Genomic DNA, 55603 nt, shown 5'->3' with positions numbered 1-55603 from the left:
CAGGCGCGGCTGATCGTGACGGCGGGGGTGCTGCCCGTCGCGCAACCCGAACAGGCACAGCGGGCGCTGGCCGAGCGGGTTGCCGCTTGCGACATCTGGGAACTGGCGGCTTTGCATGATCTGGTCGGCATCACCGGCTCGCTGGTGCTCGGCCTTGCCGTCGCCGAGGGCGAGATCGCCGCCGAGGAGGCCTGGCGGCTCTCGCGCATCGACGAGGACTGGCAGATCGCGCAATGGGGCGCGGACGAGGAAGCCGCCGAGATGGCCGCGCTGAAGCGCGAAGCGCTGATCCATGCCGGACGATTCTGGATACTGCGGCATACCGCCTGAAACCCCGAGCTGCACGCCTTTGCGATCTGCCGGATGCCTGCGAGACGGGCATTTGCCCGGCGAATGGGCGGTTTCGACCTTGAAGATTGCTCAGACCGCTTGACCAATTCCGGGGTATTTGCGCAAACTTCCTCTGCCGGTGAAGATCGGCACAGAACTTGCAGACCCGTCAAGGGCAGACTCACCGTCGCAACGGCGGCAACTCAGGAAGAGGTAAACATGAAAAAATCCGTATTCTTCGGCTCGGTCGCGCTGGCCGCCCTCGTGGCGGGCGCTGCTTCGGCCTCGACGCTGGATGACGTCAAGGCCCGCGGCCAGCTGATCTGCGGCTCGAACCCCGGCCTGACCGGGTTCGCCGCGCCGGATGCCAACGGGGTCTATCAGGGCTTTGACGTCGCGGTCTGCAAGGCCGTCGCGGCGGCGGTGCTGGGCGATCCGATGAAAGTGAAATACGTGCCGCTGACCGGCGAGACCCGCTTCACCGCGCTGGCCTCGGGCGAGGTCGACGTGCTGGTGCGCAACTCGACCTGGACCTTCTCGCGCGATACCGAGCTGGCGCTCGATTTCGTCGCCGTCAACTACTACGACGGTCAGGGCTTCATGGTGAACAAGTCGCTCGGCGTCAGCTCGGCCAAGGAACTTGATGGCGCGACGATCTGCGTGCAGACCGGCACCACCACCGAGATGAACCTCGCCGATTTCTTCAAGGCGAACAACATGACCTATACGCCGGTGAACATCGCCGATGACGCGGAAGGCCAGCAGAAATTCGCCGCCGGCGCCTGCGACAGCTACACCACCGACGCTTCGGGCCTGGCCTCGTCGCGCGCGACGCTGCCCAATGCCGCCGATATCGTGATCCTGCCCGAGATCATTTCGAAGGAACCGCTCGGCCCGGTCGTGCGCCATGGCGACAACAACTGGGGCGACATCGTCCGCTGGAGCTTCTACGCGCTCGTCGCCGCCGAGGAATACGGCGTGACCAAGGCGAACCTGGAAGAAGTGGCCGCCACGACGCAGAACCCGGAAATCCGCCGCCTGCTCGGCCTCGAAGGCGACATGGGCAAGAAGATCGGTCTCGACAACGATTTCGCCAAGCGCGCGATCCTGGCCTCGGGCAACTACGGCGAGGTCTTCGAGGCCAATATCGGCGCCTCGACCTCGATCGGTCTGGCGCGCGGCCTGAACGCGCAATGGACGCAGGGCGGGCTGATGTACGCCCCGCCGTTCCGCTGATCCAGTCTTTCGATGCGGCCGGGCCAAGCCCCGGCCGCATTTTGCATTTCAAGGACGGTCTGTCGGGGCACAAGTCCCGAACGCAGTCGGCGCAAAGCCGCGGGGCAGACCGGACAGGGGAAAACCATGGCACTTGCAAGTGACCCGCCGAAAGCTGGCTTTCGGCTCTCGATGCTCATTTACGACACGCGGTTCCGCTCGATCACCATCCAGATCGTGGTGCTTCTGCTGTTTCTGGCCGGTCTCGTCTGGCTGCTCAACAACGCCTATGTGAACCTCGAGGCGAAGGGCAAGGACTTCAACTTTTCCTTCCTTTGGACGCGGGCGGGCTATGACCTGGCGCAGACGCTGATCCCCTATTCGAACGACGACACCCATTTGCGGGCGCTGGTCATCGGGCTGTTGAACACGCTTCTGGTGTCCTTTCTGGGCTGCATCCTGGCGACGGTGCTTGGCACGATCATCGGCGTGCTGCGGCTGTCGCAGAACTGGCTCGTGGCGCGGATCATGACGGTCTATGTCGAGACCTTCCGCAACATTCCGCTGCTTTTGTGGATCTTGCTCATGGGCACGATCCTGGCAGAGACCCGGCCGGTGCCGAAGGATTTCCGCCTGACCGAGGCGATGAAGGCCGCGGGCGAGGAGCCCAAGGCCTCGATGTGGTTCTTTGACTCGGTGGCGGTGACGAACCGCGGCACCAACCTGCCCGCCCCCGCTTTCGATCATTCGCTGGGCGTGGTCGATATCGGTTGGAACCTGCCCGTCAGCCTGAACGCGCTGGCGATCCTCGCGGTGATGTCGGCCTCCTTCTGGGGCTGGCGGCGCTTCATCGCCCGCGCCAAGGCGGTGCAGGAGGCGACCGGCACCCGCCCCACGACCTGGTGGCCAAGCCTGCTGATCCTCTTCGCGCCGATTTCGGCGCTGCTCTACGGTCTCGGCTTCCATCTGGATTATCCGCAGATCACCAGATTCGACTTCACCGGCGGCTTCCAGATGCTGCATTCCTTCACTGCGTTGCTGATCGCGCTGACGCTTTACACCGCGGCCTTCATCGCGGAAATCGTGCGGGCGGGAATTCAGGCGATCTCGAAGGGCCAGACCGAGGCCGCTTATGCGCTGGGTCTGCGGCCGGGCCGCACGATGAGCCTTGTCATCCTGCCGCAGGCGCTTCGGGTGATCGTGCCGCCCCTGATCTCGCAATTCCTGAACCTGACGAAGAACTCGTCGCTGGCCATCGCGGTCAGCTACATGGACCTGCGCGGCACTTTGGGCGGCATCACGCTGAACCAGACCGGCCGCGAGCTGGAATGCATGATGCTGATGATGGGGATCTATCTGACCATCAGCCTGACGATTTCGAGCCTGATGAACCTCTACAACAAATCGATCAAGCTGAAGGAGCGGTGAGATGAGCGAGACCTCATTCGTGCGCACCGAGATGCTGGCGCCGAAACCCGCCCCCGTGTCGCAGGTGGGGGCGATCAAATGGATGCGCGAGAACCTGTTCTCGGGGCCGCTCAACACCGCGCTGACGATCCTTGGCGTGTTGGCGACGGTCTGGCTGGTGCAGGCGGCGGCGCCCTGGCTGTTGCACGGCGTCTGGAACGCCAATTCGCTGAGCGAATGCCGCGCGATCATCGCCGCCGCCCATGGCCCCGAAGCCACCGGCGCCTGCTGGGCGGTCATCCGGGTGCGCTGGAACCAGTTCCTGTTCGGCTTTTACCCGGTCGATCAATACTGGCGGCTGTTCGTGACCTTTGCCGGGCTGTTCCTTGCCCTGGCGCCGGTGCTGTTCGACGCGCTGCCGCGCAAGCTCCTTTGGGGCGCGCTGCTTTACCCGCTCGTGGCCTTCTGGCTGCTGTGGGGCGGGCCGATCTGGGGGCCGGTGGCGGTGCTGGCGGGCTTCGTGATCCTTGGCCTGCTGTTCACTGCGCTGGCGCCGAAACTGGGCGTGCCGGTCTCGGCCGGGGTGGGTCTTGTCGCGGCGGCGCTGTTCTGGCTTTACGCCGCCGCGCCGATCGAGGCGGCGCTGCAATCGGCTCTGCCCTTCGCCCTCTCCGAGGTCGACAGCGACCAGTTCGGCGGCTTCCTGCTGGCGCTGGTGATCGGGGTTTCCGCCATCGTTCTCTCGTTGCCCCTGGGCATCCTCTTGGCGCTGGGGCGGCAATCCGACATGCTGATCGTGAAATCGCTCTCGGTGGGCGTGATCGAATTCGTCCGCGGCGTGCCCTTGATCACGCTCCTTTTCACCGCTTCGCTGCTGCTTCAGTACTTCCTGCCGCCGGGGACCAGCTTCGATCTGATCTTGCGCGTCGTCATCCTCGTGACCCTTTTCGCCGCGGCCTATATCGCCGAGGTGATCCGGGGCGGTCTGGCGGCGCTGCCGCGCGGCCAATATGAAGCCGCCGACGCGCTTGGCCTTGATTACTGGCAGGCGCAACGGCTGATCATCATGCCGCAGGCGCTGAAGATCTCGATCCCGGGGATCGTCTCCTCGTTCATCGGGCTGTTCAAGGATACGACGCTGGTGGCCTTTGTCGGGCTCTTCGACCCGCTCAAGGGCATTTCGAACGTCGTGCGCTCGGACATGGCGTGGAAGGGCACCTATTGGGAACCCTATATCTTCGTCGCCGTCATCTTCTTCCTCTTCAACTTCAGCATGTCGCGCTACTCGATGTATCTCGAGCGCAAGCTGAAGCGTGACCACCGTTAAGGAGGCGCTCATGTCAGAGCCCAGCTATGACCACGCGGTCGACCGCAGCCACATGCAGGTGAGCGACGAGATCGCGATCCAGATCAGCCAGATGAACAAGTGGTACGGCCAGTTCCACGTGTTGCGCGACATCAACCTGACGGTGCATCGCGGCGAGCGCATCGTGATCGCCGGGCCCTCGGGCTCGGGGAAATCGACGATGATCCGCTGCATCAACCGGCTGGAGGAACACCAGTCCGGCAAGATCATCGTCGACGGCATCGAACTGACCTCGGATCTGAAGAACATCGACAAGGTCCGGTCGGAAGTCGGGATGGTGTTCCAGCACTTCAACCTGTTCCCGCATCTGACGATTTTAGAGAACCTGACGCTGGCGCCCATTTGGGTGCGCAAGGTGCCCAGGCGCGAGGCCGAGGAAACCGCGATGTATTACCTCGAAAAGGTGAAGATCCCGGAACAGGCGCAGAAATACCCCGGCCAGCTGTCGGGCGGGCAGCAGCAGCGGGTGGCGATCGCGCGCTCGCTCTGCATGAAGCCGAAGATCATGCTGTTTGACGAGCCGACCTCGGCGCTCGATCCCGAGATGATCAAGGAAGTGCTGGATACGATGATCCAGCTGGCCGAGGAAGGCATGACGATGCTGTGCGTCACCCATGAGATGGGCTTTGCCCAGGCGGTGGCGAACCGGGTGATCTTCATGGCCGACGGGCAGATCGTCGAGCAGAACAACCCGCATGACTTCTTCCACAACCCGCAATCGGAGCGGACGAAGCAATTCCTCAGCCAGATCCTGGGGCACTGAAGGGTGGGGGCGCTGCCCCCACACCCCCGAGGTATTTCGGGCAAGATGAAAGGGCGGCCGCAGGGCTGCCCTTCTTATTTGCCGCGGCTGGCCGGAAGGAAGAAGTCGAGCATCGAGCCCTGACCGGGGGCGACTTGCGACCAGTCGTCGATCTGAAAATCGACGATCAGCGTGGCGCAGGTCGGATATTTGCGGAAATCCGGGTCGTAATTCGGCCGCGACGGCAGCGATGCGGCGAAATCGGCGATGCCCGGGTTATGCGCGATCAGCATCACGCTGGGCGCCGTGGCGGTCTTCAGCACGGCGAGCAGCGTCTCGGGCGTGGCTTGATAAAGGCTGTCGATGAAGCGCACCTCGGGCCGGGTCTCGATCACCGCCGAGGCGACGCCGTCCCAGGTCTCGCGGGTGCGGGTGGCGGGGGAGCACAGCACCTCCTCTGGTTCAAGCCCGCGCGAGGCGAGGAAATCGCCCAGCTCATGCGCCGCGGCGCGTCCGCGCGCGTTCAGCGGGCGGTCGGCATCGGCCATCAGGGGATCGTCCCAGCTCGATTTCGCATGGCGGGTGAGGATCAGGCGACGGTGTCCGGTGGGGGTCATCTGTGGAAGTGCCTCATGTGCCAAGCGGATTGAGCCTCCAGCCTGCCATAGCTTTGACCCGGGGGGCAAGAGCGCCGGACAAGACATCCGCCGGAAAGGCAGTTTTCCCCTTCCCCGGTGTTAAGGAACGCATGGCAGGCGGGGACGTCATAGCCCTTTGCCGACAGGGCGCCGCAGGGGCAGGCGGTGGTGCAGGGCGCCGCGCAGCCCGAACAGGGGTGTTTTGACGCAGGGGGCAGGGGAAGCTGTTCCGGCAGCGCCAGAGCCCCCCGAAACGAGGTCCAAAGCCCCATCCGCTCATGCGCAAGCATCTGAACCGGCGAGGGAAAGGCCTGCTGCGACTCGGTCGCCCAGGCGAAGAACGGCGGGTAGGGCGGCCCGTCCGAGGGAAAGATCGCGCGTCCGCCGAAGGTCGTGGCCAAGGCCCCGATCACCCGTTTCGACCAGCGGTCGAGCGGATCGGGGCGGCCATCGGCAAATTCCGGCTCTGCCGTCACATGGTCCCAGAAGCCCGGTTCGTCGGGGGACAGAAGCAGGATCGTTTCGGCGCTCGCGGCGGCCATGCCCGCCACGAACAGATGCGCCGCGGCCAGCGCCTCGGTCAGGGCCTGCGGCAGGCTCACCGGCGGTGCGGCGTCACCCGCGTCGTCGTCGAGCGGATCATCGAGCCCGCCCCGTGTTCGGTGAACAGCTCCAGCAGGCAGGCGTTCGGCACTCGGCCATCGAGGATGACCACGGCGCGCACGCCTTCCTTGACCGCCTTCAGCGCGGTTTCCACCTTCGGGATCATGCCGCCCGAGATCGTGCCATCGTCGATCAGCGCATGGACCTCTTCGGGGCTCATCTGGGTGATGACCTCGCCCGCCTTGTTCTTCACGCCCGCCACGTCGGTCAGCAAAAGCAGCCGGTCGGCCTGCAGCGCGCCCGCGATGGCGCCCGCGGCGGTGTCGCCGTTGACGTTGAAGGTCTCGTTGTCGTTCACGCCCGTCGCCACCGGGGCGATGACCGGAATGAGCCCCGCGCCGTAAAGGTCGCGCACGATCTGCACGTTCATCTCCACCGGGCGGCCGACGAAACCGAGTTCGGGATCATCCGCCTCGCAGACCATCAGATCGTCGTCCTTGCCGGAAATCCCCACGGCGCGGCCGCCCTGATCGTTGATCGCCTGCACGATGCGCTTGTTCACCAGACCCGAGAGGATCATCTCGACCACCTCGACCGTGGCCTTGTCGGTGACGCGCTTGCCGCGGACCCAGTCGGATTTGATGCCAAGCTTGGCGAGCATCTCGTTGATCATCGGCCCGCCGCCATGCACCACCACGGGGTTCATGCCGACCTGCTTCATCAGAACGACGTCGCGGGCGAATTCCGCCATCGCCTCGTCGTCGCCCATGGCATTGCCGCCGAATTTCACCACGACGACCGCGCCGGTGTAGCGTTGCAGATAGGGAAGCGCTTCGGAAAGCGTTTTCGCGGTGGCGATCCAGTCACGGTCCATCGTCTGTTTTCTCATCAGGGGCCCTCGGGGAAGTCGGGAAAGTGTTAGAACCAATCGCGCCCCCTGCCAAGGGCATTGCCAATGCCGCCGGGGTGATTACATCGAAGGGGAAAAGCAGGAGAACGGGCATGGATGGACGCAAGGTAATGCTGTTGACAGGGGCAAGCCGCGGGATCGGCCATGCCACGGTGAAGCGCTTCGCACGCGAGGGCTGGCGGATCATCACCTGCTCGCGCCAGCCCTTCCCCGAGCAATGCCCCTGGGGCGGCGGGCGTGAAGATCACATCCAGCTCGATCTGGGCGATCCTAATGCGACGATCCGGGCCATCGACGAGATCAAGTCGCGGCTTGACGGCAAGCTGCATGCGCTGGTGAACAACGCCGGGATTTCGCCGAAGGGGGAGGGGGGCGCGCGACTCAACACCATCGACACCGACCTGCGGACCTGGGGGCAGGTGTTCCATGTGAATTTCTTCGCCTCGATCGTGCTCGCCCGCGGGCTGAAGGACGAATTGTCGGCGGCGAAGGGGGCGGTGGTCAACGTCACCTCGATCGCGGGCTCGCGCGTGCATCCCTTTGCGGGCGCGGCCTATTCGACCTCGAAAGCCGCGCTGAAGGCGCTGACGCGGGAAATGGCGCATGATTTCGGGCCGATGGGGGTGCGGGTCAATGCGATCGCCCCCGGCGAGATCGAGACCTCGATCCTCTCGCCCGGCACCGAAAAGATCGTCGAGACCCTGCCGCTGCGCCGCCTCGGCCAGCCGCGCGAAGTGGCCGACGTGATCTGGTTCCTGTGCTCGGATGCCTCGAGCTATGTCACCGGCACGGAAATCGAGGTGAACGCGGGCCAGCACGTCTGACCGGCGGGGGAGGGGGGCTCTGCCCCCCGGCTTTGCCTCCCCCCGGGATATTTCGGCCAAGGTGAAAGGGCATTCACCTTGGCGCAAATATCCCGGGGGTGTCCCGCAGGGACGGGGGCAGCGCCCCCTAGGCCAGCGTGGCGATGATCGCGCGGAGCGTCTCGATGCCCTCGCCCTTTTCCGAGGAGGTGACGACGATCTCGGGATAGGCGGCCGGGTGTTTGGCAAGCGCCCCCTTGACCTGTTCGATCACCCGCTCCAGCTCGGCCTTGGAAATCTTGTCGGCCTTGGTCAGCACCGCCTGAAAGGTCACGGCGGAGCGGTCGAGGAGTTGCAGGATTTCCTCGTCCACCGCCTTCACCCCGTGGCGCGCGTCGATCAGGACGAAGGCGCGGCGCAGGGTGGCGCGGCCCGAGAGGTAGGATTTCAAAAGCGCCTGCCACTTCTTCACGATCGCCACCGGCGCTTCGGCAAAGCCGTAGCCGGGCAGGTCGACCAGATAGGGGCCGCCCTCGGTGCTGAAGAAGTTGATCTCCTGCGTCCGGCCCGGCGTGTTCGAGGCGCGGGCGAGGTTCTTGCGCCCGGTCAAGGCATTGATCAGCGAGGATTTCCCCACGTTCGAGCGGCCCGCGAAACAGACCTCGATCCGGTCGGCGGGCGGCAGGCCCGTCATCGCGACGACGCCCTTGAGAAACTCGACCTGCGCCGCGAACAGCAGCCGGCCGCGTTCGCGCGCCTCTTGTTCCGGCTCCGGGGCCAGCGTGAATTGCATCTGCATCAAAGCACCTCCACAGGGTCGCCAAGGGTGATGGTGCCGCCTTCGATCACCGTTGCATAACAGCCGAAATGCCAGTCGCCGTTCAGGCGGTCGAGCAGGTCCAGCATTTCAAGATCTTCCGTGCCGGTGGCCGGATCGGTGCAGGTGGCCCGGCAGCGGGTGATCGGCATTGCCACCTCGAGCACGGCCGCGCCAAGGCGCAGCCGCTTGCCCGGCAGATCCCGCTCGGCCCAGGGCGCCCAGCCCTCGACCCAGAGATTGCCGCGAAAGCGATGCCGCGAGATCTCTTGCCCGGCGGCCTGACCAAGTGCTCCGAGCGAGGAGAGCGAGAGCAGCGAAACATAGGGGTCTGCCATGTCGGAAAGCGCGACACCTTCGACACGTTCGACCGCGCGCGGCGCCGGGCGGCTTTCGGGCCAGAGCGGGCGCAGCCAGTCGATCAGCCGCGCCTGATCCTCGGCCCGGTCGGGATCGACGGTCAGGGCGGGGTGCTCGGGATGGGTCAGCGTGATCTGCCCGTCTTCCAGCATCTGCGCCGTGACGGCCATCAGCTTCGGGCCCGCGACGCCGCGCAGGAAGTTCTGCTTGCGCGCCCAGTCCCGCAGCGGGCTGTCGAATTTCGCCGCCTGATGCGAGACCGCCCAGACCCGGTCAAAAGGCAGAACGCGCCCCTGCATCAGGGGCGCGCTTTCGATGTCCTCATGGCCGATCGATTTGATCGGATGCCGGACGATATGGGTCAGCCGTCCGGTCATTTCTTCGGCGGTTCTTCCGCGGTCTTCTTGCGGAACCCGGCGATGATGTTGCCGAACAGGTCAGGCCGTTTGCCGTGCAGCGACATGATCGAATATTGCTGCGCGAAGGTGATCACGTTGTTGGCGATCCAGTAGAGCACCAGGCCCGAGGCGAAGCCGCCCAGCATGAACATGAAGATCCAGGGCATCCAGGCGAAGATCGCCGCCTGGCTCGGATCGGTCGGGGCCGGGTTCAGCTTTTGCTGGAACCACATCGAGATGCCGAGCAGGATCGGCAGCACGCCGAGGCTGAAGATGAACAGCAGCGAACCAGGTTCCGGCGTCGCATAGGGCAACAGGCCGAACAGGTTCAGGATCGAGGACGGATCGGGGGCCGAGAGGTCCTTGATCCAGCCGATCCAGGGCGCGTGATAGAGCTCGATCGTGACGTAGATCACCTTGTAGAGCGCGAAGAAGATCGGGATCTGCAGCAGGATCGGCAGGCAGCCCGCGGCGGGGTTGATCTTCTCGCGCTTGTAAAGCTCCATCATGCCGCGCTGCAGCGCCTGCTTGTCATCCTTGGTGCGCTCTTTCAGCGCCTCCATCATCGGCTGGATTTCCTTCATCTTCGCCATCGAGATGTAGGAGGTCCGCGCCAGCGGGAAGACGATCAGCTTGATGATCACGGTCAGCGCGATGATCGCCCAGCCCATGTTGCCCAGCACCGCATGCAGCCAGTGCAGCAGCCGGAACATCGGTTTCGTCAGGAAGTAATACCAGCCCCAGTCGATCGAATCGACGAAACGGGTGATCTGCGGCTGCGTCGGGTCGATCTTGTCGCCGAACAGCCGGTCGAACATGCCGGGGTCGTTTTGATATTGCGCGATCGGTTCCCATTCCTTCGCGCCCGCGAAAAGCCGCATCGTGACCGAGGTGCTGGCCCCGGCGGCGATCTCGACGGCGGGCTGGCGGGTCTCGGTCTGGTAAAGATCGGCCGAGGGGACGTATTTCACCACCGAGGTGAAGCGCGCGGTTTCCGGAATGAGCGTGGTCATCCAGTATTTGTCGGTGAACCCGGCCCATCCGCCCGTATCGGCGCTGCGCACATCGGCCTGACCCTCGCCCGCGATGGCGTCAAGATCGGTGATCTTCTTGTATTTGATTTCCTGCAGCTCGCCGTTGGTCATCCGCACCGCGCCTTCGTGCAGCACATAGACGCGGTTCCCCGCCGGAATGCCGTGCCGGGCGATGATGCCCCAGGGCGCGATGCTGACCGGCGCGGCGCCGGTATTCGTCACCGCATCGGTCACGGTGAACAGATATTGCGGATCGACCGCGATGGTGCGGGTGAAGGTCAGCCCGGCGCCATTGTCCCAGGTCAGGACCAGCGGGGTCTCGGGCGTCAGCTTCGCGCCTTCGGGCGCGGTCCAGAGCGTCTTCGGCCCGGGCACCTGCGCGGCGGTCACACCGGCCAGCGCCGACCAGCCCTGCACCACGTAATAGGGCTTGGCGGCATTCAGGTCGCTGCTGCCGACCGGCGCCAGCAGGCGGACAAGCGGCGAGGCCGGGTCGAGTTTCTCGTGATAATGCTTGAGCGAGAGGTCATCGAACCGCGCGCCAAGCAGCGAGATCGAGCCGGTCAGCGCGGGCGTGTCGATGGTGACGCGCGGCGCCTCGGGCGCGGGCTCGACCGCAGGCGCGGCCGTGGCCAGAGGGGCCGCGGTCGGCGCCGGGAGCGCAGTCTGCTCCGCCACGGCCGGGTCCGAAGCGGTCGGTTTCGGCGGCGGGAAGAAGACGGTCCAGACGACGATCACCAGTGCCGAAAGCACCGTCGCAAGGATGAGGTTCCTGTTTTGATTGTCCATGGGCGTGCATTTCCCCTGCCGATCCGGAGTCGGCCCGGTTCAACAGAAGGGGCGACCAAAGGTCAAGCGGTTTCGCGCGGCAGCCTGTCGCAAGCGTCGATTCCCGCCTTATGCCGCAGCGGCACGGCGCCGGGGTCCGGCCTCGCTGCGTAGACTGGCGGCGCAGACGGGCGGGGGCGGGGTCAGGCGCCGCGGCGCAGATCCGGCCGCGGGATCGAGGCCAGCCGCGCCGCGTGGCGTCCCATCCATCCGGCGCATTCATCCAGCGGCAACGGCGCCGAGATCGCCTTGCCCTGCACATGATGGCAGCCGAGCTGCGCCAGCATCGCATGTTCGCCGATCGTCGCCACGCCTTCGGCCAGGGTCTCGAGCCCGAGCCCGGCGGCAAAGGAGATGATCGCCGAGACCAGACGTTGCTGTTCCGGGTCGCGTTCGAGATTGGTCACGAAAGAGCGGTGGATGCGGATCCGTTCCGCGCCGGTGCGGCGGATCGCCGAGACCGAGATCGGCCCGGTGCCGAATCCGGCCAGCTCGATCCGGCAGCCCATCTTCGCGCAATGCGAGATGTTGCGCATCACCACCTCGTCGTCGAGCCGCGCGGTGACGTCGCGGTGCAGGACCAGACAGACCCGCTGCGGCGCCATGTCGAAGCGGTCGAATTCCCATTTCAGCCGGTCGAACATCTTCGGATCGGTGACATGCTCAAGCCCGATCGGCAGGCTCACCATGCCCGGCCCCGCAGGCAGCTTGTCCCAGTCGCGCAGCGCGCCGAAACATTGAAACAGCATCACTTCGGCCAGACGCGCCTGCAGCCCGTTCGCGGTGACGGCGGGCAGGATCTCGGCCTCGCCGAGGATGCCGCGATCCCGGTCAAGCCAGCGCGGCACCGCCTGCATCCCCGAGATCGTCCCGGTATCGGTGCTGATCTGCGGCTGGAAATAAGCGACGATGCGGCCTTCCTCGAGCGCGGGGGTGATGTCCGGGCTTCGCGCGTCCCTTGCCCGGGCGAAGCCCGGCAAGTCGGGCGCATAGGCCCGGATGCTGCCCGGACCATGGCGCGCGGCCTCCTCGGCGGCGCTTTCGGCCGCGGTCAGGATCGCCCGCCCGGTCGGTTCGGGGGCACGGGTCATCAGGCAGAACCCGACATGGGTGGTGATGTTCACGCTGCGCCCGCTGATCGAATAGGGCGCGTCGCAGGCCAGCTGCAACCGCCCCGCCAGCTGGATCATGCTTTCCAGATCGGGCCTGTGCGTCGGGGCGAGCATCACCGCGTAGCGGCCGGTCTCGATCAGGGCGATTCGGTCGGTGTTGCGCAGCACGCCGCGCAGGCGCGTGGCGAAGGCCTGCAGGAAGTCCTCGAACTCTGCGCGCGACATCTGCCGCGACACCGCCGCCGGATCGTCGATGCCGATCACCAGACAGGCCGTGCCCTTGCCCGCCGCCTGCGCATCCTGCGCCGCGGCCTGCATCATCTCTTCGGCATCGGCACGTTGCGGCAGCGCCCGCAGGGCCTCGCCCTCGTCCTCGCTCTCCTCGGGGATCGCCAGCGGGCGGCTCATCCAGGCGACGATCAGGGCGGTGACGCCGATCAGCGTCATCCCTTCCAGCCCGAACCACAGCCCGGCCAGCGAGGCGGCGGGCAGAAAGGCCACCATGTCCCGGCGCAAGAGAATCGGCCCCTTGCGTTTCGCCCCGGTTTTCTTGCCCTTCCGTGCGGATTTGACCATTTTCGCCCTCGTCCCGGTCCAAAGGGGCATGCCCCTCGCATCGGGGATGACCCTAGGCAGGTTTCGTCAGGGATTGGTTAATAACCTTGGCGCAAATTCGGCATGTTTTCGTTAAAATCCGCAGCAATCGGCGCCTCGGCCCGCAGCAGCGCGGCGAAGTCGAACAGGCCCGGGTCGCACAGATGCGAGGGGCGGACATTCATCAGCGACCGGAACATCACCTGACGGCGGCCGGGGCTGCGGGCCTCCCAGGCATCGAGGATCTGCTTGACCTGCACCCGTTGCAGCCCCTCCTGCGAGCCGCAGAGATTGCAGGGGATGATCGGATAGCCCATGCCGCGGGCGAATTTTTCGCAATCCGCCTCGGCGACGAAGGCGAGCGGCCGACAGACGAAAAGATCGCCTTCCTCGTTCAGCAGCCGCGGCGGCATCGTCGCCAGCCGCCCGCCGTGAAAGAGGTTCATGAAGAAGGTTTCAAGGATGTCGTCGCGGTGATGGCCAAGCACGACCGAGGAACAGCCCTCTTCGCGGGCGATGCGGTAAAGATTGCCGCGCCGCAACCGCGAACACAGGCTGCAGGTGGTCTGGCCCTCGGGGATCTTGTCCTTGACCACCGAATAGGTGTCCTGAAACTCGATCCGATGCGGCACCTGCATCCGGGTCAGGAAGTCGGGCAGGACGGTGGCGGGAAAGCCGGGCTGGCCCTGATCGAGGTTGCAGGCGAGCAGATCGACCGGCAGCAGGCCGCGCCATTTCAGCTCGACGAGCGCGGCGAGCAGCGTGTAGCTGTCCTTGCCGCCCGAGAGGCAGACCAGCCAGCGATCACCGGGCTTGACCATGCCATAGGTCTCGATCGCCGTGCGGGTCTCGCGCAGGATGCGCTTGCGCAACTTCTTGAATTCGGTGGAAGACGGCGCCCCCGTCAGCAGCGGCGGCAGGCCGGTCTCATCCTCGTCAAGCATGGTCGTGATCCTTGTGCCGCGTCGCGTCGAAGGCCGGATCGGCGCCCGGCACCGGGTCGTAACCATGCCCGCCCCAAGGGTGGCACGAGGTAACCCGTTTCGCCGCCAGCCAGGCACCCTTGAGCGCGCCGTGCCGTTCCAGCGCCTCCATCGCATAGGCGGAACAGGTCGGCTGATAGCGGCAGCCATGGCCGACCCAGGGGGACAGCAGCAGCCGGTAGCCGCGCACGGGCAGGGAGATCAGAAAGGCGAGCGGGCTCATTTGCCCCGTCTCCGGCCCTTTGGCACCTCGCCCAAGGGGCGCGGCTTCAGGCTGCGCCCGGCGTGAATGTCGGTGATGGCGCGGACCAGATCGGCCTGAAGGGCAGCGAAGTCTCGGGTGGCGGTGGCTTCGGGGCGGCCGACAAGGACATAGTCCCAACCGGGTTGGCCAAGCGCGGGCAGGCCCAGCCGCGCCACCTCGCGCAGCCGGCGCTTGGCGCGGTTGCGGGCCACGGCATTGCCGAGCTTCTTCGAACAGGTGAAGCCGATGCGGATCAGATCTGCGGGGGCGGTGTCGCCTTCGCCGCGCTTGCGCGCCTGCAACAGGAAGCCGGGCGCGCTCATCCGCTGCGCCGAGGCGGTACGCAGGAAATCGGCGCGTTTGCGCAGAATGGTGATCGCAGGCGCCACAAATGTGGAAACCGCCGGGAGGCTTCCCGGATCCCGACCCTCTGGGCCAGTTGCGGGCGCCTCCGGCGGTGTCATGCGGTCAGGCCGTCAACCTTACGCCGACAGAACCTTGCGGCCGCGGGCGCGACGGGCGTTCAGAACCTTGCGGCCGCCTTTGGTCGCCATGCGGGCGCGGAAGCCGTGACGGCGGGCGCGAACGAGGTTCGACGGCTGGAAAGTGCGTTTCATCGCGGATACTCCGGTTGTCTTGTCGGGGGGGCAGCTGAACTCCTGCCGGATTCGGCCGCCCTGCAATTGAAGCCCGGTCTTTAGGGGCATCCTTTGCACAAGTCAATTCACCCGCGCGGGTTTTTTGCGCCTCCCGCGCCTGCGCGGCGTTTGCGCCCTTCCGCTGCCGTCAAGAGCCCCCTATGTAGATGCAAAAGGCTTTGGTATTCCTGAAAAATGCCGAAGCGACAAAGGGGGGGCGGAAGGACCCCCGGGCGGGTCGCCGCCGATCGGGACAGGATGAAGGTCAACACGCTTTCCGGGCGGTTTCTTGTGCTCACGACGGTCTTCGTCGTGTTGGCCGAGGTGCTGATCCTGTTGCCGGGGCTGGCAAATTTCCGCGAGGATTATCTGCAGACCCGATTGGAACGGGCGCAGATCGCCTCGCTTGCGCTTTTGACCACCGACATGATGATCGAACCGGATCTCGAGCAGGAGCTGCTCGACAATGCCGGGGTCTACAACGTCGTTCTGCGCCGCGATGCGGTGCGCCAGCTTGTGCTGTCCTCGCCGATCCCGCAGCCGATCACCGCCACCTATGACCTGCGCGAGGAGCCCTTCGTCAATCTGGTCCGCGATGCGCTGGCGGTGCTGGCCGATCCGCAGAATCACGTGATCCGGGTGATCGGCGATCCGGTGCAAAAGGGCGGCCTGGTGATCGAGGTGACGCTGGCCACCCAGCCGATGCGGCTGGCGATGATCGAATCGGGGCTGCGGCTTCTGTCGCTGTCGGCGGTGGTCTCGGTGGTGACGGCGTTTTTGCTGTTCTTCCTCGTGCGGCGTCTGATGGTGGTGCCGATCAAGCGCGTCGTTGCGCATATGGCCGCCTATGCCGCCGCGCCCGAGGATGCCCGCACGATCATCCGGCCGCAGGCCCGGATCGAGGAGCTGCGGGTGGCCGAGGAGGCGCTGGCCTCGATGCAGCATCAGCTCACGGCGGCCTTGCGGCAAAAGGAACGTCTGGCGCAGCTGGGTCAGGCGGTCGCCAAGATCAGCCACGATCTGCGCAACATCCTGACCACGGCGCAGCTGTTTGCCGACCGGATGGAGGGCTCGGACGATCCGGCGGTGCAGCGGGCGGCGCCGAAGCTGATGGGCTCGATCGGCCGCGCGATCAACCTGTGCGAGACGACATTGGCCTTTGGCCGCGCCGAGGAACCGCCGCCGCGGCTGGAACCCTTTGATCTGGCCGGTCTGGTGGCCGAGGTGATCGAGGGCGAACAGGGTCTGACCGCGGCGGTCGACTTCCTGTCCGACGTGCCGCCGGGCTTCGAGATCCATGCCGACCGCGAGCAGCTTTACCGGGTGCTCTCGAACCTCGCCCGCAATGCGCGGCAGGCGATCGAGGCGACGGGCAAGCCCGGCACGATCGAGATCGGCGCGGGCGACGAGGCCGAGAGCTGGTGGATCCGGGTGCAGGACACCGGGCCGGGCCTGCCCCTGAAGGCGCGCGAGCGGCTGTTCCAGCCGTTTTCGGGCGGGGTGAAGAAGGGCGGCACCGGGCTGGGTCTGGCGATTTCGGCGGAACTGGTGCGCGGCCACGGCGGACGGCTGGACCTTGAGCGCAGCGACGAGACCGGCACCGAATTCCGGCTGCACCTGCCGCGGCCGCTGCTGCTGGCGGGCGACGAGGCCGCGGTCTGAGCGATGCCCCGAAAACCGGGGGAAATCCGGGGGGCGGAAAGAAATCTTTCGATCTCCGCGTTTTCGGGCTTGCAAAGGTTTTCCTGCGGGGCTACATCGCCCCCCACGACGGACCCGTAGCTCAGCTGGATAGAGCATCAGACTACGAATCTGAGGGTCGGGCGTTCGAATCGCTCCGGGTCCGCCACTTCCTCTTCGACTGTGAAAGCCACGCCTTCGGGCGTGTTTTTTATTGCCCGGCCGGGGCCTGCGCCCTATGGCGCAAAGAAGGCGCGGCTTTGGGAGAGACCGATGACCCTTCTTCTGATCCATACCGGCGGCACGATCGGCATGGCCCCCGGGCCGCTGGGTCTGGCGCCGAAGCCCGGGCTGGTCGAGGCGGCTCTGGCCGAGCGCCTGCCCGTCGGCGCGATGTTGCGCACCCATGTCTTCAATCCCTTGCGCGACAGTGCCGACATCGGGCCCGCCGACTGGAATGCGATTCTCGATGCGCTCGACGCCCATCCCGGGGTGCCCGCGCTGGTCACGCATGGCACCGACACCATGGCTTTCACCGGGGCCGCTCTGGCGCAGGCGCTGGCGGGCCGGGCTGGCCGGGTGGTCCTGTGCGGATCGATGCAGCCCCTGGGACAGGGGGGTGATGCCGAGCGCAACCTGGATCTGGCGCTTGCGGCCGCCCATGCGCCCGGGATGGGCGTCGATCTGGCCTTCGACGGGCGGCTGATGGCGGCGGCGGGGCTGGTCAAGCACGACAGCCATGCCCGCGACGCCTTTCGCTCCCAGCCGCAGGATCACGCGCCCGCGCCGAAAACCCGCCGCTTCGATCCGGCGCGGCGGCTGGCGGTGCTGACGCTCTCGCCCGGGCTGCCCGGCGCGGCTTTGGCGGCGATGCTGCAGGCGCTCGATGGCGCGGTGCTGCGGGTTTTCGGCGCGGGCACGGTGATGAGCGATCCGGCGATCCTGTCGGCGCTGCGGGATGCCGTGGCCGCGGGCAAGCGGCTGCGTGCGGTCAGCCAATGCGAGGCGGGCGGGCTGGCGCCCGGCGCCTATGCGGCGGGGGCGGCGCTTTGGGCGGCGGGGGTTGAAAACGGCGGTCGCGAAACGCCCGAGGCGGCGCTGATCCGGCTTTGGCTGTCCTGATGCCAAAAGGGGCCCCGAAGGGCCCCTGTCGCAGGTTCACCCGAACTTATTGCGCCGTGGCGGCCAGCAGCGCCGCGGCGACGGCTTCGGTCGGTTTGCCCGAGGCGGTGCCGACGGCGGCCAGCGTCTGATCCGGCCCGGTCACGTTCAGCCCGGCTGCGCTCAGTTTCGCAGCGAGCGTCGCGCCATCGGTGCCGAAGACCGGCGCCACATCGGCAATCTTGCCCTGCATCACTGCCCGCGCCAGCGCGAATTGCGGCGGGCCCGAGCGGCCCTCGCCCGAGGGGATCGCGAAGGGGATCGAGATCAGCAGCGACACGACGAGCGCGATCCACATCGGCGCGCGCTTGATGTAATTCGTGACCGAGCGCCAGTTCTTCCAGACATGCAGCGCGAAGGGAACGATCAGCACCATCGACAGGATTTCGTGCATTTCGTGGAAGGTCGATTGCCCGACATGGAAAAAGAGCGCGACACCGGAGATCAGCGAGACCAGGAACAGCCCGGTGATGAAGGGCGTGGCGTAGCGGTTGAAAAGATCGTTCATGACATTGCTTTCTGTGGGGCCGGGGGCATCCTTGCAGGATCGGGCCCGGGTGCCTGAGAGGGGACAGGCGTAAAACGCCTATGGCCGCAACTTTCGTCGCGGCCATAGGTCGAAAGGCTCGATCCGCCCTGCGGCAGGCTGTCACACGGGCTTTGCGGCCAGCTGCACCAGCCGCAGACAGACCTGCGTCGCCTTGTCCATGTCCTGCACCGAGACCCATTCGAGCGGCCCGTGGATGTCCTGCATGCCGGTGAAGATATTCGGGCAGGGCACGCCCATTTCCGTCAGCCGTGACCCGTCGGTGCCGCCGCGGATCGGCACGGACAGCGGCGCGATCCCCTCGGCCTTGCAGGCGTCGCGGGCAAGCTCCACCGGGGTCATGTCCTTTTCCAGCCAATAGCGCATGTTGCGATATTGCGGCTTGATCGTGCAGGTGATCTCGGCCCGCGGCTCGGTGGCCGCCACCGCGGCGCAGACCTGCTGCAAAAGCTTGTCCCGCGCGGCCAGACCCTCCAGCTCGAAATCGCGCAGGATGATCGAGAACTCCACCTCGGCCGCGGTGCCCGCCATGGTGGTGATGTGCCAGAAGCCCTCGCGCCCGTCCACCACCTCGGGGGTCTGCGTCGCCTGCGGCAGCATCTCGATGATCTTTGCGGCCAGATGGAGCGCATTCACCATCTTGCCCTTGGCAGTGCCCGGATGGGTCGAGACGCCCTTGACCTTCACCTTGGCGCCATCGGCCGAGAAGCTTTCATATTCGATCTCGCTCACCGCGCCACCATCAAGCGTATAGGCGAAATCGGCGCCCAGATCCGCGGGCAAGCGGGCATCGACGCCGCGGCCGATTTCCTCGTCCGGGGTGAAGGCGAGGCGCAGTTTTCCATGCGGAATCTGCGGGTTGGCGATCAGATGCTCGGCCAGCGTCATCAGGATCGCCACCCCCGCCTTGTCATCGGCGCCAAGCAGCGTCAGCCCGGAGGCGGTGATCAGGTCATGGCCCAGCTTCTCGCCCAGATAGGGGTTGGCGGCGGGCGAATTCACCAGACCGGGGGCGTCCGGGTAGGTGATCTCGCCGCCGTTGTAGCCGCGAATGACCCGCGGTTTCACGCCCGCGGCGTGATAGGCGGGGGCGGTGTCCATATGGGCGAGCATGCCGATCACCGGCCCTTCGGCGGTTGCGGGCACGCTGGCCAGAACGGCGCCATAATCGGTCACCACCACCTCGGCGGCACCGATCCGGGTCAGCTCCTCGGCCAGCATCCGGGCAAGGTTCAGCTGAATCGCCGTCGAAGGCGAGGACGGGCTTTCCTCGTCGCTTTGGGTGTCGACGGCGGCGTAACGGCACAGGCGCTCTTCGAGGCGGGGGCAAAATTCGGTCATGACGGACTCCTTTTGCGCAATGGGACGCGGCCGGGCGGCGGTGTCAAGACTTGCCCCGTCGCGGCGGGGCGGCTACATCACGCTTCCGGCCGAACGGAGGACCCCATGGACACCGCCACCCGCATTGCCCGCACCATCGCCGAGGAAATCGCCGCGACCCCCGCGCAGGTCACCGCCGCGGTGGGGCTGCTTGATGAAGGCGCGACCGTGCCCTTCGTCGCGCGCTACCGCAAGGAGGTGACCGGGGGGCTGGATGACACGCAGCTGCGCAAGCTGGCGGAACGGCTCGATTATCTGCGCGAACGTGAGGCGCGGCGGGCGGCGATTGTCGCCTCGATCACCGAACAGGGCAAGATGACGGATGACCTCGCGCTGGCGCTGGCGCGGGCCGAGACCAAGGCGGAACTCGAGGACCTGTATCTGCCCTACAAGCCGAAGCGGCGGACGAAAGCGATGATCGCGCGGGAAAACGGCCTTGGGCCGCTGGTCGAGGCGATCTTGGCCGACCGTCGCGCGGTGCCGGAAAAGCTGGCCGAGGGGTATCTTTCCGAAGCCGTCGCGACGGTGAAGGAGGCGTTGACCGGCGCGCGGGAGATCGTCGCCGAAGGGCTGGTGGAAAACGCCGCGCTGCTGGGGTCCTTGCGCGAATTTCTGGCGCGCGAGGCCGTGATCTCCGCGAAGCTGGTGGAGGGGCAGGCCGAGAAGGGCGCGAAATTCTCGGACTATTTCGATCACCGCGAGCGCTGGGCCGATGTGCCCAGCCACCGGGCGCTGGCCATGCTGCGCGGCTCGAATGAAGGCGTGCTGACGCTGGATATCGCCCCCGACGAAGAGGGCGTCGCCCGGGCCGAGGCGATGGTGGCCGCGGCCTTGGACGCCAAGACCCAGGCGCCGGGGGATGCGTGGTTGCGCGGCGTGGCGGGCTGGACCTGGCGGGTGAAGCTGAGCCTGTCGATGATGCTTGATCTGCTCTCGGACATGCGCGGTCGGGCGCAGGACGAGGCGATCAAGGTTTTCTCCCGCAATCTCAAGGATCTGCTGCTGGCCGCCCCGGCGGGGGCGAAGACGACTCTGGGGCTCGATCCCGGCATCCGCACCGGCTGCAAGGTCGCGGTCGTTGATGCGACGGGCAAGGTGCTGGCCACCGAGACCGTCTATCCCTTCCCGCCGAAATCCGATCTGCGCGGCACGCAGGCGGCGCTGATCCGGCTGATCACCGCGCACAAGGTTGACCTCATTGCCATCGGCAACGGCACGGCCAGCCGCGAATCGGAACGGCTGGTGGCGGAAACGCTGAAGCTGCTGCCCGCTTCGGTGAAGGCGCCGACCAAGGTTGTCGTGTCCGAGGCCGGGGCCTCGGTCTATTCGGCCTCCGAACTCGCCGCGAAGGAATTCCCCGATCTGGATGTGTCGCTGCGCGGCGCGGTCTCGATTGCGCGGCGGTTGCAGGACCCCTTGGCGGAACTGGTGAAGATCGAGCCGAAATCCATCGGCGTCGGCCAGTATCAGCATGACGTCGATCAGTCGAAGCTGGGCCGGGCGCTGGAAGGCGTCGTCGAGGATGCGGTGAACGCGGTGGGCGTCGATCTCAACACCGCCTCGGCGCCGCTCCTGGCGCATATCTCGGGCCTCGGGCCGGGTCTGGCCGAGGCGATCGTCGCGCATCGCGATGCCAATGGCGCCTTCAAGAGCCGCAAGGAATTGCTGAAAGTGTCCCGCCTCGGGCCGCGGGCGTTCGAGCAATGCGCGGGCTTTTTGCGCATCACCGACGGGGCCGAGCCGCTCGATGCCTCCTCGGTCCACCCCGAAGCCTATGATGTCGCCCGTGCCATCGTGAAATCCTGTGGCCGCGATATCCGCGCGCTGATGGGCGACAGTGCGGCGCTGGCGAAACTGCGCCCGCAGGAGTTCGTCACCGAGAAATTCGGCCTGCCGACGGTGCGCGACATTCTGGCGGAACTCGAAAAACCCGGCCGTGACCCGCGGCCCAGCTTCGTCACCGCGACCTTTGCCGAGGGCGTCGAGGATATCAAGGACTTGAGGCCCGGGATGCAGCTTGAGGGCACGGTGACGAACGTTGCGGCCTTTGGCGCCTTTGTCGATATCGGCGTGCATCAGGACGGGCTGGTCCATATCAGCCAGCTCGCCGACCGTTTCGTGAAAGACCCGCATGAGGTGGTGAAGGCGGGCGATGTGGTCAAGGTCCGGGTGACCGAGGTCGATGTGCCGCGCAAACGCATCGCGCTGACGATGCGCAAGGATGGCGGCGCTGCGGCGCGCGAGGACCGCGCCGCCCGTGGCCCCGAGGCGCAAAAGGGCCCGAAGGGACGCCAGCCGATGTCGGCCAGCCCGAAAACGAGCCAGGCCACCGGCGGCTTTGGCGCGGCGCTGCTCGATGCGATGAAGAAACGCTGAGGGGGTCTCCCCTCAGCTGCCCCCCGGTCTGCAGCCCCCGTTCAGCTGACCGCCGCGCGGCCGTGGCCGATGGCTGATTGCATCGTCCGCACCACGACGAACGCATCGCGCAGATGCGAGCGTTCCAGATCGCTGAGGTCCGAGGGGGCGAGGAAATTGTCCGCCGCCCGCCCGGATTTGATCAGCAGCGCCTGATTTTCCAGCCGCATCGTCGCGATCAGATCATAGGCCTCGATCAGATCGCGGGCGCCCGTGGCCGAGACCACCCCGGCCTCTTCGGCGGCCTTCAGCCGGGCGCGGGTGTTTGACGGCACCAGCCGCCCTTGCAGCGCATAGATCCGGGCCAGATCCACCACCGGCACCACCCCGTTCATCTTCATGTCGATGTGGTTCCGATGCTCGCCCGAGCGGATCGTGGCGAAGCTGCGAATGAGCCCGAGGGGCGGCGTATGCTTCAGCGCCGCCGCCGTCATGTGCATGACGAAGACCGAATTTTGCGCCGCCATCGCCAGGGTTTCGGCGCGCAGATCCTCGAACATCGCGATGCCGCCGCCGCCGATCGGGCGCAGGTCGAACATCACCGAGGCCAGCATCTGCGCCTCGGGGTCGGGCCGCGAAATCCAGCCCGCGAAATAATCGCGCCAGACCCGCAAGGGCTGACGCCAGCGCGGGTTGGTCGCCATCATCTCGCCCGGGCAATGCGCATAGCCGCAGGCATCAAGCCCGTCGCAGACGATCTGCGCCAGCGCGCGGAAATAATCCATGTCGGCCGCCGTCACCCGGTCATCGAGGATCAGGCAATTGTCCTGATCCGAAATGCCGCTCTGCTCCTGCCGCCCCTGAGAGCCGCAGGCGAGCCACAGATAGGGCACCGGCGGCGCCCCCAGCTGGCGTTCCGCCATCACCAGAAGACGCCGCGTCACCGCATCGGCAATGTCGGTGATCAGCCGCGTCACCACATCCGGGCCGTGATGCCCGCCCACCAGCTGCACCAGCAGCTGCGGGATGCGCCCGGTCACCGCCGTCATCTCGGCCAGTGTCTCGGCGGAAACCACGTCGCGGATCAGCATGGCCGAGGATACGGCCTGAAACCGCGTCAGATCCGTTTGCGTGATCATGCCGACGAAACGCCCCGCCTCGGTGATCGGCAGATGGCCGATGCGGCGTTCAAGCATGATATGCAGGATGTCCGATCCAAGCGCGCTGGGCGGCAGGCTGACCGGCGCCGCCGTCATCACCGCCGCCACGGCCGTATCAGGTGGCAGGCCATCGGCCAGCACCTTGTTCGACAGATCGCGCTGCGTGACGATGCCCAGAAGCGTCTCGCCCGGGTCGACGACGCCCAGCGAGGAGACATGCGCGTCGCGCATCATCCGCGCCGCCATCAGAACCGTCGTCTCGGGCGCGCAGGACAGCGGCTTGCGCGCCACCAGATCGGCGACCTTCTGTGTCGCGATATCAGTCGAGACCTTCTCGCCGCGCTTGCGGTTGAAGAAGCGTTCAAAGGCCGGATAGGTCTCGATCAGCCGCTTGAAGGTGGGGGTGGGCAGCACAAGGCAGATCGTCTGTTCGCTGGCCTTCGCCTGCGTCGCCGCCAGCCCGTCGCGCAGGATGCCGCGTTCGCCAAAGGAATTGCGCGGACCGAGCTGCGACACAAGCCCGCCATTGCCATCGGTGATTTCGACCGCGCCCTGTTTCACCAGATAAAGCCCGCCGATGGGCGTTTGATAGACATAGATCAGCGAGCCCGGGCGAAACTCCATCCGGCGAAAGGCGCTGGCGACGGTTTCCAGCTCCTCGCGCGGCAGGCTGTCGTAGGGGTGGACCGTCTCCAGAAAGGCGATATGGGCCTCGCGATCGGTTTCCATGACCTGTTCCTTGGCTGTGGCGGCCTGGGTGAGGGGCGGCCGCCTTGGACGCGACGGCGCCTGCCGTTGCGTCAGTCATCCTGCGCAAAGATCAAAACCTGCGCCAGTCCGATTTCGGGGCCGGGCCAATTCGCCGCGTCTTCTCAGTCCCTTGCGAGTGCCTCGACAGGGTCAAGCCGGGCTGCGGCGCGGGCGGGCAGGAAGCCGAAACTGACCCCGATCAGGCTTGAGCACAGGAAGGCCAGCGCCGCCACCGGGACCGAGAACGACAGTTTCATCGTGCTTTGGAAAGTGTTGAAGACCTGCCCCGCCGCCATGGCCAAAGCCACGCCCAGAAGCCCGCCCAGAAGACAGATCAGCACCGCCTCGATCAGGAATTGCGCCACGATGTCGGACCGCCGCGCGCCGACCGCCACCCGCACGCCGATTTCCGCGGTGCGTTCGGTGACCGACACCAGCATGATGTTCATCACCCCGATGCCGCCCACCACCAGCGAGATCAGTGCGATGGCGGCGACCAGAATGGTCATCGTCTGCGTCGTCTGGGTGATCGTGTTGCGGATCGTGTCGGCGTTTTGCAGGAAGAAGTCCTTCTTGCCGTGGCGTTGCTCGATCAGCGCGGAAATCTGCCCCTCGGCATCGGCCATGCTCACCGTATCGGCCACTTTCACCGCGATCGAATTGATCGTGTTCGAGCCGGTGATGCGGACCGCAGCGGTGGTGAAGGGGGTGAAGACGCGCACCTGCGTCGGGCCGAAGCCGGAACTGGTCGCCTCGACCCGGCCGATGATGCGCAGCGGCACCTTGCCGATCAGGATGGTCTTGCCCAGCACCGAACCGCCCTGCGGAAAGAAGGCCTTGGTGGCTTCGGCATCCAGAACGGCCACCTGCGCCCGGGCCTCGATCATCGCCTGATCGATCAGCATCCCCTCGCGCAGGGTGAAGCCGCCGACGTCGAAATAGCCCGCCGAGACCCCGCGCAGCGAAACCGAGGTGGTGGTGGCGCCCAAGGTCGCGGATTTCTGCGTGCTGATTTCGGGGCTGACCGAGGCGGTGAAGGGCTGCGCCGCCAGCGCCACCGCATCGGCCACGACAAGGGTGCGGATGCGGCTGGCCATGCGGTCGCCAAAGCCGGTGCCGGGGCGGATGGTGATGGTGTTGGTGCCCAAGGCGGAAATGCCCGAAAGCACCTTTTCCTGCGATCCCTTGCCCAGCGCCACCACCGACACCACCGAGGCGATGCCGATGATGATGCCAAGCATGGTCAGAAAGCTGCGCAGCCGATGCGCGGCAAGGGCCTTGACCGCCATCCGCGCGGCTTCGCCAAGGCGCCCGACAAAGGCGCCGGGGCCGCTGCGCGCGACCGCCGGGCGGTCCAGCGCCGCCGCCGCGGTCTCGGGCGGGCCGGGGCGGCTGTCCGAAAGGATCGCGCCATCGCGGATCTGGATGATCCGGCTGGCCCGGGCGGCGACGTCGGGATCGTGGGTGATGACGACGATCGTATGGCCGCGCCGGTGCAGGTCGTCAAACAGGTGCAGAAGCTCGGTGCCCGAGACGCTGTCGAGCGCGCCGGTGGGTTCGTCGGCCAGGATCACCTCGCCGCCGTTCATCAGCGCACGCGCGACGGACACCCGCTGCTGCTGCCCGCCCGAAAGCTGCGACGGGCGATTGTTCAGCCGGTTGCCAAGGCCGAGCCGGGTCAGCAGCGCCTCGGCGCGGGGCTGGCGGCTGCCCGCCTCGGTGCCCGCATAAATCGCCGGGATCTCCACGTTGCCCACCGCCGAAAGCGAGCCAAGCAGCTGATATCGCTGAAAGATGAAGCCGAAATGCTCGCGGCGCAGCTTTGCCAGCGCGTCATTGTCAAGCCCGCTCACATCCTGCCCGTCATAGGCATAGCTGCCGCGCGTCGGATGATCGAGGCAGCCGATCAGGTTCATCAGCGTCGATTTGCCGGAGCCGGAAGCGCCGATGATGGCGACGTAATCGCCGCGCCAGATGTCCAGATCGATGCCGCGCAGGACAGAGACCGCCTCGTCGCCGATGACGTAATCCTTGCCGATGCCGCGCAGGCGAATGATCGGCGCCTCCATCTCAGAACCCCATCATCGGCGGCCGGTTGCGGCGCCCGGTGTCGGAATTCGCCGCCGAGATCGAGGGCAGCACGACCGCTTCGCCCTCGGTCAGCCCCGAGGTCACCTCGGCGAGCGTGTCGGTCATCATGCCGATGCCGATCTGCCGCGGCGTGCTTTGCCCGGTCGCCGGGTCGTAGACCGCCACCTCGGCCTTGCCGCCCGACACCCGCGGCAGCGTCGTCACCGGCACCGTCAGCACGTTCTTGCGGGCATCCAGCGTGATCGTCACCTCGGCCGACATGCCGATGCGCAAGATGCCCTCGGGGTTCGCGACATCAAGGAGCGCGTTGTAATAGATCGCCTCGTCGGTATCGATCGTGTCCGAGGTCTCGATGCTGGCGGGGGCCGGTTCCAGTGCCCGCAGCGTCGCGGAAAAGGCTTTCGTCAGCGAGGAATTCAGCGTGAATTCCGCCGCTTGCCCCGGTTTCACCGCCACCACATCGGCTTCGGAAATCTCGGCTTTGACCACCATCCGGTCCAGTTCGGCCAGCTTCACGATCGTCGGGCTGGAGGTGTTGGCGTTCAGCGTCGTGCCTTCCTCGGACACGATCGCCACCACCGTCCCCGAGATCGGCGCCGAAATCTGCGTCCGCGCCAGCTCGGTCTGCGAGGAGGTCAGCGTCACCTGCGCCTCGTCCAGCTGCGCCTTGAGCCCCTCGAGTTCCGCCTTCGCCACATCCAGCGTGGCCTCGGCGGTTTCGCGGGTCTCGTCGGAACTCAGCGCCTTGGAATTCAGCGTCGTCTGCCGGGTCAGCGACAGTTCCGCCACCCGGATCGCGGCCTGCTTGGCCTTGATCTGCGCCTGCAGCTGCTTCAGCGCGGCCTCGGCGCGGGCGACATCGGCACGCTGGTCGGAGCTGTCGATCTGGGCGATCAGATCGCCCTTTTGCACCCGGTCGCCAAGCGCCACGGCCAGCGTCTGCAGCTGCCCCGAGACCTGCGCGCCGACCGAGACCAGCTGCGCCGCCTCGATCGTGCCCGAGGCCAGAACCGTCTTTGACAGATCGGCGCGGGCGGCGGTGGCGGTCAGCGGCGCCTTTGGCTCTTCGGCGGTGCCAAAGGTCCAGACCGCCCCCCCGGCCGCCGCCAGCATCAGCACGAGGGAGAGGGCAATCAGGTGTCTTTTTCGCATCGGTCCCGGTCCAATCGACGCCGTCATGGCAATCAGAGGTCTTACGCAGGAGATAGCGGTTTCCGGCGTTTGTCATCGGCACCGACGCCGGGCCGTGGCGCCGATCACGGGATCGTGCGCATGATCCTCCGGCGGCCGGGCCGGCAAACGCCCCGCTCTCTCCCTTCTTGAGTCACGCTTTGGCCGCAATGGCGGGCCAGACCGGGCGGGCCAACCGGAATGGAGACCCACATGGCACGCAAGCTCCTGGCGCTGATCGCGAAATGGCGGTCGTCCGAAGATGCGGTCGTTGCGACCCGCCTGTCGATGCTGGCCGAAGGGGTTGCGCCGGGGCGGCTGCACGGGCCGCTCTCGCCCTTCCGCTTCGTGGCTCCGCGCCGCGCCCTCTGATCAGAAATCGATCGTCACGCCGGGCAGGTTCAGATCGCGCACGAGGTCGCGTAGTTCCTGCCGCGCCGCGATGTTCGAGATGTTCAGGTTCTCGACGCCCAGATCGCGCAGATCGAGCAGCGTCATGCCGCGCGGGAACAGCTCGCGGAAGATCACCCGTTCCGAAAATCCGGGCGCGACGCGGAAGCCGATGCGTTTCGACAGCTGCTCCAGCGCCTCGCCGACCTTGCGCTTGTTATGCGCCTGCTGCGAGCTCATCCGGTTGCGCAGCACCAGCCAGTCGATCGGCTTCAGCCCCGCCCGCGCCCGCAGCTGCCGCGCCGACCAGACCATTTCCGAATAGATCGAGGGGCCGGTGACCTTGGAGGTCTCGGGGTCGATCCGGGCCAGCAGGTCGAAGTCGATGAAACTGTCATTGAGCGGCGTGATCAGCGTATCGGCCAGCGAATGCGCCACCTGGCTGAGCCGGGTATGCGAGCCGGGGCAGTCGATCACCACGAAATCGCAGACCGGATCCAGCTCGGCCACCACCGAGGACAGCCTGTGGTCATAGGGGTTTTCGCCGGGCGCAAGCGTCGCGGCATCGGCCTCGGGCAGTTCGCGGTATTCGGGCGAGGGCAGGTCCAGCCCCTCGCGCGCCAGGAAGGCCAGCCGGTTCTCGACATAGCGGCCGAAGCTGCGCTGCCGCAGGTCGAGATCGAGCGCGCCGACCGTCTTGCCCATGCGCGCCAGAGCCGTGGCCACATGCATGCAGGTGGTGGATTTGCCCGAGCCGCCCTTTTCATTGCCGACAACGATGATATGCGCCACGAATCCACCCCGTCTTGCGGCCCTCCGACGGCCCGCGCGTTTATAGGACGCTCCGGCTACCGAAGGAAGCGCGCAGGTGCAAGGGGGGAGGCGCAAAGCCTTTGACCGGTCGCCAGGGTGTTTCGCCTCGGCTGACGCCGAGGCGACCCGCGGGGGGCTTCGCCCCCCGCACCCCCCAGCGTATTTTGCCAAGGAAAAGCGGGTGCCGTGGCGGGCCTGGGTCGCAGGCGGGCTTGCGCCGTGCCCTTTCACCGTGGGACAAATATCCCGGGGGGCCGAGGCATCGCCTCGGCGGGGGCGGAGCCCCCTCGGGCATGTCGCGGTGGTGCCACGCAAACAAAAGGGCGCCCGAAGGCGCCCTTTTGCAACAGTCACGCGGCAGCTCAGAAGCCCAGACCGGCGTATTTGTTCTTGAACTTCGACACGCGGCCGCCGGTGTCCATCAGCTTGGCCGAACCGCCGGTCCAGGCCGGGTGCGCCAGCGGATCGATGTCGAGCGCCATCGTGTCGCCTTCCTTGCCCCAGGTGGACTTGGTCAGATATTCGGAGCCGTCGGTCATCTTGACGGTGATGAGGTGGTAATTCGGGTGGGTATCGGCTTTCATCGTCCCGCTCCTTATTCGGCTTTGGCTTTGTAGTTGGTGACTTCGGCGATCCGAGCCGATTTGCCGCGACGCGAACGCAGGTAGTAGAGTTTCGCACGACGGACGCGACCGCGACGCACCACTTCGATGCTGTCGATGTTGGTCGAGTAGAGCGGGAACACGCGTTCCACGCCTTCGCCGAACGAGATCTTGCGCACGGTGAACGAGGCGGCGATGGTCGAGCCGCCCTTGCGGGCGATGCAGACGCCTTCATACATCTGCACGCGCGAGCGGGTGCCTTCGGTCACCTTGTAGCCGACGCGCACGGTGTCGCCAGCCTTGAAGTCGGGGATGGTCTTGCCGAGGGCGGCGATCTGTTCCGCCTCGAGTTGCGCGATCAGGTTCATCGCAAATCCTTTCGTTGCTTGCGGTTTTCCCGCAAAGGTGTCGCCGCCCGAGAGCTCCGGTCTTCGCTCGGGTCCGCGCCTGCTGTGAGGGGCGCCCGCCGGAGGATCGTTCGTCCTGTTCAAGCCCCGTCCCGGCCCCGTGCTGTGGTCGAAGAAGACCGCCGCAGGCAAAGGAAAAGGGTCCGAGAGCCGATTCCGGCCCGGACCCGCGCGGCATACGGGGAAACCGGCTGCGGATCAAGGGGGAAGTGGGGCGCGGCCGCTCATGTCATCTCCTTCAGCCAGCGGCGCAGCCGCCCGCGCGCATTGGCGTAAGGTGAGGCCGAGTTGAACTGGATCATCCGGCCTTTCGTCCATTTGCCATACCACGGCTGCCCGTAAAGCTCGTCCTCCGACCGCGCCGCCACCGCGCGCGTCAGTCCGGCCTGCGCCATGGAGAGGCGTTCCAGCAGCTCCGACCAGTCCAAGGCGTGATGATCACGGTAGAATTTCTGCGCCAGAGCGCCGAGTTGATTCCATTGAAAGCCGGTTTCGGGAAAATCGACCGCTTCGCCGCGGTCATCCCGGTCGAGCCATTTCAGAACAAGCTCGTTCCAGCCGATCAGATAGCTCAGCAGATCCGCCGGAGACATCACCGATCCGGCAACATGGCCTGCCATCGACAGCTCTCGCGCCCGCTCCGGCGGAACCCTCGCGCACTCCTGCATCAGCTTGTCGAAGCTTGTCGCAATCGCGCTCATCAACTCTGCCTTTGATCCGGGGACGGCCATCGGAAATCCCTCCTTGCCACCGCCCAAGACTATGCGGCCCCAACCGGAGGGACAATGGCGGGCTACTTCATCTTGCCTCAAATACCTCGGGGGTCCGGGGGCGGAGCCCCCGGCGGGTCGCCTCGGCGAAGCCGAGGCGAAATCACTTGCCGAACTTCTCCCACAGATCCGGCCGCCGCTCCCGCGTCAAAGCTTCGCTCTGCGCCCGGCGCCATTCGGCGATCTTCTTGTGATTGCCCGACATCAGCACCTCGGGGATGGCGCGACCCTGCCAGTCCGCGGGGCGGGTGTATTGCGGATGCTCCAGAAGCCCGTTCGAATGGCTTTCCTCGCTGGCGCTTTCGGCATTGCCCAAGACCCCCTCGCGCAGCCGCACCGTGGCGTCGATCACCACCTGCGCCGCGATCTCGCCGCCGGTCAGAACGAAATCGCCGATCGAGACCTCTTCGACGCCATAGGCTTCCAGCACCCGCTCATCCACGCCCTCGAACCGCCCGCACAGGATCGTCACGCCTTGCGCCGCGGCCAGCCGCCGCGCATGGCCTTGCGTGAAGGGCTTGCCGCGGGGCGACATGTAAAGCACCGGCCAGTCGGCGCGGCTGGCAGGCGTGCCCGTGGCCGCATGATCGAGCGCCGCCGCCACCACATCGGCGCGCAGCACCATTCCCGCGCCGCCGCCCGCGGGCGTGTCATCGACGTTGCGATGTTTGCCCAGACCAAAGGGCCGCAGGTCGATGGTTTCGAGCCGCCACAGCCCGGCGTCCTGCGCCTTGCCGGTCAGGCTCAGCCCCAGAACGCCCGGAAAAGCCTCGGGGAAGAGCGTCACGATCTTCGCCGTCCAGACCCCCGCGACGGTCTCGACCTCCGCCATCAGATCGCGCGGCGTCACCTTGCCCGACAGTGCGGTCACCACCGCCCGCCGCCCGTGCGAGCGCGCAGGCGCGACCTCGGGCGTCTCGGCCTCGACCAGCTCCGCCGTCGTCAGCTTCAGCGCGCCCTTGCGCGGCGGCGGCGGGATGTCTTCGGGATCGCTCATGCCTCGTCCTTCTCGCTTGTTTGCTCAAGGCCCGCCGCGGCCAGAAGCGCCCGTTTTGCCGCCGCCAGCGCCTCCTCGTCCAGACCCTGCCGGTTCAACTGCAGCAGCGCCTCTGTCACCGCGCGCGGCGGCGCGACATTGCGGCGAAAGACCGGTTGGAAGGCCGCGCGCTGCGCGGCCGTCAGGCCCAGAAAATCGAGAAACGGCTGCCCGGCGCCAAAGGGCAGGCCGTCAAACCCCGCGACATCCTGCGTCACCAGCCGTATCCCCGCCAGATCGCGGCGCAGGATATCGATCTGTTCCGCCTGCGTCACCCGGTTCATCCGGCTGCGGAAGCTTTCCAGATCCTCGATGAAGGGGATCGGCTGCGCCTTGCGGATCTGATGCGCCCAGAGGCTCTCGACCCAGGGCCCCTGTGCGCGGATGGAGAGATAGGGCGTCACCTGCACCGGCCAGTCGAAACGGTCGAACCCGGCAATCAGCGCGCGGATGATCGCCGCCGCATCGGGGTAGGGGGCAGGCGTCAGCCCCCGCGGCATCGGGCCGAGCAGGTTTTCCGACGAGATCAGGATCCGCCGTTTCGGCCCCAGTGCCATCGTGCCCAGAAACGCCCGCATCGCCGCGGTGATCGCGGCCAGCGAGCCGCCGTCGCGGTCATAGTGATGCGCAAAGACCGCCCCTTCCACGGCGCGGATCCGACCGGGCAGCACCAAGGCCGCCCGCGGCCAGATAAGTTCGCGGTTTTCCTGCAGAAAAAGCTGTGCCGAGGAGGTCCCGGTCTTGTGCAGCCCAAGATGCAGGAAGACCTGCATCAGTCCAGTTCCTCGGGCGGGTCGGCGATGATCCGCCCCGCGGTCAGATCGACGGTGGGCACCACGGCGCGGGTGAAGGGCAGCATCAGCGTTGTCTTGCGCCCGGGCACATGCACCTCAAGGATGTCGCCTGCGCCGAAATCCAGCACGGCGCGGACGGTGCCGATCAGCACGCCGCCGGTGTCATGCACCGGCAGACCGATCAGATCGGCATGGTAGAATTCGTCATCGGGCAGATGCGGCAGGCGGTCCCGATCCGCCCAGAGCGTCGCGCCTTTCAGCGCATCGGCCTCTTCCTTGGTATTGATGCCCGAGAGCCGCGCGCCCAGACCGCCGGTGACCGGACGGGTCAGCCTGACGGTGAAGCTGCGGGCGCCGTCCTCGGAAAACAGCGGGCCATAGGCGGCGATGTCGGTGGGTTCGGCGCAAAAGCTTTTCAGCCGCACCTCGCCCTTGACGCCGAAGCCCCCGGCGATGGCGCCGACGCAGACACGATCGGTTTTCGACATGATCCCTCCGGAAGACGGCAGGCCGGACATCGCTGCCCGGCCCGCATGAAACCCCGAAATCGGGAGAGCGAAGATTATTCTTCGGTCTTGGCGGCCTTGGCGGCTTTTTCCTCGGCGCGTTTCTTGGCTTTCGCGCCCGGCTCGGCCTTTTTCATGTTGGCGCGCTCGGCTTTCGGCATCGCACCGGCCGCTTCAAGGAAGCGGGCGACGCGGTCGGTCGGCTGCGCGCCTTGCGCCAGCCAGTATTGCACGCGCTCCATGTTCATCTTGACGCGGTCTTCGCTGTCCTTGGCCAGAAGCGGGTTGTAGGTGCCCAGCTTTTCCAGGAAGCGGCCGTCACGCGGCATGCGCGAATCGGACGCGACGATCGCGTAATGCGGACGTTTCTTGGAACCGCCACGGGCGAGACGGATTTTCATGGCCATGCTATTTCTCCTTCAGATGGCTGTGAGCGGGTCTTGCGAACCCATCATTTCTGGAACGACGTGTGATGCCGGATCACTTCCGAAATCACGAAAGACAGGAATTTGCGGGCGAATTCGGGGTCGAGATCGGCCTCGGTCGCCAGTTGTTGCAGGCGCTCGATCTGCTGCGCCTCGCGTGCGGGGTCAGAGGGCGGCAGGTCATGTTCGGCCTTGAGCTTGCCCACCGCCTGGGTGCGCTTGAACCGTTCGGCCAGCGTGTAGACGATGATCGCATCCAGCCGGTCGATCGAGGCGCGGTGTTCGCGCAGCACTTCGGCGGCGCGGGCGGTGGCATCGCTCATGCCAGATCCTCCGGTTTGCGGTGGCGGTAAACCAGCACGGGCTTGTCCTCGACGCGCCGCGCCTCGGGGTCAAGCACGGCGCCCAGACGTTCGGCCAGCCGGATCGAGCGGGCGTTATCCGGGTCGATATAGCTGACCGCGGTCGACCATTTCAGCCTGCAAAAGGCGTGATCAAGCGTGGCTTTCGCCGCCTCGGTCATCAGGCCCTTGCCCTCGTGGTCCTCCGACCAGAGCGTCCAGCCGATCTCATATTCCGGCCAGTTGATCGGCGCCCAGGGGCCGGTCATGCCAAGGGCCGCATCGCTGTCATGGGTGGTGACGACGAAGCTGCCCCAGCCGCGCATCACCCAATGGCCGATCACCCCCGACCAGGCCCGCCAGGCCAGCGCCTCGTCGGGCTCGGCGGTGCGGATGAAGCGGCTGCGGTCGGACAGGAAGAACTTCCGCCAGGCAGCGAAATCCCGGCCGCCGGGCGCGCGCAGCACCAGACGCGAGGTCTCGATCACCGGCGTGGGGGAAAGGGCGACCATGTTACTTCTTCTTGCCCATGTTCAGCCCCGCAAGGCCCGGCGGCAGTTTCAGCCCGCCCAGCCCCGGCATCGCCCCCGGCAGACCCTTCATCGAGGCCATCGCCTTGGCGGCTTCTTCCATCTTCGCCGGGTCGATCTCGTCCTTGCCGGGCAGGCCGCCGAACTTGCCCTGCATCGCGGCCATCGCCTGCTTGAGCATGCCGCCCTTCATCCCGCCCAGCTTCTTCATCGTGTCGGCCATCTGCCGGTGCATCTTCAGAAGCTTGTTCAGATCGGCGACATCGACGCCCGCCCCCGCGGCGATGCGGCGCTTGCGGCTGGCCTGCAACAGCTCGGGATGGGCGCGTTCCTTTTTCGTCATCGAATTGATCATCGCGATCTGACGGCGGATGGTGCGATCGTCGAACCCGGCTTCCTCGGCCTGTTTCGCCATCTTGCCCATGCCGGGCATCATGCTCATCACGCCCTGCATGCCGCCCATCTTCTGCATCTGCTCGAGCTGGGATTTCATGTCGTTGAGGTTGAACAGACCCTTCTGGAACCGGCGCATCATGCGCTCGGCCTGTTCCTTCTCAAAGACTTCCTGCGCCCGTTCGACCAGCGAGACGATGTCGCCCATGCCGAGGATGCGGCCCGCGATCCGCGACGCCTCGAAGGTTTCGAGCGCATCCATCTTTTCGCCAAGGCCGACGAAGCGAATCGGCTTGCCGGTGGTGGCGCGCATCGAAAGCGCAGCCCCGCCGCGGCCGTCGCCGTCCATCCGGGTCAGCACGACGCCGGTGATGCCGATCTTGTCGTCGAATTCCTGCGCCACCTCGACCGCGACCTGACCGGTCAGACCGTCGACGACCAGCAGCGTCTCGCGCGGCGAGACCGCGTCGCGGACCTGCTGCACCTCGCCCATCAGGGTTTCGTCGATGTGCAGACGACCCGCGGTGTCGAGCAGGTAAACGTCATAACCGCCCATCGCGGCCTGGGTCTTGGCGCGTTTGGCGATCTGCACAGCGGTTTCGCCCGCCACGATCGGCAGCGTGTCAACGCCGATCTGCGTGCCGAGAATCGCCAGCTGCTCCATCGCGGCCGGGCGGTAGATGTCGAGCGACGCCATCAGGACGCGTTTCTTCTCGCGCTCTTTCAGACGGCGGGCCAGTTTCGCGGTGGTGGTGGTCTTGCCGCCGCCCTGCAGACCGACCATCAGGATCGGCGCGGGCGGGTTGTCGATCTTCAGCGCGTCCGCCGCATCCTCGCCCGACAGCATGGCGACGATCTCGTCATGGACGATCTTGACGACCTGCTGACCCGGCGTGATCGATTTCGTCACCTGCGCGCCGGTGGCCTTGGCCTCGACCTTCTTCACGAATTCGCGGACCACGGGCAGCGAGACATCGGCTTCCAGAAGGGCGGTGCGCACTTCGCGCATCGCCACCTTGACGTCTTCGGCCGTCAGCGCGCCCTGTTTCGTCAGCCGCTCGAACACCCCGCCAAGGCGTTCGGAAAGAGACTCGAACATCGTGCCCTCCTGCGCCGCGATTGCGGCCGATCAACGACAAGCGCACCAGTGGGCGCAACGCGCTGACTGGTGGCGATCCTTGCACCCGCAAGGACCGGAGGAACCGAACCTCCGGGGAATCTGGGGTGCACTACGCGAAAACCCCGGGGGAGTCAACGTCAAGCGGCGGGCAAGCCGGGGCAACACCCGGCTCTTGCCTGCCCGCGGCGAAGTGCGTAATTGCATATCCAAACAAAATACACATGCTTCAAGCATATTTGTTCATGGGTGCACAAATGCGCTTCGAGAACTGGGACGAGATCCGGACCGCCTATCAGGTTGCCCGGATGGGAACGGTGTCAGGGGCTGCGGAGGTTCTGGGGGTGCATCACGCCACCGTCATCCGCCATGTCGATGCGCTTGAAACGCGTCTTGGCACGAAACTGTTTCAACGCCATCCGCGGGGATACACGCCGACCGAGGCGGGGCAGCAGTTGCTTGCCGTCGGTCAGGCGACCGAAGATCAGTTTGCGCAGCTGGCCGCGCGGATTGCCGGGGCGGGCGAGGAGATGCGGGGCGAGCTGATCATCACCTCGCTGCCCGCCTTGGCCGCGCTGGTGATGCCCGCGATGGCGGAACTGATGCGGGCGCATCCGGCCTTGGTGCTGCGCTACATCACCGATCCGCGGGTCTTCCGGCTGGAATATGGCGAGGCGCATGTGGCGATCCGCGCCGGGGCCCGGCCGACCGAGCCCGACAATGTGGTCAGCCAGCTTGGCGTGAACCGCACCGCGCTTTATGCGGCGCCGGACTATATCGAGCGGCACGGGCGGCCGAAGGGGGCGCAGGATCTGGCGGGGCATCGCTTCGTCGGGCCTGACAGCCGCGAGAACCGGGCGCCGTTCTTCCGCTGGCTGGCGGGGCAGGTGCCGCCCGAGGCGATGGTCTTCATGGCGAACGAGATGGCCTCGCAGCAGGCGGCGATCGAGGCGGGCCTGGGTCTTGGCTTCCTGCCGGTGCTGCAGGGCCGGGCGATTCCGCGGCTGGTCGAGGTGGTGGCGCCGATGCCGGACTGGGACAGCCCGTTCTGGCTGGTGACCCATGTCGATCTGCACCGCACGCCGAAGGTGCAGGCGGCGCTCAAGGCCCTGCGCGCGGCCGCCGTGCGGCTGGACCCGGGGGTCTGATCCGGTTTGCTCGGGCGGAACAGGAAAGGCACGGCCTTTCCCCGCCCGCAAGCGCCCCGCAATGACAAGACCGCTTGTCGCGATCACCACGAGAGGCCAGCGTCCCGCCCCGGCGGGCGAGAAGCGCCCGCCATGGGCGGGGCGGGCGCTGGCCGAGTGCCTTTTGGCCCTCGGCGGTCAGGGGGCTGACGTGCCGCGTGACCTCGGCGATGGCCTCGGTCATGGCAGGGGGACGCCTCAGGCGGTCGCGGCCTTCGGCGCGGTCGGATGCGGCTTGATATGTTCGCGCACGGCGGCAAGGGCCCATTGCAGCCCCAGCCCGCCCAGGATCAGCACGGTATCCTGCCAGAACCCGCCCGGATGCGAGGTCTTCACCGCCTGAGAAAAGATCGCCAGCACGGTCCCCAGCGCAAAGACCTGCAGCCCCTGCTTGCCCATGGTGCGGATCGGCTTCATCACCCGCGAGGCGGCGATCGACGGCACCAGCCAGGGCAGCGACAGGATATAAGCCACCGCCAGGAAATGCGTCAGCCGCGGCCCCGAGACATAGGTCTTGTCGAAATCGACGAGGAAGCGGGGCACGTCATATTGCAGGATCGTCCAGATCACATGGCCGAACTGCGCCTGCAGATCGGGCGATTGCGCCCAGAATGCGCAGAACACAAGCCAGATCACCGCGGGCACGATCAGCGCCTTCCAGATCGGCACGAAACGCTCGCCCCGGCGCAGGAACAGCCCGGTCAGGATGCCCAGCGAAAACAGGAGCTGCCACGAGAACGGGTTGAAGAACCAGCCGCCATCAAACGGATAATTCGGCAGATCGAGCCCGAACCAGCCCGCGAGTGCCCAAAGCCCGATGGTGAAGGCCAAAAGCCCCATCGGTTTTCGCTGTCCCAACCGGATCAGGAACGGCGCCCAGAGCAGCAGCACCGCATACATCGGCAGGATGTTCACATAGCCCAGCTGGTGCCCCAGCGTCGCGATGCCGACGAGGAAGGCAAGCGGGGTCTCGGTCAGCGGGCCGAAGGCGTTGTGTTTCAGCATCTCGCCGCCGCCGAACCACAGCGTCGCCCCGGCGGCAATCGCGATCGCCCAGGCCGAGATGAAGATATGCACCAAGTAGAGCAGCCAAGCCCGGCCCCAGCATTTGCGGATGCTGGGCCAGTTCAGCCCGTCCTTGAGCTTCGGCCCGTAAGCCAGCGCCGCGGCACAGCCCGACATGAAGACGAAGCCCTCGGCCGCGTCGGACAGGCCGTAATTGCGCGAGGTCAGGTTCTCGTAGAACGTCCCCGGCACGTGGTTCATGTAGATCATCACGAGGCTGACGCCCCGGAAGAAATCCAGCCGGGGGTCGCGGGCGCCGCCTGCAAGCGGCACGTGGGGGTGATCAGCCATGATGCGCGGACAACTCTTTCTTCGGTTGTCGCGCGTCTTGTTCCTGTTCGGTCTCGGCGTCAAGTGCCCAGCGATTGAGCACTTCGTCATGAAGTTTCACCACGGCGGGTTTCGCATATTCGCTGGGAACCCCCATCAGTCGCGACCGCGAGGGCCGCGAAGACCAGGACAGGATCAGCGGCGAAAACACCATCGGCAGGCCGACGGGCAAGAGCCAGAGCAGCAGGCCGGGGGCGAAAAACCACGTCGTCATAAGGCCGACAAGGCCGATGGTGACGATCCAATGCGAGGCGGCGAAGCTGTCCTTGAGGCTGAGCGTGCCGTCGCCGCGGTTGTTGGTGGGCCAGCCACCATCGCGGCCCATCACCACCTGCAGCACCGAGCGCGTCGAATACATCAGCAGAACCGGCGCGGTGATCGAGGACAGCGCCAGTTCCGAGAGCGTCGAGGCAAAGCCGAGCGCCGCCCCCCCGAAACCTTTTGCCGCACCCGTCAGCGCCATCCGCGTGGCGATCAGCACCTTGGGCAGGAACAGCAGGCCGAAGATACCGATGGCAAGGCTGATCGCCTTGGAGGCTTCGGACGGCGGGAAATAGGGAATCGGCCAGTAGGGGGTCGGGAAGTAATCCGGCGGCGGCGCCAGCAGCGGCGCGGCGATCGAGGCCAGGATGAAGCCGACCCAGAACAAGGGCGCGATATAAGCCATGATCCCTTGCGAGAAGACGAAGCGCGACCACAGCCGCAGCCCCGGCGCGCCGATGATCCGGCTGTGCTGCAGGTTGCCCTGACACCAGCGCCGGTCGCGTTTGGCGTGATCGACGATGTTTTCCGGGCCTTCCTCGTAGCTGCCGCCCAGATCGTCATCGAGCCGCACGATCCAGCCCGCGCGCGCCAGCAGCGCGGCTTCGACGTAATCATGGCTCATGACATGGCCGCCAAAGGGCGGCTTGCCCTTCAGCGCGGGCAGGCCGCAGCTTTCGGCAAAGGCGCGGGTGCGCACGATCGCATTATGGCCCCAGAACGGGCCGGTTTCGCCCTGCACCATGGCCAGACCCCGGGCGAAGACGGGCGAGAAGAAGGCGGCGGCGAATTGCATCGCCCGGCCAAAGCGGGACCGCGCGCGGATCACCTTGGGCAGGGTCTGCAACAGGCCCAGACGCGGCTCGGCCTCCATCCGGCGGATCATCTGCAAGATGGTCTCGCCTTCCATCAGACTGTCGGCGTCAAGGATCACGGCATAATCATAGGCCCCGCCCGAGCGGGTGATGAAATCCTCGATATTGCCCGCTTTCTTGCCGGTGTTCTGCTCGCGACGGCGATAGAAGAAGCGGCCGACCGCGTTGCGTTCCGCCACGAGGCGCGCAAAGATCAGCTTCTCGCGCGCGGCGATCAGGTCATTGCGGGTGTCGGACAGAACGGCGAAATGCACCGAAGCCGCATCGCCCGTGGCCGCCAGCGAGGCATCCATCGCGGCGATCCGGGCGAATGTCACCAGCGGATCTTCGTTATAGACCGGCACCAGCACCACGGTGCTGCCCTTGATCGGCGCGGTCGCGTCGTATTTCGGCGGCCGGGCGCGGCTCGGCAGGCCGATCATCGCGACGGTGGCGCCAAGCGCCAGCCATTGCGTCGAGATCAGGATCAAGACTGCCCGCGTCACATCGAGCGCGTCGATCCCGTCGACCGAGCCGAACTGCAGGAACAGGATGAAGGCGCCAATCCCCGCGATCAGGCTGAAGGCGATGGCAAGAAAACGCAGGGCGTAAAGCCCTGCGAGCGATGCGAGCGAGCGCGCCATGATCTCAGTGGCCGGTGCCGACATGCGCGGCCTGCAGGTGCAGACCGGTCAGCAGACGTCGGATCAGCCCGCTTTGCGGTTCGATCACCTGATGCGGCATCGCCATCGGCGCCACCGGCAGGGCACAGGGCCCGGCAATCAGCGCATCGGGCGTGAGGACGGCTTCGGACGCGAGCGCAGTGAGAGAGGAGGTATGCGCGGTCATGCGTGGATCCATTGATAGAGCCAGGTTTCGGTCAGCTTGCGACCATATCCAGCGATATGGGCAGCCAGTTCGACAGTGTCACCCCCGGTCGGCTTCACATCCATGACAAGACGCCAGATTCCGTCGGTGGTGTTGCGGGACAGCACTTTCGTCACGATCTCGCCGTTCCAGGCATTGGCGACGATGCTCAGGTTCTCGGCCTCGTCATGGCCAAGGCTGTCCATCAGCCCGCCGACGAAGTCGATGACGAATTTGCGCGTGCCATCGGTATTCTGCACGCCCGAAACCCCACCCTCGCCGGTGCGGGTTTCCTTGACATGGGCGCGGTCGTCGAAATCCTCGAATTCCAGATCGCCCCAGCGCAGCCGGTAGCTGAATTCGCGGCTTTCGCCCGCTTTCGCCGGCGCGTCGGGAATCCAGAAAGCGACGATGTTGTCGTTCACTTCCAGATCCGACGGGATCTCGACCAGACGGATCACGCCCTTGCCCCAGTCGCCGATCGGCTCGACCACGCAGGAGGGGCGCTTTTCGTAATGCGCGGCATCGTCCTGATAATGGTCGAATTCGCGGTCGCGCTGGTAAAGTCCAAAGGACTTCGGCGCGGTTTCCGAGAAATAGGACGAGGCCAGCCGCGACGGGTTCGCCAGCGGCCGCCACAGGATGTCGCCATCGGCGCGCACGATGCCCAGCCCGTCGCTGTCATGCACCTTGGGCCGGTAATCGTCGAAATCCTTGCGGTTGCGTTCCGAGAACAGGAACATCGAGGTGAGCGGCGCGATGCCCAGCTGCTGCACGTCGGCGCGGAAGAAGAGCCGCGCCGTCACATCCATCACCGTCTCGAAGCCGGGGCGGATGACGAACTGATAGGCGCCGGTCAGCGAGGCGCTTTCCAGCGCCGCCCAGATCGTGATCGTCTCGCCGCCCGGCTCGGGGCGCTGAATCCAGAAGCGGGTGAAGCGCGGGAATTCCTCGGCCACTGACAGGCCGGTGTTCACCGCAAGGCCGCGCGCCGAGAGGCCATAGGCCGAGTTGCGGCCAAGGGCGCGGAAATACGACGCGCCCTGAAACGCCACCAGCTCGTCGAAGACATCGGGGCGGTTGAGCGGCGTGTGCAGGCGGAAGCCCGCAACGCCCGGCAGCGCCACATGCAGCGGAACCTTGTCGCGGCTTTCGCGCTCATAGATGAAATCGTCAGTGTCGAAGCCCATCGGCAGGGTCTGCCCGCCGATCACCTCGTTCAGCAGCACCGGTTCCTTGAACAGCCAGCCCATGTGGAAGGCATGCAGCTGGAAATGCGTCCGTTCGACATCGGCAAACCGCGCCTTGGCCGGATCGAAGCGGATCAGCCGGTACAGATCATAGGTGAGCTGGTTGAGGAAGCTGTCGGGCAGCACCATCGGCGCATCGGGACCGGCACCGGCCCGCGCGCGCATCTCTTCGGCGAGCGTGTCGAAGCTAAAAGGTTTTTGCGGCGGCGCAGCGGGCACGTCGATCGGCGCGGGCGGGGTGGTTTCCTGCGCATGGGCACTGCGCGGCACGGCCCCCGTCCCGGCAAGGATCGCAGCCGAGGAGAGCGTCACCAGAAGGTGGCGGCGGGTCATCATCATGGAGGCTTTGTTCCGGCTGGAGGGCATCTGTTTTCTATGCAAAGTCAGATAGTTCCAGAGGCCGCTCAGGGGCGCCCCCGTTTGCCGTTTCTATAGCCACAGTGCTTAAAAACTGGCAAGAGAGTTTGCGTAACAGATGTGTCAAATGGGCGCTGTCCCGCCGGTTTTGGCGCAAAGTTGCGCAAGTTTCCGCGCATCCGTCACGAAGTTGCGCATTCTGCGCGGGCCAAGCGGATTTTCCCGATTTCGATACATGTTTTAGCGGCTTTCGGCCGGTTTTTCCGCAGCTGCAAAGAGCGGCAGTCCCGCCCCGGGCGGGGGGTGAGTCGCGGCCGCTCGGCCCGGCTCTTGCGCCTTGGGCCGCAGTCTGCGTGCCAGCCTGCGTGCCAGCCTGCGACCGACGGCGACGGCGCTCTTGTGACACCGGGGCAGGCTGGATAAACCGGTGCAAACAGCCGGAGGAACCATGGAACAACTCGATCTGACCGGAAGCATCTTCGGCATTCTGTCGGTGATGATCTTCCTTGGCGCCTATGCGCTTGTGGTGATGGAAGAGACCACCCACATGCGCAAGTCGAAGCCGGTGATGCTGGCGGCCGGGCTGATCTGGATGCTGATCGGTATCGCCTATGCCCGCGCCGGTCTTTCCGATCTGGCGCATGAAAAGGCCACCCATATCGTCGAGGAATATGGCGAGCTGTTCCTGTTCCTGCTGGTCGCGATCACCTATGTCAACACGCTCGAGGAGCGCCGGGTCTTCGACGCGCTGCGGGCGAAACTGGTGGGCATGGGGCTGAGCTATCGCAAGCTGTTCTGGCTGACCGGGATCATCGCCTTCTTCCTCTCGGGCATTCTTGACAACCTGACGACGGCGCTGGTGATGGGAACGGTGGTGGTCGCGGTCGGGCGTGCGGCGCCGAAATTCGTGATGATCGGCTGCATCTCGATCGTGGTTGCGGCCAATGCCGGGGGCGCCTTCACCCCCTTTGGCGACATCACCACGCTGATGGTCTGGCAAAAGGGCGTGATCGAGTTCTTCGAATTCTTCGTGCTGTTCCTGCCTTCGCTGGTGAACTGGCTGGTGCCCGCGGCGATCATGTCCCTTGCGATCCCGAACGAGATCCCCCCCCGGACCGCGGACAACGCAAGGATGAAACCCGGCGGGGCGATGGTGATCGTGCTGTTCGGGCTGACCATCGGCTCTGCGATCAGCTTCAAGAACTTCCTGCATCTGCCCCCGGCGATGGGGATGATGCTGGGGCTGGGCTATCTGCAGATCTATTCCTATTTCCTGACCCGCAACGGCCGGCGCCAGCACAACACCGAGCTGGTTCTGGACAGTTTCAAGCAGTTCGAGCGGGTGGAATGGGACACGCTGCTGTTCTTCTTCGGGATCATCTTTGCCGTCGGCGGGCTGGGGGTTCTGGGCTATCTCGACATGCTGTCGGTGGCGCTTTACGACGGGCTTGGCGCGACCGCGGCCAACACCATCCTTGGCATGATGTCGGCGGTGGTCGACAACATCCCGCTGATGTTTGCGGTGCTGACGATGGAGCCCGACATGAGCCACGGGCAATGGCTTCTGATCACGCTCACCTGCGGCGTCGGCGGCTCGCTTCTGTCGATCGGCTCGGCGGCCGGGGTGGCGCTGATGGGGCAGGCGCGGGGGCATTATTCGTTCTCGGGGCATCTGAAATGGACCTGGGCGATCGCGCTGGGCTATTTCGCCGCGATCGGCGTGCATCTGCTGCTGAACGCGCATCTCTTCGAAGTGGCGGTCCGGCCGCACTGATCGCCCCTGCGGCAAAACAAGGCCCGGGACGCGCGTCCCGGGCCTTTTGCTTTGCGCGCAGCGGTGGCAACATATGTGTTCCATGCATGGACGCGCGTCGAAATGGCTGCAGCCCGGGCGTTGCCTTGGCGCTTCGGGCATGGTCAGGTGCGCCCGGAGGGAGTCATGTCCGAAACCCGTATCGGCGGCATTGCCGCAGCCCGTATCGCCGCCTTTGCGGCACGCGAAGCCGAGGCCTATGCCGCGGCCCGTCCGCGCACGCGCGCGGCGCTTCAGGCGGGGGCGGAGCCCTGGCTCGCGGGCGTGCCGATGCACTGGATGCGCGACTGGCCGCAGCCCTTTCCGATGCTGGTGGCGGCGGCGAAAGGCGCGCTGATCGAGGATCTGGACGGTCACCGGATCGACGATTTCTGTCTGGGCGACACGGGGTCCATGTTCGGCCATTCGCCTGCGCCCGTCGCGCGCGCCATCCGCGCGCAGGCCGGCGCGGGGCTCACTTACATGCTGCCCACGACGGCGGCGTTGCAGGCCGGTCAGCTGCTGTCCGAGGTTTTCGGGTCGATGCGCTGGCAGGTGGCGACGACCGCGACCGATGCCAACCGCTTTGCCCTGCGCGTCGCCCGGGCGGTGACCGGACGGCCGAAGGTGCTGGTCTTCGACGGCTGCTATCACGGCACGGTGGATGATGCGATGGTCTGCCTTGAGGGCGAAAAAACCGTGGCCCGCCCGGGGCTTGTGGGCCAGGTCGAGGATCTGTCGCTCGTCGCCGTCGCCGTGCCCTTCAACGATCTGGCCGCGGTGGAACAGGCGCTGGCGGCGGGTGATGTCGCCGCGATCCTGACCGAGCCGGTGATGACCAATTCCTGCATGGTCCTGCCCGCACCGGGCTTTCACGACGGGCTGCGCGATCTGGCCAGCCGCTACGGCGCGGTGCTGATCCTCGATGAAACCCACACGATTTCCTCGGGCCTGGGCGGCTATACCCGTGTGCATGGCCTGCGCCCGGATATCTTCGTGGTCGGCAAATGCGTCGCGGGCGGCGTGCCCACCGCGGTCTGGGGCCTGACCCCCGAGCTGGCGGATCGTTTCGCCGCCTATGACGCCACCCGCCCTGCGGGGCACAGCGGCATGGGTACGACGCTGTCGGCCAACCCGCTGCAATTCGCGGCCCTTGTCGCCACGCTCTCGCAGGTGATGACGCCCGCAAATTACGCCCGGATGGAGGCGGGCGCAGCGCGTCTATGCGTTGGCCTGTCGAAGGCGGTGAAGCGCCGCAAGCTGCCGTGGCATGTCGTCCGCGTCGGCGCCCGGGTCGAGTTCATCTGCGCCCCCGGGCCCCTGCGCAATGGCTTTGACGCCGCCCGGGCCCATGCCCCCGCGCTGGAAGCCGCGCTGCACATCGGCCTTCTGAACCGCGGCTGCCTGATCGCGCCGTTCCACAACATGATGCTGATCTCGCCCGCCACGACGCGCGTGCAGATCGACCGCCTGATCGCCGCCTTTGACGCCGTGACGGCCCAATTGCTCGAGACCTGACATGACCCATTCGCCCACCGGCTCCACCCTGCACGAAGCCGAAGACTTCCTTGCCGCCCATCCCGAGATCGAGGCCTTTGATATCGTGCTGCACGATGCGAACGGCATCGGCCGCGGCAAGATCATCCGCCGCCACGAGCTGATCGGGCTTTACAAGGGCGGGCGGCACCTGCCGATTTCCATCCTTGGCCTTGATATCGTGGGCGAAGACGTGCACGAAACCGGCCTGATCTGGGATCAGGGCGATGGCGATCTGCGCGCCTGGCCCATTCCCGGCACGCTGAAGGCGCTGCACGGCACCAACCCGCCGCGCGGCGAGGTGCTGATGAGCATGTATCATCTCGATGGCGCTGAAATGACCTCGGACCCGCGCCATGCGCTGGCCCGCCAGGTGCAGGCGATGGCCGACGAGGGGCTTCATCCGGCGGGCGCGTTCGAGTTGGAATTCTTCCTGCTCGATCCCGACACCGCGCAGGGCGTGCGCCCCGCGGCGGCGGTTCTGGACGGGCGGCGCAGTGACTGGACCGAGGTCTATTCGGTCGATCACCTGCACGGGATGGAGCCCCTGTTCAGTGACATCTACCGCGCCGCCGAGGCGATGGGGATCAAGGCCGAGACGGTGATTTCCGAATATGCGCCGGGGCAATATGAACTCACGCTGCATTATCGCACCGACGTCATGCAGGCCGCCGATGATCTGGTGCGGCTCAAACGCATCGTCCGGCTGCAGGCGCGCCGACATGGTGTCGTGGCCTGTTTCATGGCGAAACCGATCGAGAAATACGCGGGCTCGGGGATGCATTTCCACGTCAGCCTCTGTGACGAAACCGGCCGGAACATCTTCGCCGAGGAGGTGGAGGGCCAATGGACCGACACCATCCGCCACGCCATCGGCGGGTTGCGGCAAACGATGGGCGAATCGATGCTGGTCTTTGCCCCGCACGGCAATTCCTGGCGCCGCTTCGTCGGCCAAAGCTATGCGCCGGTCTCGCCCAGCTGGGGGGTGAACAACCGCTCGGTGGCGCTGCGGATCCCGGCGGGCGACATCAAGGCGCGGCGAATCGAGCATCGGCCCTCGGGCGTCGATGCCAACCCCTATCTGGTCGCGGCGACGATTCTGGCGGGGATCCGCCACGGGCTGAAGCATCGCATCGACCCCGGCCCGGAAACGACCGGCAACGGCTATGCGGGCGATGACGCGCTGCAAATCCCGCGCGACTGGCGCGAGGCGATCGAGGCGGCCACCGCGTCGGAGTTCCTGAAAGAGGCGCTGGGCGAAGACATGCACCGCACCTTCACCGCGATCAAGGCGGCGGAACACGGCCGCGTCGCCCGCTGGATCGCGGATGTGGATTACGCGCTTTATCTGCACAACGTCTGACAGGCTGGGTCTGACAGGCTGGGGGCGCTGCCCCCAGACCCCCGGGATATTTGCACCAAGGTGAAAAGGGCACCGGGGCTGCTTTCACCTTGGCGGAAATATCCCGGGGGGAGGCTTGCTGAAAGCAAGACGGGGGGCAGCGCCCCCCGCTTCCGTCGCTATCAAGGACGACCTCAGATCAGCCCGGCGTGTTTCATCGCCGCGTCAAGCGCCGCCTTGGTGGTGTCGGTCAGTTCGGTCAGCGGCAGCCGCACCTCGGGGCTGCAAAGCCCCAGTTTCGACATCGCATATTTCGCCCCGGCCACGCCCGGTTCGAGGAAGATCGCGATATGCAGCGGCAGCAGCAGATCCTGATAGTCGAGCGCCTTCGCGTAATCGCCGCGCAGCGTCGCTTCCTGCATCTCGGCGCAAAGCTTCGGCGCCACGTTCGCCGTGACCGAAATGCAGCCGACGCCGCCCATGGCGTTGAAACCCACCGCCGTCGCATCCTCGCCCGAAAGCTGCAGGAAATCGGCGCCGCAGGTCATGCGCTGCTTCGCGACGCGGCTCAGATCGCCGGTCGCATCCTTGACGCCGACGATCCGCGGCAGCTGCGCCAGTTGCCCCATCGTCTCGGGCATCATGTCCACGACCGAACGGCCGGGAATGTTGTAGATGATGATCGGCAGGGCGCAGGCGTCATGCATCGCGGTGAAATGCGCCACCATGCCCCGCTGCGTCGGCTTGTTGTAATAGGGCGTCACGACCAGCGCCGCATCGGCGCCGTTCGCCTCGGCATGGCGGATCAGCTCGATCCCCTCGGCGGTGGCGTTCGAGCCCGCCCCCGCGATCACCGGCACGCGTTTCGCTGCGGTTTCCACCACGACGCGCACGACTTCGTTATGTTCTTCGTGGCTCAGCGTCGGGCTTTCGCCGGTGGTGCCGACCGGCACAAGGCCGTGGCTGCCCTGGTCGATGTGCCAGTTCACAAGCTTCTTGAGCGTGTCCCAATCGACGGCGCCGTTTGAAAACGGCGTGACGAGTGCGGGGAAGGACCCTTTGAACATGACACGCTCCTGAGCTTGAGGCGGATTCGCCTGGGTGAAAGTCGCGCGGACCATAGGCGAGGCTTTCGGTCTTGCCAACTTGTGAATTGCAACGATCACGGCTTGCGCGCAGCCTGTTGAAAACGCATGCACAGGCCCATGATCAAACCTCTTTCCCTTGCCGCTTTGCTGGCGGTTTCCGTGGTGTTTCTGCCCCCTGCCGGGCGGGCCGACGACCCCGTTTCCCTGACGCGCGCGCTGGCGGCGGCGGCGAAAACCGACTGGGATCAAGCCGCGGCCGAGGCCCGGCTGGCCGGTCCGCTGGCCTTCGATCTGATCGAATGGCAACGGCTGCGCGCGGGCGAGGGCAGTTTCGCCGATTACGCCGATTTCGCCGCCCGGCGGGCCGATTGGCCGGGGATGGAGCTGTTGCGCAAGCAGGGCGAGGCGCAGCTGGCCCGCGCCAATCCGGTCGAGACCGTGGCCTATTTCGGCGATGGCGCGCCGCAGACCGGCACCGGCGCGCTGGCGCTGATCGCGGCGCGCCAGGCGATGGGCCAGCCCGACAAGGCCGCCGCCGTGGCCGAGGCGGCCTGGCGCAGCCTGGACCTGACGCCCGAGGAACAGGCGGCGTTTCTGGCCCGTCACGCCGATCTGGTCGCCCCCTTCCACGGCGGGCGGATGCAGGCGGCGCTGGATCAGGGCCGTCTGGCGCGGGCGCGGGCGATGCTGCCGCTGGTCACCCCGGGCACGAAGGCGGTGGCCGAGGCGCGGATCGCGCTGCAGGCGCGGGCCGAGGGGGTGGACAAGCTTTTGCAGGCGGTGCCGGAGCGGATGGCGGGATCGGCCGGGCTGGCGCGTGACCGGGCGGTCTGGCGTTGGCGCAACGATCTGGAAGTGGGCGCGGCCGAGATCGTGCTCCAGTTTTCGAAAAGCCCGGAGGGCCTCGGCGATCCGAAGCTTTGGTCCGAGGTCCGCGGCCAGCTGGCGCGGTTCTTCCTGCGGCAAGGCGATGCCCGGCTTGCCTACAAGATCGCGGCGCGGCATCGGTTGCCTTCGAACGATGCCGATTGGGGCGATCTGGAATGGCTGGCCGGGTTCGCGGCGTTGAAGCTGGGCGATGCGCCCACGGCGCTTGAACATTTCGAGGCGCTGGAGGCCGCGGTCAGCACGCCGATTTCGAAATCCCGCGCCGCCTATTGGCGCGGCCGGGCGCTGGAGGCGATCGGCCGGGTCGCCGAGGCCGATCAGGCCTGGGTCGAGGGCGCGCAGTGGCAGACCGCCTATTACGGGCTGCTCTGCGCCGAACGGATCGGCGCGCCGCTGGACCCCGCCTTTGCCGCCCCGCCCGCGCTGCCCGACTGGCGGGCGGCGCCCTTCGTGCAGGATCCGGTGTTTCAGGCGGCGCAGCTGTTGCAGGCGGCAGGCGCGCGGGATCTGGCGGAACGCTTCCTGTTGCATCTGGAAGAAAGCCTGCCGCCCGAGCAGATCGCCCCCCTCGCGCGGTTGGCCGAGGAATGGCACGACGCGCATCTGATGCTGCTTCTGGCCAAGCGGGCTGCGAACGAGGGGGTAGTGTTGACGCGGGCCTATTATCCGCTGCCCGATCTGAACCCCGCGGGGCTGGTCGTGCCCGAGGAGCTGGCACTGTCGATCGCGCGGCGGGAAAGCGAGTTTGATCCCGTCGTCGTCAGCCCGGTCGGCGCGCGGGGGATGATGCAGCTGATGCCTGAGACCGCGAAGATGATGGCGAAGAAGCTGGGCGAGCCTTACGAATTGCGGCGGCTGACCTCGGATCCGTCTTACAACGTGCGGCTGGGGTCGGAATATCTGGCGAAGCTGCAGGAGGAATTCGGCACCTCGCCGGTGCTGGTGGCGGCGGGCTACAACGCCGGTCCGGGGCGACCGCGGCGCTGGATCACCGAGCGCGGCGATCCGCGCGCGCCTTCGGTCGATGTCGTCGACTGGGTGGAGATGATCCCCTTTGCCGAGACGCGGACCTATGTGATGCGGGTGGCGGAAAGCCTGCCTGTCTATCGCGCGCGACTGGGGCGGCCGGATGCGGGGGCGGTGCGGTTCACCGACGAATTGCGCGGGGCCTGGTGAGACAGGGCGGGGGTTTCACACCCCCGCACCCCCGTGGCGTATTTGCGCCAAGAAAAAGATCAGGGGGTTTCCGCCTTGGCCCGCGCGCGCCAGAGCGTGAAGAGCCCCGCGCAGACCACCACGGCGGCGCCAAGGGCGACATTGGGGCGCAGAATGTCGCCAAAGGCCCAGATGCCGATCCCCGAAACCCAGACCAGCTGCAGATAGGCGAAGGGCTGGATCGCCGAGGCCTCGGCGATTTCATAGGCCTGAATGAGCAGGAAATGCGCGGTGACGGCGGTGAGGCAGAGCGCCCCCATCCAGAGCCAGTCACTGGCGATCATCGGTTGCCAGAAGATCAGGCCCAAGGGCGTCATCACCAGCGCGCCGATCAGCCCCGTCCAGTAGAACGACACCGAGGCCGGGTCTTTTTTCGCCGCGAAGCGGGTCAGCAGCGAATAAAGCGCGAACAGCAGGGCGCCGAACAGCGGGATCATCGCCTCGGGGCGGAAGACGCCGTAGCCGGGTTGCAGGATGATCAGGATGCCCGCAAAGCCGATGCCGATCGCCGTCCAGCGCCGCCAGCCGACGGTCTCGCCCAGCACCGGACCCGACAGGGCCGCGACCAGAAGCGGATAGGCGGCAAAGACCGCATGGGTCTCGATCAGGCCGAGGTGGACGAAGGCCTGAATGACGATCACGATCTCAAGCACCAGAAGCAGCGCGCGGATCGTCTGCACGAGCGGCTGTTGCGTCGCGAGCGCCGCAAGCAGCCCGCCCGGGGAGCGCGCGGCGAGGGTCAGGGTGAAGAGCGCGAAGAACCAGTAGCGGATCGTCACCACCATATAGACGTTGTAGGCGCCCGAGAGATGGCGCGAGATCCCGTCCTGAATGGCGAAGATGAGCGTGACCGCCACCATCAGCCAGATGCCGCGGCCGATGTTCTGCGCGGCTCTCATGCTTTTACGCCGCGGCTCATGTGGCGTTTGCCGGCATGGCCCGGGGCGCGGGTGACGGTGAAGCCCGCCGCCGCAAGACCTCGGCGCACGAAGCCCGCGGCGGTGTAGGTGGCGAAGGTGCCGCCGGGCGCGGTGTGTCGCCCGACCTCGGCCATCAGATCTTCGCCCCACATTTCGGGGTTTTTCGCGGGCGAAAAGCCGTCAAGGAACCAGGCGTCGGCCTGTTCCGTCCAGTTCGGCAGGGTTTGCCGGACATCGCCCAGGATCAGCGTGACGGAAATGCTGCGCAGCGAAAACTGCGTCCGCCCATGCTGCATTGCAGCAATCAGCGGTTCGGCAACGGGTTCGATGTCGGGAAAGGCGGTATGGGCGCGGGCCATTTCCGAGGCCGACATCGGGAAGGCCTCGAAGCTGGTGAAGCGGATCGGCTGGTCGGTGGCAAGCGCCAGCGCCAGAAGGTTCAGCCCGGTGCCGAAGCCCAGTTCGGCGACGTGAAAGCCGGGGCGCGCGCGCGCGGGCAGGTCGTTGCCCGCCAGAAACACATGCCGGGTTTCGGCCAGCCCTCCGGTCAGGCTGAAATAGGGGTCGTCGAAACGGGTCGAAACGGGCGTCGATCCGTCGCGCCACGCAAGCGCGGCCGGGCTCTGGTCTGGGGAGGTCATCGGGGATAGTGCCTGTGGGGATGTGACGCGAGAGTGGCGAAAGGGGCAAGCGATGGCAAGAGCAGATCGGGTGACGGTGCGCGGTGGCGGGGTTTTCGGTCTGGCCTGCGCCTATGAGCTGGCGCGGCGCGGGGCAAAGGTGCGGCTGATCGAGCGGGATCGGATCGGCGCGGGCTCGTCGGGCGGCACGGTGGGCATGCTTTCGCCGCATGTGCCCGATCAGTGGAACCCAAAGAAGCAGTTCCAGTTCGACAGTCTGGTGATGTCCGAGGCCTTCTGGGCGGGGGTGAAAGAGGTCGGCGGCAAGGATCCGGGCTTTGCGCGGATCGGGCGGTTGCAGCCGCTCGCCGATCCGGCGGCGGTGACGCTGGCCGAGCTGCGGGCCAAGGATGCGGCGGCGAATTGGGGGGCGGATTATCTTTGGCGCATCGCCCCGGTGAATGAATTTGGCGCCTTCGCGCCGGTGACGCCGACGGGGCTTGTCATTCACGACACGCTCTCGGGCCGGGCCTCGCCGCGCGGCGCGGCGGCGGCTTTGGCCGCGGCGATCGAGGCTTTGGGCGGAGAGATCGTCTTTGGCGACGCGGCCGATGAGGGCATCGTGCTGCATGCGACCGGGCTTGCGGGGCTGGTCGAGCTGTCGGCGGCTTTCGGCAAGGAAGTCGGCAATGGCGTCAAGGGGCAGTCGGCGATCCTGAAGCTCGATCCCGGCCCGGTGCCGCAGATCTTTGCCGATGGCGTGCTGGTGGTGCCGCATGCGAATGGCACCGTCGGCGTCGGCTCGACCGCCGAGCGCAGCTATACCGACCCGACGTCGACCGATGACCAGCTGGAGGCGGTGCTGGAGCGGGCCCGCGCGCTGGTGCCCGCGCTGGCGGGGGCCGAGGTGATCGAGCGCTGGGCGAATGTGCGGCCGCGCTCGGTCTCGCGCTCGCCGATGCTCGGCGCCTGGCCGGGGCGCGAGGGGCATTTCATCGTCAATGGCGGCTTCAAGATCGGCTTCGGCATGGCGCCCAAGGTGGCGCAGGTGATGGCCGATCTGGTGCTCGACGGTGTCGATGCGATCCCGGCGGGGTTCCGGGTCGAGGACAACCTCTGAGGCGCTTCGAACCGCGGAAGGAAGCGGGGGGTTTGCACCCCCCAAGGGCCGCCACTGGCGGCCCGTTCGACAGGAAAGCCTTCCACTGGAAGGCTTTTCGATCCTGTCTCACCCCGCAGGATATTTGAGCCAAGGTGAAAAGAAGGCCCTGAAGCGCCTGTCTCAGTAGCTGTATTCGCCGTAGATGCGGCTCAGATCGCCCTTCCAGGCGCCGTGGTATTTCTCGAGCAGTTCATCGGCCGGAACGCGGCCGGTGTCGATGCTTTCTTCGAGCGCGTTGAGGAAATAGGTCTCGTCCGGGATCAGCCCGCCCGCACCGGGGATCTTGCGCGCCGCAAGACCGGCCTTCGAGATCGCCACCACTTCGCGCGCCAGATCGTGCATCTTCACGCCATTGCAGTCCGCTTGCAGGGCGTGTTTCGCCGATGCGATGCGCAGCCCGTCGCGGGTCTCGGCGTCCCAGTCCTTGACCAGATCCCAGGCGGCATCAAGCGCGCCCTGATCATACATCAGCCCGACCCAGAGCGCGGGCAGGGCGCAAAGACGCCGCCACGGGCCACCATCGGCGCCGCGCATCTCGATGTATTTCTTCACCCGCGCCTCGGGGAAGACGGTGGTCAGATGGTCGGCCCAGTCCGACAGCGTCGGTTTCTCGCCGGGCAGGGCGGGCAATTCGCCCTTCAGGAAATCGCGGAAGCTCTGCCCCAAAGCATTGATATACTGCCCGTCGCGGTAGACGAAATACATCGGCACATCGAGGACGTAATCGACGTAACGTTCATAGCCCATGCCGTCTTCGAAGAAGAAGGGCAGCATGCCGGTCCGCGCCGGATCGAGGTTTTGCCAGATATTCGCCCGCCAGGATTTCATCTCGTTCGGCTTGCCGTCAAGGAAGGGCGAATTGGCGAAAAGCGCGGTTGCCACCGGCTGCAGCGCCAGCGCCACGCGCATCTTCTTCACCATGTCGGCCTCGGAGGAAAAGTCGAGGTTCACCTGCACGGTGCAGGTCCGATACATCATGGTTTTCCCCATGGTGCCGACCTGGTCCATGTAGCTGTTCATCAGCCGATAGCGCCCCTTCGGCATCATCGGCATTTCCTCGGCGGTCCATTCCGGCGCCGCGCCAAGGCCGATGAACTTCGCCCCGATCCGGTCGGCGATCCGGTGCACCTCGGTCAGGTGTTCGTTCACCTCTTCGCAGGTCTGGTGCAGGGTTTCCAGGGGCGCGCCCGACAGTTCCAGCTGCCCGCCGGGTTCCAGGCTGACATTGGCGCCATTGCGGGTCAGCCCGATGATGTTGCCGCCCTCCAGCACCGGCTCCCAGCCGAAGACCTGTTGCAGCCCCTCCAGCATCGCCCGGATCGAACGCGGCCCGTCATAGGGCAGGGGCTTGAGCACATCCTTGCAATAGCCGAATTTCTCGTGCTCGGTGCCGATGCGCCAGTCGCTTTTCGGCTTCTCGCCCGAGGCCAGGTATTCGGCAAGCTGGGCAAAATCTTCGATCGGGCCGCCGCCCTGCTGGGGAATGGACATCGGACCCTCTCTTTCCTTTGGGAGACAACAGGTGGTTCTTCCGCGCCGCCAAGTCAAGCCGCCTCAGCCGGGACGGCGCCACAGGCTTTGTGCGCTGATGCGCCGATCCAGCGCGGCGGCCAGTGCGCCCATGTCGATGCCGGGCAGACCGGCAAAGGCGTCAAAGAGCTTTTCCGAGCCGGCCGCGGCCACCGGCACCAGCAGCGCCTGCCCGTCGCGGCTTTTGAGCCGCCAGAACTGGCTGTCTTTCAGCAGCAGCAGGCGGATTTCGACAAGGTCCTCCAGCGCCATGGTGCCGCCCAGCATCCCCCCGCCGGTGCCCCAATAGCCGATCCGGCCTTCGTCCAGCTCGACCACGCCCGGATCGGAGACGGGCCGGGCAAAGCGGGCGCGGCGCAGGGCCAGCACCAGCCAGCCCGCGGCAAGGGCGGCAAGGCACAGCCCCAGAGCCGCCAGAAACCAGCCGCCACGCGTCGCGACCCAGAGGCTCGCGGCGAGCGTCAGACCTGCGACATAAGCTTCGCGCTGCCGTGTCAGATGCGCGCGCAGCTCGGGTCGGATCACCGCCAGTCCCCCAGGGCCGATTGCCAAAGCGTGATCGCCGCACAGGCGGCGGTATCGGCGCGCAGGATGCGCGGCCCAAGCGACACCGGCGTGACAAAGGGCAGGCCGCGCAGCTGCCGTCGCTCGGTCTCGGAAAAGCCGCCCTCGGGGCCGACCAGAATCGCCCAGGGGCCGGGGGCAAGACCGGCCAAAGTCTGCGCCGGACCGACCAGCGATTCGTCGCCCCAAAGAATGCGCCGCGCCGGGTTCCAGGATTTCAGAATTTTCTGCAAAGTCTGCAAGTCACTGACTTCGGGAACATAAGTGCCCAGACATTGCTCGGCCGCTTCCAAAGCATGCGCCTGCAGCCGGTCCTGTTTGATCCGCGCGGCATTGGTGAATTCCGTCTGCACCGGCAGGATTTTCGCGCAACCGAGCTCCGCCGCTTTCTCGACGATGAAATCGGTGCGTTCCTTCTTGATCGGCGCGAAGAGCAGCCACAGGTCGGGCGGGTTCAGCTGCGGCGCGGCAAGGCCCAGACAGCGCAGCACGCCCGCCCGTTTCGTCCCCTCGACCACCTCGGCCGTCCATTCGCCGTCCTGCCCGTTGAACAGCGCGACCCGGTCGCTCGGGCCAAGCCGCATCACCGCAAAGAGATAATTCGCCTGATCGGCGGTCAGGGGCACGGCTTGCCCCGGCGAGAGCGGGTGAGTAACACAGAGTCGTATCTTGGCGCGTTCCATGAGGCGAAACTTATGACCGGCAAAACCGAAATGCCAGAGGCTCAGGTGACGGGACAGGTGGCCGACGCCTATCGCGGCAACTGGGTGGACCATACCGCCCCCGCTTTCAGCCGCCCCTATCTGCGGCTTGCCCGGGCCGATCGTCCGATCGGCACCTGGCTTTTGCTCTTGCCCTGCTGGTGGTCGATCGCGCTGGCCGCGGCGACCGACGGGCTGCGCGTGGTCGATCTGTGGCTGGCGCTGGGCTGCGGCCTTGGCGCCTTCCTGATGCGCGGCGCAGGCTGCACCTGGAACGACATCACCGACCGCGATTTCGACGGCCAGGTCGCGCGGACACGCTCGCGCCCGATTCCCTCCGGTCAGGTGACGCTGAGACAGGCGATGGGCTGGATGGTGGCGCAGACGGCGCTGGCGGCGGCGATCCTGTTCAGCTTCAACTGGGCGGCCATCGGCATGGGCGTTCTGGCCCTTGTCCCGGCCGCGGTCTATCCCTTTGCCAAGCGCTTCACCTGGTGGCCGCAAGCCTTTCTGGGCATCGCTTTCAACTGGGGGGCGCTGCTCGGTTGGGTCGCGCACAAGGGCAGTCTGGACCTTGCGCCGGTGCTTCTTTTTACCTCGGGGATCGCCTGGACGCTGTTTTACGACACGATCT

The 55603-nt window shown here is 66.3% G+C and carries 54 protein-coding genes and 1 tRNA gene (2 of these 55 running past the window's edge); 18 read left to right on the top strand and 37 right to left on the bottom strand.

Annotation, left to right across the window (positions count from 1 at the left end; genetic code table 11):
• The 5 genes from LY44_RS10845 to LY44_RS10825 form a co-directional block, all read left to right on the top strand.
• On the top strand, positions 1 to 330 hold the final stretch of the coding sequence (locus LY44_RS10845; RefSeq protein ID WP_055211927.1) for an ATP12 family chaperone protein. It extends 384 nt beyond the left edge of the window; 330 of the gene's 714 nt are visible here — the last part of the coding sequence; the start codon falls outside the window, past its left edge; its stop codon occupies positions 328 to 330.
• A 219-nt stretch (positions 331 to 549) separates the two neighbouring features.
• Positions 550 to 1566: an amino acid ABC transporter substrate-binding protein gene (locus tag LY44_RS10840; protein WP_055211925.1), complete on the top strand. Its 1017-nt coding sequence runs from the start codon at positions 550 to 552 to the stop codon at positions 1564 to 1566.
• A gap of 126 nt (positions 1567 to 1692) precedes the next feature.
• Positions 1693 to 2973 (top strand): amino acid ABC transporter permease, encoded by a 1281-nt coding sequence (locus LY44_RS10835; protein ID WP_055211924.1) that lies wholly within the window; start codon positions 1693 to 1695, stop codon positions 2971 to 2973.
• A 1-nt stretch (position 2974) separates the two neighbouring features.
• Positions 2975 to 4279: an amino acid ABC transporter permease gene (locus tag LY44_RS10830; protein ID WP_055211922.1), complete on the top strand. Its 1305-nt coding sequence runs from the start codon at positions 2975 to 2977 to the stop codon at positions 4277 to 4279.
• A 10-nt stretch (positions 4280 to 4289) separates the two neighbouring features.
• Complete coding sequence (locus tag LY44_RS10825; RefSeq protein WP_055211920.1) at positions 4290 to 5081, top strand: amino acid ABC transporter ATP-binding protein; 792 nt, start codon at positions 4290 to 4292, stop codon at positions 5079 to 5081.
• 74 nt (positions 5082 to 5155) lie between these two features.
• On the opposite strand, the gene LY44_RS10820 is transcribed toward LY44_RS10825, so the two are convergent.
• From LY44_RS10820 to argB, 3 genes are read right to left on the bottom strand one after another with little or no spacing between them, the layout of a single operon-like run.
• Positions 5156 to 5677, bottom strand: coding sequence for a SixA phosphatase family protein (locus tag LY44_RS10820; protein WP_055211918.1), 522 nt, complete (start codon positions 5675 to 5677; stop codon positions 5156 to 5158).
• Positions 5674 to 6300, bottom strand: coding sequence for a hypothetical protein (locus LY44_RS10815; RefSeq protein WP_055211916.1), 627 nt, complete (start codon positions 6298 to 6300; stop codon positions 5674 to 5676). Before LY44_RS10815 ends, LY44_RS10820 begins: the two co-directional genes overlap by 4 nt.
• Complete coding sequence (gene argB, locus LY44_RS10810) at positions 6297 to 7175, bottom strand: acetylglutamate kinase (RefSeq protein WP_055212016.1); 879 nt, start codon at positions 7173 to 7175, stop codon at positions 6297 to 6299. The genes LY44_RS10815 and argB overlap by 4 nt, the downstream gene beginning before the upstream one ends.
• A gap of 128 nt (positions 7176 to 7303) precedes the next feature.
• Here argB and LY44_RS10805 point away from each other — a divergent pair, with 128 nt between their 5' ends.
• Positions 7304 to 8035, top strand: coding sequence for an SDR family oxidoreductase (locus LY44_RS10805; RefSeq protein ID WP_055211914.1), 732 nt, complete (start codon positions 7304 to 7306; stop codon positions 8033 to 8035).
• A gap of 127 nt (positions 8036 to 8162) precedes the next feature.
• Here the strand turns inward: LY44_RS10805 and yihA are convergent, their stop codons facing one another.
• The 8 genes from yihA to rpmH form a co-directional block, all read right to left on the bottom strand.
• Positions 8163 to 8813: a ribosome biogenesis GTP-binding protein YihA/YsxC gene (yihA, locus tag LY44_RS10800; RefSeq protein ID WP_055211912.1), complete on the bottom strand. Its 651-nt coding sequence runs from the start codon at positions 8811 to 8813 to the stop codon at positions 8163 to 8165.
• The gene (locus tag LY44_RS10795; protein ID WP_055211910.1) at positions 8813 to 9568 is read right to left on the bottom strand and encodes an MOSC domain-containing protein; all 756 of its coding nucleotides are present in this window, start codon (positions 9566 to 9568) and stop codon (positions 8813 to 8815) included. Before LY44_RS10795 ends, yihA begins: the two co-directional genes overlap by 1 nt.
• Positions 9565 to 11412 (bottom strand): membrane protein insertase YidC, encoded by a 1848-nt coding sequence (yidC, locus tag LY44_RS10790; RefSeq protein ID WP_055211908.1) that lies wholly within the window; start codon positions 11410 to 11412, stop codon positions 9565 to 9567. Before yidC ends, LY44_RS10795 begins: the two co-directional genes overlap by 4 nt.
• Positions 11413 to 11594: 182 nt before the next feature.
• Entirely contained in the window at positions 11595 to 13139 is a 1545-nt protein-coding gene (locus tag LY44_RS10785; protein WP_055211906.1) for a GGDEF domain-containing protein, read from the bottom strand.
• Between the two features lie 77 nt (positions 13140 to 13216).
• Positions 13217 to 14101 carry a tRNA 2-thiocytidine(32) synthetase TtcA gene (ttcA, locus tag LY44_RS10780; protein ID WP_055211905.1) on the bottom strand — a complete coding sequence of 295 codons (885 nt, stop codon included), beginning with the start codon at positions 14099 to 14101 and terminating at the stop codon, positions 13217 to 13219.
• Complete coding sequence (gene yidD / locus LY44_RS10775; RefSeq protein ID WP_055211903.1) at positions 14094 to 14363, bottom strand: membrane protein insertion efficiency factor YidD; 270 nt, start codon at positions 14361 to 14363, stop codon at positions 14094 to 14096. The genes ttcA and yidD overlap by 8 nt, the downstream gene beginning before the upstream one ends.
• A complete protein-coding gene (gene rnpA / locus LY44_RS10770; RefSeq protein WP_055211901.1) occupies positions 14360 to 14848 on the bottom strand; it encodes a ribonuclease P protein component in 489 nt (162 codons plus the stop codon). Before rnpA ends, yidD begins: the two co-directional genes overlap by 4 nt.
• A gap of 18 nt (positions 14849 to 14866) precedes the next feature.
• Positions 14867 to 15001, bottom strand: a complete 135-nt coding sequence (rpmH, locus tag LY44_RS10765; protein WP_013066095.1) for a 50S ribosomal protein L34 — start codon at positions 14999 to 15001, stop codon at positions 14867 to 14869.
• A gap of 279 nt (positions 15002 to 15280) precedes the next feature.
• Between rpmH and LY44_RS10760 the strand changes: the two genes are divergently transcribed.
• The 3 genes from LY44_RS10760 to LY44_RS10750 all read left to right on the top strand — a co-directional run bounded on the left by LY44_RS10760 (position 15281) and on the right by LY44_RS10750 (position 17824).
• On the top strand, positions 15281 to 16684 hold the full coding sequence (locus LY44_RS10760) for a sensor histidine kinase (protein WP_055211899.1): 1404 nt from the start codon (positions 15281 to 15283) through the stop codon (positions 16682 to 16684).
• A gap of 110 nt (positions 16685 to 16794) precedes the next feature.
• Positions 16795 to 16871: transfer RNA gene (locus LY44_RS10755), tRNA-Arg, on the top strand.
• A 104-nt stretch (positions 16872 to 16975) separates the two neighbouring features.
• Entirely contained in the window at positions 16976 to 17824 is an 849-nt protein-coding gene (locus tag LY44_RS10750) for an asparaginase domain-containing protein (RefSeq protein WP_055211897.1), read from the top strand.
• A gap of 46 nt (positions 17825 to 17870) precedes the next feature.
• Here LY44_RS10750 and LY44_RS10745 read toward each other — a convergent pair whose 3' ends face one another.
• Together LY44_RS10745 and pepT are read right to left on the bottom strand one after the other, a co-directional pair.
• On the bottom strand, positions 17871 to 18371 hold the full coding sequence (locus LY44_RS10745; RefSeq protein WP_055211895.1) for a DUF4405 domain-containing protein: 501 nt from the start codon (positions 18369 to 18371) through the stop codon (positions 17871 to 17873).
• 141 nt (positions 18372 to 18512) lie between these two features.
• Positions 18513 to 19751 carry a peptidase T gene (gene pepT / locus LY44_RS10740; RefSeq protein WP_055211893.1) on the bottom strand — a complete coding sequence of 413 codons (1239 nt, stop codon included), beginning with the start codon at positions 19749 to 19751 and terminating at the stop codon, positions 18513 to 18515.
• Between the two features lie 105 nt (positions 19752 to 19856).
• Here pepT and LY44_RS10735 point away from each other — a divergent pair, with 105 nt between their 5' ends.
• On the top strand, positions 19857 to 22166 hold the full coding sequence (locus LY44_RS10735; RefSeq protein WP_055211891.1) for a Tex family protein: 2310 nt from the start codon (positions 19857 to 19859) through the stop codon (positions 22164 to 22166).
• A gap of 41 nt (positions 22167 to 22207) precedes the next feature.
• Here the strand turns inward: LY44_RS10735 and LY44_RS10730 are convergent, their stop codons facing one another.
• The 3 genes from LY44_RS10730 to LY44_RS10720 form a co-directional block, all read right to left on the bottom strand.
• On the bottom strand, positions 22208 to 24034 hold the full coding sequence (locus LY44_RS10730) for a DUF294 nucleotidyltransferase-like domain-containing protein (protein WP_055211889.1): 1827 nt from the start codon (positions 24032 to 24034) through the stop codon (positions 22208 to 22210).
• A gap of 143 nt (positions 24035 to 24177) precedes the next feature.
• Entirely contained in the window at positions 24178 to 26124 is a 1947-nt protein-coding gene (locus tag LY44_RS10725; RefSeq protein WP_055211887.1) for a MacB family efflux pump subunit, read from the bottom strand.
• Between the two features lies 1 nt (position 26125).
• Entirely contained in the window at positions 26126 to 27298 is a 1173-nt protein-coding gene (locus LY44_RS10720; RefSeq protein ID WP_065118413.1) for an efflux RND transporter periplasmic adaptor subunit, read from the bottom strand.
• A 231-nt stretch (positions 27299 to 27529) separates the two neighbouring features.
• Here LY44_RS10720 and LY44_RS17950 point away from each other — a divergent pair, with 231 nt between their 5' ends.
• Positions 27530 to 27688, top strand: coding sequence for a hypothetical protein (locus LY44_RS17950; RefSeq protein ID WP_160320050.1), 159 nt, complete (start codon positions 27530 to 27532; stop codon positions 27686 to 27688).
• Here the strand turns inward: LY44_RS17950 and LY44_RS10715 are convergent, their stop codons facing one another.
• The 11 genes from LY44_RS10715 to ffh all read right to left on the bottom strand — a co-directional run bounded on the left by LY44_RS10715 (position 27689) and on the right by ffh (position 35422).
• The gene (locus LY44_RS10715) at positions 27689 to 28498 is read right to left on the bottom strand and encodes a division plane positioning ATPase MipZ (RefSeq protein WP_055211884.1); all 810 of its coding nucleotides are present in this window, start codon (positions 28496 to 28498) and stop codon (positions 27689 to 27691) included. It abuts the gene before it with no gap.
• A gap of 383 nt (positions 28499 to 28881) precedes the next feature.
• On the bottom strand, positions 28882 to 29103 hold the full coding sequence (gene rpmE, locus LY44_RS10710) for a 50S ribosomal protein L31 (RefSeq protein WP_055211882.1): 222 nt from the start codon (positions 29101 to 29103) through the stop codon (positions 28882 to 28884).
• A gap of 11 nt (positions 29104 to 29114) precedes the next feature.
• Complete coding sequence (gene rplS / locus LY44_RS10705; RefSeq protein WP_013066107.1) at positions 29115 to 29489, bottom strand: 50S ribosomal protein L19; 375 nt, start codon at positions 29487 to 29489, stop codon at positions 29115 to 29117.
• A gap of 263 nt (positions 29490 to 29752) precedes the next feature.
• A complete protein-coding gene (locus LY44_RS10700) occupies positions 29753 to 30259 on the bottom strand; it encodes a ClbS/DfsB family four-helix bundle protein (RefSeq protein WP_055211880.1) in 507 nt (168 codons plus the stop codon).
• Between the two features lie 142 nt (positions 30260 to 30401).
• Positions 30402 to 31295 (bottom strand): tRNA (guanosine(37)-N1)-methyltransferase TrmD, encoded by an 894-nt coding sequence (trmD, locus tag LY44_RS10695; RefSeq protein WP_081024498.1) that lies wholly within the window; start codon positions 31293 to 31295, stop codon positions 30402 to 30404.
• Positions 31292 to 32107, bottom strand: a complete 816-nt coding sequence (locus LY44_RS10690; RefSeq protein WP_055211878.1) for a hypothetical protein — start codon at positions 32105 to 32107, stop codon at positions 31292 to 31294. Before LY44_RS10690 ends, trmD begins: the two co-directional genes overlap by 4 nt.
• Positions 32107 to 32616 (bottom strand): ribosome maturation factor RimM, encoded by a 510-nt coding sequence (rimM, locus tag LY44_RS10685; RefSeq protein ID WP_055211876.1) that lies wholly within the window; start codon positions 32614 to 32616, stop codon positions 32107 to 32109. Before rimM ends, LY44_RS10690 begins: the two co-directional genes overlap by 1 nt.
• Positions 32617 to 32690: 74 nt before the next feature.
• Positions 32691 to 33041: a 30S ribosomal protein S16 gene (gene rpsP, locus LY44_RS10680; protein WP_055211875.1), complete on the bottom strand. Its 351-nt coding sequence runs from the start codon at positions 33039 to 33041 to the stop codon at positions 32691 to 32693.
• 44 nt (positions 33042 to 33085) lie between these two features.
• Positions 33086 to 33382 carry a chorismate mutase gene (locus LY44_RS10675; RefSeq protein WP_013066113.1) on the bottom strand — a complete coding sequence of 99 codons (297 nt, stop codon included), beginning with the start codon at positions 33380 to 33382 and terminating at the stop codon, positions 33086 to 33088.
• Positions 33379 to 33912 carry a GNAT family N-acetyltransferase gene (locus LY44_RS10670; protein WP_055211873.1) on the bottom strand — a complete coding sequence of 178 codons (534 nt, stop codon included), beginning with the start codon at positions 33910 to 33912 and terminating at the stop codon, positions 33379 to 33381. The genes LY44_RS10675 and LY44_RS10670 overlap by 4 nt, the downstream gene beginning before the upstream one ends.
• A 1-nt stretch (position 33913) precedes the next feature.
• Positions 33914 to 35422 carry a signal recognition particle protein gene (gene ffh, locus LY44_RS10665; protein WP_055211872.1) on the bottom strand — a complete coding sequence of 503 codons (1509 nt, stop codon included), beginning with the start codon at positions 35420 to 35422 and terminating at the stop codon, positions 33914 to 33916.
• A gap of 275 nt (positions 35423 to 35697) precedes the next feature.
• On the opposite strand from ffh, the gene LY44_RS10660 reads away from it, so the two are divergent.
• Positions 35698 to 36588: a LysR family transcriptional regulator gene (locus tag LY44_RS10660; RefSeq protein ID WP_055211870.1), complete on the top strand. Its 891-nt coding sequence runs from the start codon at positions 35698 to 35700 to the stop codon at positions 36586 to 36588.
• Between the two features lie 237 nt (positions 36589 to 36825).
• Here the strand turns inward: LY44_RS10660 and LY44_RS10655 are convergent, their stop codons facing one another.
• From LY44_RS10655 to LY44_RS10640, 4 genes are read right to left on the bottom strand one after another with little or no spacing between them, the layout of a single operon-like run.
• Positions 36826 to 37983: an OpgC family protein gene (locus LY44_RS10655; RefSeq protein ID WP_065118412.1), complete on the bottom strand. Its 1158-nt coding sequence runs from the start codon at positions 37981 to 37983 to the stop codon at positions 36826 to 36828.
• Positions 37976 to 39781, bottom strand: coding sequence for a glucans biosynthesis glucosyltransferase MdoH (mdoH, locus tag LY44_RS10650; protein WP_055211864.1), 1806 nt, complete (start codon positions 39779 to 39781; stop codon positions 37976 to 37978). Before mdoH ends, LY44_RS10655 begins: the two co-directional genes overlap by 8 nt.
• 4 nt (positions 39782 to 39785) lie before the next feature.
• Positions 39786 to 39986, bottom strand: coding sequence for a hypothetical protein (locus LY44_RS10645; RefSeq protein WP_055211862.1), 201 nt, complete (start codon positions 39984 to 39986; stop codon positions 39786 to 39788).
• Positions 39983 to 41587 carry a glucan biosynthesis protein gene (locus LY44_RS10640; protein WP_055212011.1) on the bottom strand — a complete coding sequence of 535 codons (1605 nt, stop codon included), beginning with the start codon at positions 41585 to 41587 and terminating at the stop codon, positions 39983 to 39985. Before LY44_RS10640 ends, LY44_RS10645 begins: the two co-directional genes overlap by 4 nt.
• 472 nt (positions 41588 to 42059) lie before the next feature.
• Between LY44_RS10640 and nhaD the strand changes: the two genes are divergently transcribed.
• The 3 genes from nhaD to LY44_RS10625 all read left to right on the top strand — a co-directional run bounded on the left by nhaD (position 42060) and on the right by LY44_RS10625 (position 46302).
• On the top strand, positions 42060 to 43385 hold the full coding sequence (gene nhaD / locus LY44_RS10635) for a sodium:proton antiporter NhaD (protein WP_055211860.1): 1326 nt from the start codon (positions 42060 to 42062) through the stop codon (positions 43383 to 43385).
• A gap of 165 nt (positions 43386 to 43550) precedes the next feature.
• Complete coding sequence (locus tag LY44_RS10630) at positions 43551 to 44921, top strand: aspartate aminotransferase family protein (protein ID WP_055211858.1); 1371 nt, start codon at positions 43551 to 43553, stop codon at positions 44919 to 44921.
• A 1-nt stretch (position 44922) separates the two neighbouring features.
• Positions 44923 to 46302 (top strand): glutamine synthetase family protein, encoded by a 1380-nt coding sequence (locus tag LY44_RS10625; protein ID WP_055211856.1) that lies wholly within the window; start codon positions 44923 to 44925, stop codon positions 46300 to 46302.
• A 173-nt stretch (positions 46303 to 46475) separates the two neighbouring features.
• Here LY44_RS10625 and dapA read toward each other — a convergent pair whose 3' ends face one another.
• Entirely contained in the window at positions 46476 to 47348 is an 873-nt protein-coding gene (gene dapA, locus LY44_RS10620) for a 4-hydroxy-tetrahydrodipicolinate synthase (protein WP_055211855.1), read from the bottom strand.
• A gap of 138 nt (positions 47349 to 47486) precedes the next feature.
• Between dapA and LY44_RS10615 the strand changes: the two genes are divergently transcribed.
• Entirely contained in the window at positions 47487 to 49433 is a 1947-nt protein-coding gene (locus tag LY44_RS10615) for a lytic transglycosylase domain-containing protein (RefSeq protein ID WP_223230722.1), read from the top strand.
• 59 nt (positions 49434 to 49492) lie between these two features.
• Here the strand turns inward: LY44_RS10615 and LY44_RS10610 are convergent, their stop codons facing one another.
• Both LY44_RS10610 and mnmD read right to left on the bottom strand, forming a co-directional pair.
• Positions 49493 to 50371 (bottom strand): DMT family transporter, encoded by an 879-nt coding sequence (locus tag LY44_RS10610; protein WP_055211851.1) that lies wholly within the window; start codon positions 50369 to 50371, stop codon positions 49493 to 49495.
• On the bottom strand, positions 50368 to 51033 hold the full coding sequence (gene mnmD, locus LY44_RS10605; RefSeq protein ID WP_055211849.1) for a tRNA (5-methylaminomethyl-2-thiouridine)(34)-methyltransferase MnmD: 666 nt from the start codon (positions 51031 to 51033) through the stop codon (positions 50368 to 50370). The genes LY44_RS10610 and mnmD overlap by 4 nt, the downstream gene beginning before the upstream one ends.
• 52 nt (positions 51034 to 51085) lie before the next feature.
• Here mnmD and LY44_RS10600 point away from each other — a divergent pair, with 52 nt between their 5' ends.
• On the top strand, positions 51086 to 52132 hold the full coding sequence (locus LY44_RS10600; protein ID WP_055211847.1) for an NAD(P)/FAD-dependent oxidoreductase: 1047 nt from the start codon (positions 51086 to 51088) through the stop codon (positions 52130 to 52132).
• 162 nt (positions 52133 to 52294) lie between these two features.
• On the opposite strand, the gene LY44_RS10595 is transcribed toward LY44_RS10600, so the two are convergent.
• The 3 genes from LY44_RS10595 to LY44_RS10585 all read right to left on the bottom strand — a co-directional run bounded on the left by LY44_RS10595 (position 52295) and on the right by LY44_RS10585 (position 54951).
• The gene (locus LY44_RS10595; protein WP_055211845.1) at positions 52295 to 53665 is read right to left on the bottom strand and encodes a glutamate--cysteine ligase; all 1371 of its coding nucleotides are present in this window, start codon (positions 53663 to 53665) and stop codon (positions 52295 to 52297) included.
• A gap of 63 nt (positions 53666 to 53728) precedes the next feature.
• On the bottom strand, positions 53729 to 54229 hold the full coding sequence (locus LY44_RS10590; RefSeq protein WP_055256453.1) for a hypothetical protein: 501 nt from the start codon (positions 54227 to 54229) through the stop codon (positions 53729 to 53731).
• Entirely contained in the window at positions 54226 to 54951 is a 726-nt protein-coding gene (locus LY44_RS10585; protein WP_055211842.1) for a 16S rRNA (uracil(1498)-N(3))-methyltransferase, read from the bottom strand. Before LY44_RS10585 ends, LY44_RS10590 begins: the two co-directional genes overlap by 4 nt.
• Before the next feature lie 12 nt (positions 54952 to 54963).
• Here LY44_RS10585 and ubiA point away from each other — a divergent pair, with 12 nt between their 5' ends.
• Positions 54964 to 55603: the 5' portion of a 4-hydroxybenzoate octaprenyltransferase gene (ubiA, locus tag LY44_RS10580; protein WP_055211840.1), read on the top strand. It continues 332 nt past the right edge of the window; only the first 640 of its 972 coding nucleotides appear in the window; its start codon is at positions 54964 to 54966; its stop codon lies off the right edge, out of view.

This window comes from Rhodobacter capsulatus (assembly GCF_003254295.1).
Lineage (GTDB): Bacteria > Pseudomonadota > Alphaproteobacteria > Rhodobacterales > Rhodobacteraceae > Rhodobacter > Rhodobacter capsulatus.
Note: the sequence above shows the minus strand (reverse complement) of the source record. Positions and strands in the feature narration are given on the sequence as shown.

Coding starts and splice junctions, on each gene's coding strand:
- LY44_RS10840 (WP_055211925.1), top strand. CDS start 550: ATGAAAAAATCCGTATTCTTCGGCTCGGTCGCGCTGGCCGCCCTCGTG.
- LY44_RS10835 (WP_055211924.1), top strand. CDS start 1,693: ATGGCACTTGCAAGTGACCCGCCGAAAGCTGGCTTTCGGCTCTCGATG.
- LY44_RS10830 (WP_055211922.1), top strand. CDS start 2,975: ATGAGCGAGACCTCATTCGTGCGCACCGAGATGCTGGCGCCGAAACCC.
- LY44_RS10825 (WP_055211920.1), top strand. CDS start 4,290: ATGTCAGAGCCCAGCTATGACCACGCGGTCGACCGCAGCCACATGCAG.
- LY44_RS10820 (WP_055211918.1), bottom strand. CDS start 5,677: ATGACCCCCACCGGACACCGTCGCCTGATCCTCACCCGCCATGCGAAA.
- argB (WP_055212016.1), bottom strand. CDS start 7,175: ATGGACCGTGACTGGATCGCCACCGCGAAAACGCTTTCCGAAGCGCTT.
- LY44_RS10805 (WP_055211914.1), top strand. CDS start 7,304: ATGGATGGACGCAAGGTAATGCTGTTGACAGGGGCAAGCCGCGGGATC.
- yihA (WP_055211912.1), bottom strand. CDS start 8,813: ATGCAGATGCAATTCACGCTGGCCCCGGAGCCGGAACAAGAGGCGCGC.
- LY44_RS10795 (WP_055211910.1), bottom strand. CDS start 9,568: ATGACCGGACGGCTGACCCATATCGTCCGGCATCCGATCAAATCGATC.
- yidC (WP_055211908.1), bottom strand. CDS start 11,412: ATGGACAATCAAAACAGGAACCTCATCCTTGCGACGGTGCTTTCGGCA.
- LY44_RS10785 (WP_055211906.1), bottom strand. CDS start 13,139: ATGGTCAAATCCGCACGGAAGGGCAAGAAAACCGGGGCGAAACGCAAG.
- ttcA (WP_055211905.1), bottom strand. CDS start 14,101: ATGCTTGACGAGGATGAGACCGGCCTGCCGCCGCTGCTGACGGGGGCG.
- yidD (WP_055211903.1), bottom strand. CDS start 14,363: ATGAGCCCGCTCGCCTTTCTGATCTCCCTGCCCGTGCGCGGCTACCGG.
- rnpA (WP_055211901.1), bottom strand. CDS start 14,848: ATGACACCGCCGGAGGCGCCCGCAACTGGCCCAGAGGGTCGGGATCCG.
- rpmH (WP_013066095.1), bottom strand. CDS start 15,001: ATGAAACGCACTTTCCAGCCGTCGAACCTCGTTCGCGCCCGCCGTCAC.
- LY44_RS10760 (WP_055211899.1), top strand. CDS start 15,281: ATGAAGGTCAACACGCTTTCCGGGCGGTTTCTTGTGCTCACGACGGTC.
- LY44_RS10750 (WP_055211897.1), top strand. CDS start 16,976: ATGACCCTTCTTCTGATCCATACCGGCGGCACGATCGGCATGGCCCCC.
- LY44_RS10745 (WP_055211895.1), bottom strand. CDS start 18,371: ATGAACGATCTTTTCAACCGCTACGCCACGCCCTTCATCACCGGGCTG.
- pepT (WP_055211893.1), bottom strand. CDS start 19,751: ATGACCGAATTTTGCCCCCGCCTCGAAGAGCGCCTGTGCCGTTACGCC.
- LY44_RS10735 (WP_055211891.1), top strand. CDS start 19,857: ATGGACACCGCCACCCGCATTGCCCGCACCATCGCCGAGGAAATCGCC.
- LY44_RS10730 (WP_055211889.1), bottom strand. CDS start 24,034: ATGGAAACCGATCGCGAGGCCCATATCGCCTTTCTGGAGACGGTCCAC.
- LY44_RS10725 (WP_055211887.1), bottom strand. CDS start 26,124: ATGGAGGCGCCGATCATTCGCCTGCGCGGCATCGGCAAGGATTACGTC.
- LY44_RS10720 (WP_065118413.1), bottom strand. CDS start 27,298: ATGCGAAAAAGACACCTGATTGCCCTCTCCCTCGTGCTGATGCTGGCG.
- LY44_RS17950 (WP_160320050.1), top strand. CDS start 27,530: ATGGCACGCAAGCTCCTGGCGCTGATCGCGAAATGGCGGTCGTCCGAA.
- rpmE (WP_055211882.1), bottom strand. CDS start 29,103: ATGAAAGCCGATACCCACCCGAATTACCACCTCATCACCGTCAAGATG.
- rplS (WP_013066107.1), bottom strand. CDS start 29,489: ATGAACCTGATCGCGCAACTCGAGGCGGAACAGATCGCCGCCCTCGGC.
- LY44_RS10700 (WP_055211880.1), bottom strand. CDS start 30,259: ATGGCCGTCCCCGGATCAAAGGCAGAGTTGATGAGCGCGATTGCGACA.
- trmD (WP_081024498.1), bottom strand. CDS start 31,295: ATGAGCGATCCCGAAGACATCCCGCCGCCGCCGCGCAAGGGCGCGCTG.
- LY44_RS10690 (WP_055211878.1), bottom strand. CDS start 32,107: ATGCAGGTCTTCCTGCATCTTGGGCTGCACAAGACCGGGACCTCCTCG.
- rimM (WP_055211876.1), bottom strand. CDS start 32,616: ATGTCGAAAACCGATCGTGTCTGCGTCGGCGCCATCGCCGGGGGCTTC.
- rpsP (WP_055211875.1), bottom strand. CDS start 33,041: ATGGCCATGAAAATCCGTCTCGCCCGTGGCGGTTCCAAGAAACGTCCG.
- LY44_RS10675 (WP_013066113.1), bottom strand. CDS start 33,382: ATGAGCGATGCCACCGCCCGCGCCGCCGAAGTGCTGCGCGAACACCGC.
- LY44_RS10670 (WP_055211873.1), bottom strand. CDS start 33,912: ATGGTCGCCCTTTCCCCCACGCCGGTGATCGAGACCTCGCGTCTGGTG.
- ffh (WP_055211872.1), bottom strand. CDS start 35,422: ATGTTCGAGTCTCTTTCCGAACGCCTTGGCGGGGTGTTCGAGCGGCTG.
- LY44_RS10660 (WP_055211870.1), top strand. CDS start 35,698: ATGCGCTTCGAGAACTGGGACGAGATCCGGACCGCCTATCAGGTTGCC.
- LY44_RS10655 (WP_065118412.1), bottom strand. CDS start 37,983: ATGGCTGATCACCCCCACGTGCCGCTTGCAGGCGGCGCCCGCGACCCC.
- mdoH (WP_055211864.1), bottom strand. CDS start 39,781: ATGGCGCGCTCGCTCGCATCGCTCGCAGGGCTTTACGCCCTGCGTTTT.
- LY44_RS10645 (WP_055211862.1), bottom strand. CDS start 39,986: ATGACCGCGCATACCTCCTCTCTCACTGCGCTCGCGTCCGAAGCCGTC.
- LY44_RS10640 (WP_055212011.1), bottom strand. CDS start 41,587: ATGACCCGCCGCCACCTTCTGGTGACGCTCTCCTCGGCTGCGATCCTT.
- nhaD (WP_055211860.1), top strand. CDS start 42,060: ATGGAACAACTCGATCTGACCGGAAGCATCTTCGGCATTCTGTCGGTG.
- LY44_RS10630 (WP_055211858.1), top strand. CDS start 43,551: ATGTCCGAAACCCGTATCGGCGGCATTGCCGCAGCCCGTATCGCCGCC.
- LY44_RS10625 (WP_055211856.1), top strand. CDS start 44,923: ATGACCCATTCGCCCACCGGCTCCACCCTGCACGAAGCCGAAGACTTC.
- dapA (WP_055211855.1), bottom strand. CDS start 47,348: ATGTTCAAAGGGTCCTTCCCCGCACTCGTCACGCCGTTTTCAAACGGC.
- LY44_RS10615 (WP_223230722.1), top strand. CDS start 47,487: ATGATCAAACCTCTTTCCCTTGCCGCTTTGCTGGCGGTTTCCGTGGTG.
- LY44_RS10610 (WP_055211851.1), bottom strand. CDS start 50,371: ATGAGAGCCGCGCAGAACATCGGCCGCGGCATCTGGCTGATGGTGGCG.
- mnmD (WP_055211849.1), bottom strand. CDS start 51,033: ATGACCTCCCCAGACCAGAGCCCGGCCGCGCTTGCGTGGCGCGACGGA.
- LY44_RS10600 (WP_055211847.1), top strand. CDS start 51,086: ATGGCAAGAGCAGATCGGGTGACGGTGCGCGGTGGCGGGGTTTTCGGT.
- LY44_RS10595 (WP_055211845.1), bottom strand. CDS start 53,665: ATGTCCATTCCCCAGCAGGGCGGCGGCCCGATCGAAGATTTTGCCCAG.
- LY44_RS10585 (WP_055211842.1), bottom strand. CDS start 54,951: ATGGAACGCGCCAAGATACGACTCTGTGTTACTCACCCGCTCTCGCCG.